The sequence below is a fragment of the Cupriavidus sp. 01T418 genome (assembly GCF_056398885.1).
The window spans coordinates 1-56,363 of sequence record NZ_JBFTQG010000038.1; the positions used below are offsets into that span (position 1 = coordinate 1).

Annotated in this window: 53 protein-coding genes and 4 pseudogenes (1 of these 57 running past the window's edge); 16 read left to right on the forward strand and 41 right to left on the reverse strand. The window is 64.7% G+C overall.

Annotated features, from left to right (window positions below):
- The 4 genes from AC1DQ3_RS27205 to AC1DQ3_RS27220 form a co-directional block, all read left to right on the forward strand.
- A partial coding sequence (locus tag AC1DQ3_RS27205; protein WP_477123261.1) for a citrate/2-methylcitrate synthase occupies positions 1-357 on the forward strand: 357 nt, incomplete at its 5' end.
- Positions 358-466: 109 nt separating this feature from the next.
- Positions 467-3,064 (forward strand): Fe/S-dependent 2-methylisocitrate dehydratase AcnD, encoded by a 2,598-nt coding sequence (acnD, locus tag AC1DQ3_RS27210; RefSeq protein WP_477123262.1) that lies wholly within the window; start codon positions 467-469, stop codon positions 3,062-3,064.
- A gap of 78 nt (positions 3,065-3,142) precedes the next feature.
- A complete protein-coding gene (prpF, locus tag AC1DQ3_RS27215; protein ID WP_477123263.1) occupies positions 3,143-4,333 on the forward strand; it encodes a 2-methylaconitate cis-trans isomerase PrpF in 1,191 nt (396 codons plus the stop codon).
- 228 nt (positions 4,334-4,561) lie between these two features.
- Positions 4,562-5,683, forward strand: a complete 1,122-nt coding sequence (locus tag AC1DQ3_RS27220; RefSeq protein ID WP_477123264.1) for an asparaginase — start codon at positions 4,562-4,564, stop codon at positions 5,681-5,683.
- 344 nt (positions 5,684-6,027) lie between these two features.
- On the opposite strand, the gene AC1DQ3_RS27225 is transcribed toward AC1DQ3_RS27220, so the two are convergent.
- Entirely contained in the window at positions 6,028-6,504 is a 477-nt protein-coding gene (locus AC1DQ3_RS27225; protein WP_477123312.1) for a PaaI family thioesterase, read from the reverse strand.
- 269 nt (positions 6,505-6,773) lie between these two features.
- Between AC1DQ3_RS27225 and AC1DQ3_RS27230 the strand changes: the two genes are divergently transcribed.
- Positions 6,774-6,932, forward strand: a complete 159-nt coding sequence (locus tag AC1DQ3_RS27230; protein ID WP_477123313.1) for a DUF1289 domain-containing protein — start codon at positions 6,774-6,776, stop codon at positions 6,930-6,932.
- Positions 6,933-7,032: 100 nt separating this feature from the next.
- On the opposite strand, the gene AC1DQ3_RS27235 is transcribed toward AC1DQ3_RS27230, so the two are convergent.
- The 3 genes from AC1DQ3_RS27235 to AC1DQ3_RS27245 form a co-directional block, all read right to left on the reverse strand.
- On the reverse strand, positions 7,033-7,752 hold the full coding sequence (locus AC1DQ3_RS27235) for a glutamine amidotransferase (RefSeq protein ID WP_477123265.1): 720 nt from the start codon (positions 7,750-7,752) through the stop codon (positions 7,033-7,035).
- Positions 7,753-7,875: 123 nt separating this feature from the next.
- The gene (locus AC1DQ3_RS27240; RefSeq protein WP_477123266.1) at positions 7,876-10,341 is read right to left on the reverse strand and encodes a penicillin acylase family protein; all 2,466 of its coding nucleotides are present in this window, start codon (positions 10,339-10,341) and stop codon (positions 7,876-7,878) included.
- A gap of 257 nt (positions 10,342-10,598) precedes the next feature.
- Positions 10,599-12,032: an aldehyde dehydrogenase family protein gene (locus AC1DQ3_RS27245; protein WP_477123267.1), complete on the reverse strand. Its 1,434-nt coding sequence runs from the start codon at positions 12,030-12,032 to the stop codon at positions 10,599-10,601.
- A 204-nt stretch (positions 12,033-12,236) separates the two neighbouring features.
- Between AC1DQ3_RS27245 and AC1DQ3_RS27250 the strand changes: the two are divergent.
- Positions 12,237-12,701: pseudogene (locus AC1DQ3_RS27250) on the forward strand (hypothetical protein); the annotation flags it as partial.
- A gap of 152 nt (positions 12,702-12,853) precedes the next feature.
- Entirely contained in the window at positions 12,854-13,969 is a 1,116-nt protein-coding gene (locus AC1DQ3_RS27255) for an acyltransferase family protein (RefSeq protein ID WP_477123268.1), read from the forward strand.
- 273 nt (positions 13,970-14,242) lie between these two features.
- On the opposite strand, the gene AC1DQ3_RS27260 is transcribed toward AC1DQ3_RS27255, so the two are convergent.
- The 6 genes from AC1DQ3_RS27260 to AC1DQ3_RS27285 all read right to left on the reverse strand — a co-directional run bounded on the left by AC1DQ3_RS27260 (position 14,243) and on the right by AC1DQ3_RS27285 (position 20,146).
- A complete protein-coding gene (locus tag AC1DQ3_RS27260) occupies positions 14,243-15,853 on the reverse strand; it encodes an ABC-F family ATPase (RefSeq protein WP_477123269.1) in 1,611 nt (536 codons plus the stop codon).
- A 219-nt stretch (positions 15,854-16,072) separates the two neighbouring features.
- Positions 16,073-17,053 (reverse strand): muramoyltetrapeptide carboxypeptidase, encoded by a 981-nt coding sequence (gene ldcA / locus AC1DQ3_RS27265; protein ID WP_477123270.1) that lies wholly within the window; start codon positions 17,051-17,053, stop codon positions 16,073-16,075.
- Positions 17,050-17,733 carry a tRNA adenosine(34) deaminase TadA gene (gene tadA / locus AC1DQ3_RS27270; RefSeq protein ID WP_477123314.1) on the reverse strand — a complete coding sequence of 228 codons (684 nt, stop codon included), beginning with the start codon at positions 17,731-17,733 and terminating at the stop codon, positions 17,050-17,052. Before tadA ends, ldcA begins: the two co-directional genes overlap by 4 nt.
- A gap of 30 nt (positions 17,734-17,763) precedes the next feature.
- Positions 17,764-18,240: a 6-carboxytetrahydropterin synthase QueD gene (queD, locus tag AC1DQ3_RS27275; protein WP_477123271.1), complete on the reverse strand. Its 477-nt coding sequence runs from the start codon at positions 18,238-18,240 to the stop codon at positions 17,764-17,766.
- 45 nt (positions 18,241-18,285) lie between these two features.
- Positions 18,286-18,933 (reverse strand): 7-carboxy-7-deazaguanine synthase, encoded by a 648-nt coding sequence (queE, locus tag AC1DQ3_RS27280; protein ID WP_477123272.1) that lies wholly within the window; start codon positions 18,931-18,933, stop codon positions 18,286-18,288.
- 307 nt (positions 18,934-19,240) lie between these two features.
- Positions 19,241-20,146, reverse strand: coding sequence for a LysR substrate-binding domain-containing protein (locus AC1DQ3_RS27285; RefSeq protein ID WP_477123273.1), 906 nt, complete (start codon positions 20,144-20,146; stop codon positions 19,241-19,243).
- A 105-nt stretch (positions 20,147-20,251) separates the two neighbouring features.
- Here AC1DQ3_RS27285 and AC1DQ3_RS27290 point away from each other — a divergent pair, with 105 nt between their 5' ends.
- Positions 20,252-21,463, forward strand: a complete 1,212-nt coding sequence (locus tag AC1DQ3_RS27290) for an MFS transporter (protein ID WP_477123274.1) — start codon at positions 20,252-20,254, stop codon at positions 21,461-21,463.
- 99 nt (positions 21,464-21,562) lie between these two features.
- On the opposite strand, the gene AC1DQ3_RS27295 is transcribed toward AC1DQ3_RS27290, so the two are convergent.
- Positions 21,563-22,069 (reverse strand): DUF1993 domain-containing protein, encoded by a 507-nt coding sequence (locus tag AC1DQ3_RS27295; protein ID WP_477123275.1) that lies wholly within the window; start codon positions 22,067-22,069, stop codon positions 21,563-21,565.
- A gap of 316 nt (positions 22,070-22,385) precedes the next feature.
- On the opposite strand from AC1DQ3_RS27295, the gene AC1DQ3_RS27300 reads away from it, so the two are divergent.
- Together AC1DQ3_RS27300 and AC1DQ3_RS27305 are read left to right on the forward strand one after the other, a co-directional pair.
- Entirely contained in the window at positions 22,386-22,847 is a 462-nt protein-coding gene (locus tag AC1DQ3_RS27300; protein WP_477123315.1) for a lecithin retinol acyltransferase family protein, read from the forward strand.
- 77 nt (positions 22,848-22,924) lie between these two features.
- On the forward strand, positions 22,925-23,773 hold the full coding sequence (locus AC1DQ3_RS27305) for a class II glutamine amidotransferase (protein WP_477123276.1): 849 nt from the start codon (positions 22,925-22,927) through the stop codon (positions 23,771-23,773).
- 18 nt (positions 23,774-23,791) lie between these two features.
- Here AC1DQ3_RS27305 and AC1DQ3_RS27310 read toward each other — a convergent pair whose 3' ends face one another.
- Together AC1DQ3_RS27310 and AC1DQ3_RS27315 are read right to left on the reverse strand one after the other, a co-directional pair.
- A complete protein-coding gene (locus AC1DQ3_RS27310) occupies positions 23,792-24,445 on the reverse strand; it encodes a LuxR C-terminal-related transcriptional regulator (protein ID WP_477123277.1) in 654 nt (217 codons plus the stop codon).
- A gap of 34 nt (positions 24,446-24,479) precedes the next feature.
- On the reverse strand, positions 24,480-25,418 hold the full coding sequence (locus AC1DQ3_RS27315; protein ID WP_477123278.1) for a S1C family serine protease: 939 nt from the start codon (positions 25,416-25,418) through the stop codon (positions 24,480-24,482).
- Positions 25,419-25,891: 473 nt separating this feature from the next.
- Between AC1DQ3_RS27315 and AC1DQ3_RS27320 the strand changes: the two genes are divergently transcribed.
- Complete coding sequence (locus AC1DQ3_RS27320) at positions 25,892-26,293, forward strand: hypothetical protein (RefSeq protein WP_477123279.1); 402 nt, start codon at positions 25,892-25,894, stop codon at positions 26,291-26,293.
- A gap of 270 nt (positions 26,294-26,563) precedes the next feature.
- Here the strand turns inward: AC1DQ3_RS27320 and AC1DQ3_RS27325 are convergent.
- A pseudogene (locus tag AC1DQ3_RS27325) lies at positions 26,564-26,710 on the reverse strand (cupin domain-containing protein); the annotation flags it as partial.
- Between the two features lie 510 nt (positions 26,711-27,220).
- On the opposite strand from AC1DQ3_RS27325, the gene AC1DQ3_RS27330 reads away from it, so the two are divergent.
- Positions 27,221-27,523, forward strand: coding sequence for a hypothetical protein (locus tag AC1DQ3_RS27330; RefSeq protein ID WP_477123280.1), 303 nt, complete (start codon positions 27,221-27,223; stop codon positions 27,521-27,523).
- A 328-nt stretch (positions 27,524-27,851) separates the two neighbouring features.
- Here the strand turns inward: AC1DQ3_RS27330 and AC1DQ3_RS27335 are convergent.
- The 8 genes and pseudogenes from AC1DQ3_RS27335 to guaB all read right to left on the reverse strand — a co-directional run.
- A pseudogene (locus AC1DQ3_RS27335) lies at positions 27,852-28,295 on the reverse strand (nucleotidyl transferase AbiEii/AbiGii toxin family protein); the annotation flags it as partial.
- Positions 28,279-29,100, reverse strand: a complete 822-nt coding sequence (locus tag AC1DQ3_RS27340; protein ID WP_477123316.1) for a type IV toxin-antitoxin system AbiEi family antitoxin domain-containing protein — start codon at positions 29,098-29,100, stop codon at positions 28,279-28,281. The pseudogene AC1DQ3_RS27335 and the gene AC1DQ3_RS27340, both read right to left, overlap by 17 nt.
- Before the next feature lie 283 nt (positions 29,101-29,383).
- Positions 29,384-29,908, reverse strand: a complete 525-nt coding sequence (locus AC1DQ3_RS27345; RefSeq protein WP_477123281.1) for a helix-turn-helix transcriptional regulator — start codon at positions 29,906-29,908, stop codon at positions 29,384-29,386.
- Between the two features lie 4 nt (positions 29,909-29,912).
- Positions 29,913-30,188, reverse strand: coding sequence for a hypothetical protein (locus tag AC1DQ3_RS27350; RefSeq protein ID WP_477123282.1), 276 nt, complete (start codon positions 30,186-30,188; stop codon positions 29,913-29,915).
- 60 nt (positions 30,189-30,248) lie between these two features.
- Positions 30,249-30,705: pseudogene (locus AC1DQ3_RS27355) on the reverse strand (tyrosine-type recombinase/integrase); the annotation flags it as partial.
- 323 nt (positions 30,706-31,028) lie between these two features.
- Complete coding sequence (gene guaA / locus AC1DQ3_RS27360) at positions 31,029-32,648, reverse strand: glutamine-hydrolyzing GMP synthase (protein WP_477123283.1); 1,620 nt, start codon at positions 32,646-32,648, stop codon at positions 31,029-31,031.
- The gene (locus AC1DQ3_RS27365; protein WP_477123284.1) at positions 32,623-33,225 is read right to left on the reverse strand and encodes a hypothetical protein; all 603 of its coding nucleotides are present in this window, start codon (positions 33,223-33,225) and stop codon (positions 32,623-32,625) included. The genes guaA and AC1DQ3_RS27365 overlap by 26 nt, the downstream gene beginning before the upstream one ends.
- Positions 33,226-33,351: 126 nt before the next feature.
- On the reverse strand, positions 33,352-34,815 hold the full coding sequence (gene guaB, locus AC1DQ3_RS27370; protein WP_477123285.1) for an IMP dehydrogenase: 1,464 nt from the start codon (positions 34,813-34,815) through the stop codon (positions 33,352-33,354).
- A gap of 122 nt (positions 34,816-34,937) precedes the next feature.
- Between guaB and AC1DQ3_RS27375 the strand changes: the two genes are divergently transcribed.
- Positions 34,938-35,897 (forward strand): DMT family transporter, encoded by a 960-nt coding sequence (locus AC1DQ3_RS27375; RefSeq protein WP_477123286.1) that lies wholly within the window; start codon positions 34,938-34,940, stop codon positions 35,895-35,897.
- Between the two features lie 129 nt (positions 35,898-36,026).
- Positions 36,027-36,587, forward strand: coding sequence for a DUF4124 domain-containing protein (locus tag AC1DQ3_RS27380; RefSeq protein WP_477123287.1), 561 nt, complete (start codon positions 36,027-36,029; stop codon positions 36,585-36,587).
- A gap of 34 nt (positions 36,588-36,621) precedes the next feature.
- Here AC1DQ3_RS27380 and AC1DQ3_RS27385 read toward each other — a convergent pair whose 3' ends face one another.
- Together AC1DQ3_RS27385 and AC1DQ3_RS27390 are read right to left on the reverse strand one after the other, a co-directional pair.
- Positions 36,622-36,966 (reverse strand): RnfH family protein, encoded by a 345-nt coding sequence (locus tag AC1DQ3_RS27385; protein ID WP_477123288.1) that lies wholly within the window; start codon positions 36,964-36,966, stop codon positions 36,622-36,624.
- On the reverse strand, positions 36,959-37,396 hold the full coding sequence (locus AC1DQ3_RS27390) for a type II toxin-antitoxin system RatA family toxin (RefSeq protein ID WP_477123289.1): 438 nt from the start codon (positions 37,394-37,396) through the stop codon (positions 36,959-36,961). Before AC1DQ3_RS27390 ends, AC1DQ3_RS27385 begins: the two co-directional genes overlap by 8 nt.
- A gap of 211 nt (positions 37,397-37,607) precedes the next feature.
- On the opposite strand from AC1DQ3_RS27390, the gene smpB reads away from it, so the two are divergent.
- The gene (smpB, locus tag AC1DQ3_RS27395) at positions 37,608-38,060 is read left to right on the forward strand and encodes an SsrA-binding protein SmpB (RefSeq protein ID WP_477123290.1); all 453 of its coding nucleotides are present in this window, start codon (positions 37,608-37,610) and stop codon (positions 38,058-38,060) included.
- A gap of 141 nt (positions 38,061-38,201) precedes the next feature.
- On the opposite strand, the gene AC1DQ3_RS27400 is transcribed toward smpB, so the two are convergent.
- The 4 genes from AC1DQ3_RS27400 to AC1DQ3_RS27415 form a co-directional block, all read right to left on the reverse strand.
- Complete coding sequence (locus tag AC1DQ3_RS27400) at positions 38,202-39,134, reverse strand: SPFH domain-containing protein (protein WP_477123291.1); 933 nt, start codon at positions 39,132-39,134, stop codon at positions 38,202-38,204.
- Positions 39,135-39,238: 104 nt separating this feature from the next.
- Positions 39,239-39,664, reverse strand: a complete 426-nt coding sequence (locus AC1DQ3_RS27405; protein ID WP_477123292.1) for an NfeD family protein — start codon at positions 39,662-39,664, stop codon at positions 39,239-39,241.
- A gap of 178 nt (positions 39,665-39,842) precedes the next feature.
- On the reverse strand, positions 39,843-42,227 hold the full coding sequence (ppsA, locus tag AC1DQ3_RS27410) for a phosphoenolpyruvate synthase (protein WP_477123293.1): 2,385 nt from the start codon (positions 42,225-42,227) through the stop codon (positions 39,843-39,845).
- Positions 42,224-42,499 carry a hypothetical protein gene (locus AC1DQ3_RS27415; RefSeq protein ID WP_477123294.1) on the reverse strand — a complete coding sequence of 92 codons (276 nt, stop codon included), beginning with the start codon at positions 42,497-42,499 and terminating at the stop codon, positions 42,224-42,226. The genes ppsA and AC1DQ3_RS27415 overlap by 4 nt, the downstream gene beginning before the upstream one ends.
- 76 nt (positions 42,500-42,575) lie before the next feature.
- Between AC1DQ3_RS27415 and ppsR the strand changes: the two genes are divergently transcribed.
- Positions 42,576-43,382 carry a posphoenolpyruvate synthetase regulatory kinase/phosphorylase PpsR gene (ppsR, locus tag AC1DQ3_RS27420; RefSeq protein WP_477123317.1) on the forward strand — a complete coding sequence of 269 codons (807 nt, stop codon included), beginning with the start codon at positions 42,576-42,578 and terminating at the stop codon, positions 43,380-43,382.
- A gap of 120 nt (positions 43,383-43,502) precedes the next feature.
- Here the strand turns inward: ppsR and AC1DQ3_RS27425 are convergent, their stop codons facing one another.
- The 13 genes from AC1DQ3_RS27425 to frr form a co-directional block, all read right to left on the reverse strand.
- Positions 43,503-44,288, reverse strand: a complete 786-nt coding sequence (locus tag AC1DQ3_RS27425) for a TrmH family RNA methyltransferase (protein ID WP_477123295.1) — start codon at positions 44,286-44,288, stop codon at positions 43,503-43,505.
- On the reverse strand, positions 44,285-44,989 hold the full coding sequence (gene rnhB / locus AC1DQ3_RS27430; RefSeq protein WP_477123296.1) for a ribonuclease HII: 705 nt from the start codon (positions 44,987-44,989) through the stop codon (positions 44,285-44,287). The genes AC1DQ3_RS27425 and rnhB overlap by 4 nt, the downstream gene beginning before the upstream one ends.
- Positions 44,989-46,191 (reverse strand): lipid-A-disaccharide synthase, encoded by a 1,203-nt coding sequence (gene lpxB / locus AC1DQ3_RS27435; protein WP_477123297.1) that lies wholly within the window; start codon positions 46,189-46,191, stop codon positions 44,989-44,991. The genes rnhB and lpxB overlap by 1 nt, the downstream gene beginning before the upstream one ends.
- 14 nt (positions 46,192-46,205) lie before the next feature.
- Positions 46,206-47,009, reverse strand: a complete 804-nt coding sequence (gene lpxA / locus AC1DQ3_RS27440; RefSeq protein ID WP_477123298.1) for an acyl-ACP--UDP-N-acetylglucosamine O-acyltransferase — start codon at positions 47,007-47,009, stop codon at positions 46,206-46,208.
- A 118-nt stretch (positions 47,010-47,127) separates the two neighbouring features.
- Complete coding sequence (gene fabZ, locus AC1DQ3_RS27445) at positions 47,128-47,580, reverse strand: 3-hydroxyacyl-ACP dehydratase FabZ (protein WP_477123299.1); 453 nt, start codon at positions 47,578-47,580, stop codon at positions 47,128-47,130.
- Positions 47,577-48,683 carry a UDP-3-O-(3-hydroxymyristoyl)glucosamine N-acyltransferase gene (gene lpxD / locus AC1DQ3_RS27450; protein WP_477123300.1) on the reverse strand — a complete coding sequence of 369 codons (1,107 nt, stop codon included), beginning with the start codon at positions 48,681-48,683 and terminating at the stop codon, positions 47,577-47,579. Before lpxD ends, fabZ begins: the two co-directional genes overlap by 4 nt.
- Before the next feature lie 34 nt (positions 48,684-48,717).
- Complete coding sequence (locus tag AC1DQ3_RS27455) at positions 48,718-49,245, reverse strand: OmpH/Skp family outer membrane protein (protein WP_477123301.1); 528 nt, start codon at positions 49,243-49,245, stop codon at positions 48,718-48,720.
- A gap of 36 nt (positions 49,246-49,281) precedes the next feature.
- Positions 49,282-51,591: an outer membrane protein assembly factor BamA gene (bamA, locus tag AC1DQ3_RS27460; RefSeq protein WP_477123302.1), complete on the reverse strand. Its 2,310-nt coding sequence runs from the start codon at positions 51,589-51,591 to the stop codon at positions 49,282-49,284.
- A gap of 123 nt (positions 51,592-51,714) precedes the next feature.
- The gene (rseP, locus tag AC1DQ3_RS27465) at positions 51,715-53,106 is read right to left on the reverse strand and encodes an RIP metalloprotease RseP (RefSeq protein WP_477123303.1); all 1,392 of its coding nucleotides are present in this window, start codon (positions 53,104-53,106) and stop codon (positions 51,715-51,717) included.
- 137 nt (positions 53,107-53,243) lie between these two features.
- On the reverse strand, positions 53,244-54,422 hold the full coding sequence (ispC, locus tag AC1DQ3_RS27470) for a 1-deoxy-D-xylulose-5-phosphate reductoisomerase (RefSeq protein WP_477123304.1): 1,179 nt from the start codon (positions 54,420-54,422) through the stop codon (positions 53,244-53,246).
- Positions 54,423-54,433: 11 nt separating this feature from the next.
- The gene (locus AC1DQ3_RS27475; protein ID WP_477123305.1) at positions 54,434-55,255 is read right to left on the reverse strand and encodes a phosphatidate cytidylyltransferase; all 822 of its coding nucleotides are present in this window, start codon (positions 55,253-55,255) and stop codon (positions 54,434-54,436) included.
- Positions 55,256-55,290: 35 nt separating this feature from the next.
- The gene (locus AC1DQ3_RS27480) at positions 55,291-56,064 is read right to left on the reverse strand and encodes an isoprenyl transferase (RefSeq protein ID WP_477123306.1); all 774 of its coding nucleotides are present in this window, start codon (positions 56,062-56,064) and stop codon (positions 55,291-55,293) included.
- Positions 56,065-56,117: 53 nt separating this feature from the next.
- Positions 56,118-56,363 carry the 3' end of a ribosome recycling factor gene (gene frr / locus AC1DQ3_RS27485; RefSeq protein ID WP_477123307.1) on the reverse strand. It continues 315 nt past the right edge of the window, so only the last 246 of its 561 coding nucleotides appear in the window; its start codon lies off the right edge, out of view — the gene reads right to left on this strand; the stop codon is at positions 56,118-56,120.

Consider the following 56,363-nt stretch of genomic DNA (forward strand, 5'->3'; position numbering starts at 1 on the left):
TTCGGCCACCCGGTGTACACGGTTTCCGACCCGCGCAACCAGGTGATCAAGGAAGTGGCGCGCAAGCTGTCCAGCGACGCCGGCTCGATGAAGATGTTCGACATTGCCGATCGCATTGAAGCCACCATGCAGGAAGGCAAGAAGATGTTCGCCAATCTCGACTGGTTCAGCGCGGTGAGCTATCACGTGATGGGCGTGCCGACCGCGATGTTCACGCCGCTGTTCGTGATCTCGCGCACCTCGGGCTGGGCTGCCCACATCATCGAGCAGCGCATCGACAACAAGATCATCCGACCCAGCGCCAACTACACGGGTCCGGAGAACCTGAAGTTCGTGCCGATCAAGGATCGCAAGTAATCTGGCCGGCTGCCGGTTTGCTCCCCTGCACCGCCCGTGGGAGAGGGGGTAGTTGGTCGCGAAAGCCCGCCACTACCCCCTGATCATTACTCTCTTTATTCCCTACAAAATGAACACTGCAAACCGCAAACCGCTGCCCGGCACCCAACTGGATTACTTCGACACGCGCGCCGCGGTCGAGGCGATCCAGCCGGGCGCCTATGACAAGCTGCCGTACACGTCGCGCGTGCTGGCCGAAAACCTCGTGCGCCGCTGCGACCCCGCCACGCTCACCGATTCCCTCAAGCAGCTCATCGAACGCAAGCAGGAGCTGGATTTCCCCTGGTTCCCGGCGCGCGTGGTCTGCCATGACATCCTTGGCCAGACCGCACTGGTCGACCTCGCCGGCCTGCGCGATGCGATCGCGGCCCAGGGCGGCGATCCGGTCATGGTCAACCCGGTCGTGCCGACGCAGCTGGTGGTGGACCACTCGCTGGCCGTCGAGTGCGGCGGTTTCGATCCCGACGCGTTCGAGAAGAACCGCGCCATCGAAGACCGCCGTAACGAAGACCGCTTCGATTTCATCAACTGGACCAAGAAGGCGTTCAAGAACGTCGACGTGATTCCGCCGGGTAACGGCATCCTGCACCAGATCAACCTCGAGCGCATGAGCCCGGTGGTGCAGGTCAAAGACGGCGTGGCCTTCCCCGACACGCTGGTCGGCACCGATTCCCACACCCCGATGGTGGACGCCCTGGGCGTGATCGCCATCGGCGTGGGCGGCCTGGAAGCCGAAAGCGTGATGCTGGGCCGCGCCTCCTGGATGCGCCTGCCCGACATCATCGGCGTGGAGCTGAGCGGCAAGCCGCAACCGGGCATCACGGCGACGGATACCGTGCTGGCCCTGACCGAATTCCTGCGCAAGGAAAAGGTCGTGTCGTCCTACCTCGAATTCTTCGGCGAAGGCACCACCCACCTGACGCTGGGTGACCGCGCGACCATTTCCAACATGGCACCGGAGTTCGGCTCCACCGCCGCGATGTTCTACATCGACGAGCAGACCATCAAGTACCTCAAGCTCACCGGCCGCGACGATGCACTGGTCAAGCTGGTGGAAACCTACGCCAAGGAAACCGGCCTCTGGGCGGACAGCCTGAAGCACGCCGAGTACCCGCGCGTGCTGAAGTTCGACCTGTCCACCGTGGTGCGCAACATCGCCGGCCCGTCCAACCCGCACAAGCGCGTGCCGACGTCCGAACTGGCCGCGCGCGGCATCAGCGGCAAGGTCGAGAACGAGCCTGGCCTGATGCCGGACGGCGCGGTGATCATCGCCGCCATCACCAGTTGCACCAACACCAACAACCCGCGCAATATGGTGGCAGCCGGCCTGCTGGCGCGCAACGCCAACAAGCTTGGCCTGACCCGCAAGCCGTGGGTGAAAAGCTCGCTGGCGCCCGGCTCCAAGGCAGTCACGCTGTACCTGGAAGAAGCCAGCCTGTTGCCGGAACTGGAGCAACTGGGCTTCGGCGTGGTGGCCTATGCCTGCACGTCCTGCAACGGCATGTCCGGCGCACTGGACCCGGTGATCCAGAAGGAAGTCGTGGACCGCGACCTGTACGCCACCGCCGTGCTTTCCGGCAACCGCAACTTCGACGGCCGCATCCACCCGTATGCCAAGCAGGCCTTCCTGGCCTCGCCGCCGCTGGTGGTGGCCTACGCCATTGCCGGCACCATCCGTTTCGATATCGAGAAGGACGTGCTGGGCACGGATGCCAATGGCAAGCCGGTGACCCTGAAGGACATCTGGCCGACCGATGCGGAAATCGACGCCGTGGTTGCCTCCAGCGTGAAGCCGGAGCAATTCCGCAAGGTGTACGAGCCGATGTTCGCCGTCACCGCCGACACCGGCGAAAAAGCCAGCCCGCTGTACGACTGGCGCGAGATGAGCACCTACATCCGCCGCCCGCCCTATTGGGAAGGCGCGCTGGCCGGCGAACGCGCGCTGACGGGCATGCGTGCCCTGGCCGTGCTGGGCGACAACATCACCACCGACCATCTGTCGCCCTCCAATGCCATCATGCTCGATAGCGCCGCCGGCGAATACCTGGCGAAGATGGGCTTGCCCGAGGAAGACTTCAACTCCTACGCGACCCACCGCGGCGATCACCTGACCGCGCAGCGCGCCACCTTTGCCAACCCCACGCTGAAGAACGAAATGGTGGTGGTGGACGGCAAGATCAAGGCGGGCTCGCTCACCCGCATCGAGCCGGAAGGCAAGGTAACCCGCATGTGGGAGGCCATCGAGACCTATATGGCCCGCAAGCAGCCGCTGATCGTGATCGCCGGCGCCGACTATGGCCAGGGCTCCTCGCGCGACTGGGCCGCCAAGGGCGTACGCCTGGCCGGCGTGGAAGCCATTGCCGCCGAAGGCTTCGAGCGCATCCACCGCACCAATCTGGTCGGCATGGGCGTGCTGCCGCTGGAGTTCAAGCCGGGCGTGAACCGCAATACGCTGGGCATCGACGGCACCGAGACCTACGACGTGATCGGCGAGCGCAAGCCCCGCACCGACCTCACCCTGGTGATCCAGCGCAAGAACGGCGAGCGCGTCGAAGTACCGGTGACCTGCCGTCTGGACACCGCGGAAGAAGTGTCGATCTATGAAGCCGGCGGCGTGCTGCAGCGTTTCGCGCAGGACTTCCTCGAATCGTCGAAGGCAGCTGCGTAAGCACCGACCGAACGCTTCGTGCATCGTGTTCGGGCGGTACGGCAACGTACCGCCCGTTTTCACCAGGACAATATTTCCATGGCCCACGTACCCCAGATCAAGATTCCCGCCACCTACATCCGTGGTGGGACCAGCAAAGGCGTGTTTTTCCGCCTGCAGGATTTGCCCGAAGCCGCGCAGGTAGCCGGCGCAGCCCGCGATGCGCTGCTGATGCGCGTCATCGGCAGCCCGGACCCCTACGGCAAGCAGATCGACGGCATGGGCGCCGCGACGTCGAGCACCAGCAAGACGGTCATCCTGTCCAGGAGCAGCAAGCCCGGCCACGACGTCGACTACCTGTTCGGCCAGGTCTCCATCGACCAGCCGTTTGTCGACTGGAGCGGCAACTGCGGCAATCTCTCCGCCGCCGTCGGGCCCTTCGCCATCAGTGCCGGGCTGGTCGATCCCAGCCGTATCCCGCAGAACGGCGTGGCCACCGTGCGCATCTGGCAGGCGAATATCGGCAAGACCATCATCGGCCATGTGCCCATCACCAATGGCGCCGTACAGGAAACCGGCGACTTCGAACTGGATGGCGTGACCTTCCCCGCCGCGGAAGTCCAGCTTGAATTCCTGGATCCGGCCGCCGAGGAAGACGGTGCCGGCGGCGCCATGTTCCCCACCGGCAACCTGGTCGACGACCTGGAGGTGCCGGGTGTCGGCACGCTGAAGGCCACCATGATCAACGCCGGCATCCCGACCATCTTCGTGGACGCGGAATCCATCGGCTACAAGGGCACCGAACTGCAGGACGCCATCAACGGCGATGCCAAGGCCCTGGCCATGTTCGAGACCATTCGCGCCTACGGGGCGGTGCGCATGGGGCTGATCAAGCAGATCGATGAAGCGGCTACCCGGCAGCACACGCCGAAGGTCGCCTTCGTCGCCAAGCCGGCGGACTACGTGGCTTCCAGCGGCAAGAAGGTTGCCGCCGGCGATGTCGACCTGCTCGTGCGCGCCCTTTCCATGGGCAAGCTGCATCATGCCATGATGGGCACGGCCGCCGTGGCCATCGGCACCGCCGCGGCGATCCCGGGCACGCTGGTGAATCTCGCCGCTGGCGGCGGCGCGCGCAGTGCGGTGCGCTTCGGCCACCCCTCCGGCACCCTGCGGGTCGGCGCGGAAGCCAGCCAGGTCAACGGCGACTGGACCGTGACCAAGGCCATCATGAGCCGCAGCGCGCGTGTGCTGATGGAAGGCTGGGTGCGGGTGCCCGGCGACGCCTTCTGAGCGGCTGTTTCGCTGAACAGGGCCCGGCTTCTGCCGGGCTTTTTTACGTCTGCCGTACGCCTGCGCCTCGGGAAAACCCCGAAGTCGCCGATATCGACACATTTGGCAGCACTATCCTATAGTTCAGCCTCCGCTGGCCGCGCCCCTGCAAGACAGGCTCGGCCAGCCGGATTAGACGATGCAGCCACCCAAAAGGCGCTGCCCAGTCATATCTATATGAGGAGAACTATGAAGCGCTTTGCCCGCCCCACCACAATCGGCGCCCTGCTGCTCGCCGCCAGCCTGTCCACTGGCGCCGCCCATGCCCAGCTTGCCCCGTCTGCCGCTGCGCCGACGCAGGCCAGCGCCCCCAGCGAAGCCCGCAAGGCCAATATCGTCATCCTTGGCACCGGCGGCACCATAGCCGGCGCCGGCGCTGCCGCCACCAATACAGCGGCCTACCAGTCGGCGGTGGTGCCGGTGGACAAGATCATCGCGTCCGTACCGGAGATTTCCAAGATAGCCAACGTCAAGGGCGAGCAGATCTTCCAGATCGGTTCGGAGAGCTTCAACAACGAACGCCTGCTCAAGCTCGGCAAGCGCGTTTCCGAACTGCTCAAGCAGCCTGACGTGGACGGCATCGTGATCACCCACGGCACCGATACCATCGAGGAAACCGCCTACTTCCTCAACCTGACGCTGAAGAGCGACAAGCCCGTGGTGGTGGTGGGATCGATGCGCCCGGGCACCGCGCTGGGCGCCGACGGCTCGCTCAACCTGTACGACGCCGTGCTCGTGGCCTCCAGCCCCGAATCCAAGGGCAAGGGCACGCTGGTGGTGTTGAACGACGAGATCCAGACCGGGCGCGACGTCACCAAGAGCAATACCTTCAAGGTCGAGACCTTCCGCTCGCCCTTTGGTCCGCTGGGCTATGTGGTGGAAGGCCGCACGCTCTATTTCCGTCTGCCGGCCCGCCCGCACACCATGCAGACCGAGTGGGACATCGACAAGATCGACAAGCTGCCTGAAGTCGCCGTGGTGTACGCCTACGGCAACGTCAACCCGGCCAGCGTGGAGGCGGCCGTGAAGAACGGCGCCAAGGCCATCGTCTACGCCGCCACCGGCAACGGCAGCGTGGGCGACTACATGGTCGAGCCGCTCAAGGCCGCACGCGCCAAGGGCGTCTTGATCGTGCGCGCCTCGCGCACCGGCAGCGGCGTGGTGATCCGCAATGCCGAGCAGCCGGACGACAAGTACGACTGGGTGGTGACCGACGACCAACTGCCGCAGAAGGCGCGCATCCTGGTGGCGCTGGCGCTGACCAAGACCAATGACACCAAGGAACTGCAGAAGATTCTGTGGAAATACTGATCCCGCTTTCATGATTGGCTGAGAAGGCCCGGCGTGCCATGGCCGCGCCTGCTGAATGGCAGTCCGGCCGCACAGCGGTCGGGCTGCCATTTCTCCAGTCAGGCCTGTCCCCTGCCTTGCAGGCTAAATGGCCCCGCCGGAGTGATCCTGGCTTGAATTGCCACTAGATAAAGAGGGGGCGACGTTTTTTTGTAGGGCAGAAAATCTTGGCCGTTAATTGCGTTGTGGCACGACTTGGTACGACTCACTCACATGGGTAACACTTGAGTTCAAGCAGATAGGCAACCGTTTTCGACCCTGCATGAGCGACCCCGGACGGAGACGCCCATGCCCTGCGCGCCCGCTCAGAACACCGCGCTACTCATCAAGGCCTTGGCGACCAGTCCGGCCTGACCGGCCCCTTCCGCGTAGACCGAGACTTCGGTCACCACCTGGCGGCGCCCTCGCCGCATCACCGTTGCGACGGCGCGCAGGCTCGCCGCGCGGGCCGCTTCAAGGTACTGGATATTGAGCGAACTGGTAGCGCCGCCGCGCAGGTTGTCGGCATCGGCGCCGGAGGCTGCCGCGGCAGCGCCCGCCACGTCGATCAAGGTCGCGATGACGCCGCCATGCACGATCTCCCCCACCGTCACGTTGGCGGCACTGAAAGGCAACACCAGCTCAACGTGGTCGACCGCCAGGACGTCCAGGCCAATGCCAAGCGCACGCGCCACCGGCGAGCCCATCAACACATGCTCGACAGTCTGGCGGATGCGCGGGTCGACGAGCGGTGCCGCGGCGGCGCCGGCGGCACTGGACAAGGCGGGAATCAGGGACAGCATCATGGGCTCCTGCTGGGGCTGGTCGGCATGGATAAAGCCTAAGCGCGCCCGTGGCTACATTCAATTACGTCGCGGGTAATCGGCAGGTAGCCAGTGGCCGAGCGGCCGGCCGTTTATAATGTGCGCCCGTCCGCCCGCCCCTGAGCCGCATGCCGTCAAACCCGCCAGACTCCAGCCAGCTACCCTCCCAATCCAATGGGCAGCCGGGGTCACAGTCCGGTTCGCCGCGCGGCGACCAGGGCCTCTTCGACCGGCCGGACAGCCCTTGCATCGGCATCTGCTCGACCTTGTTCGACGAAATCTGCCAGGGCTGTGGCCGCACAGCGACGGAGGTCAGCAACTGGGTCTCCATGGCCGACGCGGAAAAACAGGCGGTTTGGGAACGCATCACGCGCGAGGCCACGGCAAGACGCTTCCGCCAGGGCTGATCTCCCCTGCCCTGGCTGGCGCGCCTTCAGCCGCCCGCCACCGCAGGCGTGACGGCAGGCAGTTGCGGGTCTCGCCCTTGTCGGCCTGCAGCCGTCTCCATCACAGCCCTGCCTCATCCAGCCACCGGTCAAACATGCGCCGGCCCGCGGCAGCCACCCGGTCGCCGATCTCTGCCGTGCGCGCCCGGATCGCGCGCGGATCGATGCCGGCCTTGCCGAGTTCCACGGTGTGGCCAACCAGCCAGCCTTCCAGTTCCCCTGGCCGCACTTCGGGATGGAATTGCAGGGCCAGCACATGGTGGCCGATGGCGTAGGCCTGGTGCGCAACCGCGTCGGTGGAGGCCAGCAACTGGGCGCCCGCGGGCAGGTCGAAGGTATCGCCATGCCAGTGCAGCACATGCCAGTCGGCGGCTTCCAACTCGGCCAGCGGCGAATCCCTGCCCGCCGGCGTCGGCTGGACCGGTGCCCAGCCGATCTCGCGCGTACCCGGATAAACACGCGCACCGGCCGCGCGCGCAATCAGCTGCGCGCCCAGGCAGACGCCGATCATCGGCGCGCCGGCATCCAGGCGTGCGCGGATGATGTCGATCTGCCCGTCCAGCCAGGGATAGACCTCGTTCTCATACACGCCGATGGGGCCGCCCAGCACCACCAGCAGGTCAGCAGGTTGCGCCCTGATCACGTCCAGGTCGTCGATACCCGCGCGCAGCACGCGCAGGGTGTGCCCACGATCGCGCAAGGCGTCGCCCAGCACGCCGGCGTCTTCGAACGCAATGTGCTGGATCACATGGGTGGTGAGGGCTGAGGAGGAGGTGGGCATGGCGGCAGGTATCCCGGCGGATCGACGCAAAGCACCGATATTAGCGGTATATGGCCCAGGTTGCATTGGCATGCATGGCAATCCCCGTCTTCGTCAATGCATCACGCCGCGATACATCGGCAATCAGCGCGCCGCGTCGGCAGGCTGCAGCACCAAGGTATCGAAGGCTTCATTGCCAGGCGCGCGGTGGCCGGGCGCCATGGTGATGTATTGCACGGCAGCCCACTTGCCGGTCAAGTCGCGGTAATGGGTGGACATCACGTTGCCCGACTGCCCGGTCGAATCCATGAAGCGGGATTCGGCCAGGTCGGACAGGTCGTAGATGGCGCGCAGGCTTGCCGCGTGCACGCTTTCGAACGGCGCTGCCTCGTCCCGCAGGTTGTGGCGCCCCACATTGACAGTGTAGGTATCGCCGCCGGTGGGCACCTTGACGTTGAACAAATCCGCCAGGTAAGGCTGCTTGCCAAAGGGCTTGTGCTCCGAGCGGGCCGCGTGGGCCTTGCCCCAGCGCCAGCGCCCCGGGTTGTCGCCGTAGCGCCGGTCCAGGTCGGCGATGGCATGGTGCCAGGCGGTGGCAATGGCATCGTCGCAGTCCTCCTGCTCCGGTGTCTTGCTGTCGTCGCACCAGAACGCACCCAGCCCGCCGGGATTGCGCAGCACGTTGAGCATGGGCTGCTGCACGTTGCGTTGCTCCCATAGCCGGTTGAACAGCGCATCGCCCACCTTGTCCTCGAACAGCAAGCGCGACAGTTCGCGCAGCCAGGCCGTTGCCACCAGCGGCTCGGCCAGCCCTTCCTGCATGTCGCCGTCCCATTTGCGCAGCGACTCGATCAGCGCCCGCTCACGCGGCGCCAGCGCCGGACCGCTGGCGAACCGGGCCGATAGCAGCAGCGGCAAGGCATCGCGCACGGCCAGCGAGAGCGTGTCCTTCTGGATCTCGCCGAAGCTGTCCATGGTGTGCCGCGGCGTGGCGTCGATCAGCGTGCGGATGCGCTGGTAGCGATACGGCACKGTCCATTCGCTGGTCAGGAAATACGGATAGTCGTCCTCGACGATCTTCTGGTTGGCGGTGGCGATCACGCCTTCGGGCGGATTGAAGCTACGCGGCAACTGGTCGAAGGGAATAAAACCGTTCCAGTCGTAGCGGGCATCCCAGCCGGGTGCCGGCGCCAGGCCCTTGAGGTCGTTGTCGGCGCGGCGCAGCGGCACGCGCCCGGGCGCGATAAAGCCGATATTGCCGTCCACGTCGGCGTAGACGATATTCTGCTGGGGCGAATGGAAATCGCGCAGCGCCGCCAGGAAGCTGATCCAGTCGGTAGCGCGGTTCATTGCCAGCCCAGCCTGCAGCGTGCGGTCGTCGGCGCGCAGCGCGGTCCATTGGAAGGCCACCATGAACTGCGCGCCGAGCGGCGCCGCGGCGGTCGCCACGGGCTCGGCCACATCGGAAATCACCGGTCCGTGGCGCGTCTCGCGCACGTTCAGCGTCACGTCGGGCGCGCCCTTGACGCGGATGGTCTCGGTGCGCGTGGTGAGCTCGGCCCAGCCGGCCGGAGTCTGGTAGCGCTGGCTGCTGCCGGGCTGCAGGCGCTCGATAAAGAGATCCTGCACATCGGGGCCGGTATTGGTGAAGCCCCAGGCGATGCGCTGGTTATGCCCGAGCACCACCACCGGCGTGCCGGGCAGCGTGGCGCCCGCGACGTCCAGCCCGGGCGCCTGCAATTGCGCGAAATACCACAGCGCGGGCGCCTGCAGCCCCAGGTGCGGATCGTTGGCCAGCAGCGGTTTGCCCGAGCGCGTATGGGCGCCCGACACCACCCAGCTATTCGAACCCATGCCCTCCACATAGCCGCGCGGCGCCTGCTGCTCGACGCGCGCCATGGCGGTGGCCAGCGGCGCCAGGTGTCGGTAGAGATTGCCGTAGTCCATGGTGCGAAGCGGCCGCTCGCCCGGATAAGGCGCCAGCAGTTCGTTGATGCGCGAGACCGGCAGCACCTGCGCCAGCCGCATGCGCAGCGTCTCCTGGGTCCAGTTGCCGCCCAGGTCCCACGCCATCATGGTCTGCCAGGCCAGCGTATCGGCCGGCTCCCAGTGCTCGGGCTGCGTGCGCAGGATCAGGAATTCCGGTGGCAATGGCCCCTTGCGGCTATCGATATAGGCATTCACGCCATCGGCATAGGCCTGCAGCGCAGCACGGGTCTCGGGGGAGGATTGCGCGAGGATGGCTTCGGCGTTGCGCCGCACGCCCAGGGTACGCAGGAAGCGGTCGGTATCGAGCGCGGACACCCCCAGGATCTCGGCCAGCCGGCCGGCCACGATGCGCTTGCTCATCTGCAACTGCCACAAGCGGTCCTGTGCATGGACGAAGCCGAGCGCAAAGTAGGCATCCTGCGCATTGGCCGCCTTGATGTGCGGCACGGCGTGGCGGTCCCTGATGATCGATACGCTCTCGCGCAGGCCGGGCAGCTTCAGCGTGCCGGCGGTCAGGGGCTGCGAAGCCTGCCGGTACCAGACATAGGTGCCGAGCGTGCCCGCCACTACCAGCACCGCCAGCATCAATACCAGCCAGGCCAGCCGTTTCAACCAACGCATCGATCCCTCTCCCCGCGTGGCGCGCCGCACCCGCGTCTTTAGTTATGTTCTTGCCCCGTGTCTCTTGCCCCGCCCGCCGGCCCAAACCGGCCCAATCGCAGGTGCATGGCAAATACCTGCGGCGGGCGGGCCGAACTCCGGCATTATCGCCGAAGCCGCCCCGCCCATGAAAAATGCCCGGACCAGCCGGGCATCGTTCCTGCTGCGGGAGCGAGTGCGCAGGGATCAGCGCGCCCGCCCCCCACCAGTTGCCGGTCTCAGGCGGCCGGCTTCTTCAGTTGCAGCGACTTGTACTCGAGGAATTCCTCCAGGCCATACTTGCCTGCCTCGCGCCCGTTGCCGGACTGCTTGTAGCCGCCGAACGGCGCCTGCATATTGAACGGACCGCCATTGATATCGACCTGGCCGGTACGGATGCGGCGCGCCACGCGGATGGCGCGCGCCTCGTCGCCCGACCACACGCCGCCGCCGAGCCCGTAGATACTGTCGTTGGCGATGCGCACGGCATCTTCCTCGGTGTCGTAGCAGATGATCGACAGCACCGGGCCGAAGATCTCCTCCTGCGCCACCGTGGCCTTCGGATCGACGTCGCCCAGCACCGTCGGCTTGACGAAGAAGCCCTTGTCCAGCCCTTCGGGCGCCTCGGGGCCGCCGGCCACCAGTTCGGCGCCTTCATTGATGCCGCGCTGGATATAGCCCGTCACGCGGTCCTTCTGCGCGGCGGAGATCAGCGGGCCGAGGCGGCTGGTTTCCTGCAGCGGATCGCCCACGGTATAGCCCTCGACCACCTTCTTCGCGATGGCCTTGACCTCGTCGTAACGGGCGCGCGGCACCAGCATGCGGGTGTGTGCCGAGCAGGTCTGGCCGGAATTCAGGAAACAGGCGCCGATGGTGCCCTTGACCGCGGCCGGCAGGTCCGCGTCATCCAGGATCACCGAGGCGGATTTGCCGCCCAGCTCCAGCGCCACGCGCTTGACGCTCTGCGCGCCCAGCTCCGACACGCGCTTGCCCGCCCGCGTGGAACCCGTGAACGACACCATATCGACTTCCGGGTGGCTGGCCAGGACCTCGCCCACCACCGGGCCGTAGCCGGTGACCAGGTTGAACACGCCTGCCGGCAGTCCGGCGGCCTCGATCACCTCGGCCAGCACGAAGGCATTGAGTGGCGCCACTTCGGACGGCTTGAGCACCACGGTGCAGCCCGCGGCCAGCGCCGGCGCCACCTTCAGCGTAATCTGGTTGAGCGGGTAGTTCCACGGCGTGATCGCCGCCACCACGCCCACCGGCTCGCGCACCACCAGGGAATTGCCGACCTCTTCCTCGAAGGCGTAGGTATCGAGCAGCTTGGCCGCCTGCGCCCAGTTATAGACCGGGCCGCCCACCTGGATGGCGCGCGCCAGCTTGATCGGCATGCCGACTTCGCCCGCGATCAGTTGCGCCAGCTCCTCGCTGCGTTCCTTGAGACCCTCCGCGATCTTGCGGATATAGCCGGCGCGCACGCTGGGCGGCGTGGCCGACCAGCCGTCGAAGGCTGCCCGGGCCGCCTGGATGGCATCCTCGGCGTCGCGCGCGTGGCCTTCGGGGATGGAGCCCATGACCGCTTCGGTCGTGGAATGGATGACGTCGATCAGGCCGGTACCGTGGGGGGCTACCCACATACCATTGATAAAGAGTTTGTCTCGTTGTTGCATGGCCACAGTTTTCAGTTGGGTGAATAGGCGGGTGCAAATTTTGTTACTTTTTATGGTGCCCACATTGTAGTGCGCTTTAGCGGCTCTTTTTTTTGCAGCGCGCCAGCGCCCCCAACAACGTGGCGATAATCGACCGGCGAGCCGCCTGGTGTCCAGTGCAGCACATTGCACGGCTCTGCCCTGCCGATAACAAGGGAGCGAGACATGACTGACCCGGTTTTTCACAAGACGGAGCAAGGCCAGGACGAAATCCGCACCCGCGCRTACAAGCTGCGCGCCCTGCAGTTGATCGTCAATGGCGAGCGCCGGCGCAGCGCGCTGCTGGCCCAGACTGCCGGCATGGGCGTGGGACCGGAGGGCATCGAAGCGCTGCTCGATGCCGGCCTGATACGCACGGAGCCCGACCCGGAGCTTGCCGTGCCCGGCGCTCTCCCGGCAAACCCGCTCCCGGCTGCCGCCGGCGGCACTTACCGGCAACTCTATCACTTCTATACGGACGTCATTGGCCAGCATCTGGGCCTGCGCGGCTACCTGCTGCAGGTGAAGGTGGAAAAAGCCGGCAACTCGGCCGAGCTGGCGGCGTTGCGCGATCCGCTTTACACGGCCTTGCACAAGGCCAAAGGCGAGATTACGGCCGGTGCCATCATCGACCAGCTCGACAGGATGGTGCGAATGGGCGATACCCTGCCCGCTGAAGCTGAGGCAAACTACTACCGGCAACTCAGCAATACCGCGCCTCACCGGTCAGGTCTGGGGAGGATGTACCGGACTTTTCGCAAGCCTATTTCGAAAAACGACCGTGTCGGCAAATGGGACAAGAAATGAAAAATCGCGTACTAGAGCTGACAGGATTGCGTTGCATTGCTGTGACAATGGTCGTGCTTGGCCACGCTGAACGCACGCTGCGCGACGGATACGCGGGGTGGCTATCTCCATTGAAGTTATTTGCCAACGGAGCTCAAGGCGTTCTGATTTTCTTTGTTCTCAGCGGATTTCTGATTACAGGCCTTCTACAGAAGGAGCACCACGCTACCGGGCGAATCAGCCTGGCCCAGTTCTACATGAGACGGGTTCTGAGGATATGGCCGGCGTGCTATGTGTTCGTCTTCACAATCGCCCTCCTGGCGCATTTCGGGATGCTGGATATTAACTGGCGCCAGATTGCCTTCGCGGCGCTGCATGTGTGGAATTATTCCGAATTGCTCGGCCTCGGCCCAACGAATACCCTCCATCTGGACGGAAGCTGGTATTTAGGGCACTTCTGGAGCCTCGCGCTCGAGGAGCAGTTCTATTGGTTCTGGCCGCCATTGCTGATTTTCGTGCTGCGCCGAAAAAGTGATCGGCTCCTTCTCGCCATCATTTTGATCATCCCTTTGATCCGGATCGCCTCTTACGTGGCCGCGCCTGGGCTGCGCGGCCAACTCGGCATGATGCTTCACACAGGAGTCGATCCGATCCTGATTGGATGCTATGCGGCACTGAATCGGGAGAAGATAAGCAGCATCCTGAATGCATGGCGATACAGCACACTTGCCGTCACGCTTGCCACCCTCTTTCTGTTTTTCATCGTCCCGATCATTGCATCCAAGGTTGGAGGCTACTGGTCAGCAACCTACGGCGCGACAATCGAGGCGATCATTGTCGCGATCCTCATCATTACTATTTGTGACAGCAAGGATTTTTGGCTGTCACGGATTCTAAGAACCAAGCCGTTCGTGTTCATTGGTACGATTTCCTTCAGCCTCTACTTGTGGCAGCAGCTCTTCAATCACATTGGAGCACCGGGGACGCTCGCCTTCCCCTTTAACATCCTGCAGGCGCTCGCCGTCGCAACTTTGAGCTACTGGATCGTCGAGACGCCGTTCTTGAGACTCAAGGACAGGCAGAAAGCGCGGGAGTCGCAAAGTGCAAACGGCAATCGGATATATCCGGGTTAGCACCCAAGGCCAATCCAAGGCCGAAGGCAAGACATTGAGCAGACCGTCCGCACTGGCCGATGAGCAGCAGGCGATGAACACGCAGGCTTGCTCAAGGCGAGGCAGTAGCAGCCCTTGCACGAGAGTTCGATACCACGCGACAGGCCATCATGCGGATTGGGAGACCTCTCGTTCACCTTAAGGTATCGCCCCGGCAAAGCAAAAGGGCCGCACATGGCGGCCCTTCTCGTCCCCTGCGGGGCGGGCCGGTTGCCCGGCGCCCTTCCGGCTGGCTCAGCCGTCGATACCCTGCGACTCCAGGTACTCGTCATACGTACCCAGGTAGTCGGTCAGCGTGCCGTCGTTGCGCACCTCGATCACGCGCGTGGCCAGGCCGCTGACGAACACGCGGTCGTGCGAGACGAAGATCAGCGTGCCGGTGAACTTGTCCAGCGCGATCTGCAGCGACTCGATCGACTCCATGTCCATGTGGTTGGTCGGCTCGTCGAGCGCCAGCACATTGTGCCGGCCCAGCATCAGCTTGCCCCAGATCATGCGGCCCTTCTCGCCGCCGGAGAGCACCTTGACAGACTTCTTGATGTCGTCGGCGGAGAACAGCAGGCGGCCCATGGTGCCGCGCAGCGACTGGTCGTCGTCGCCGGCCTGGGTCCACTGGCTCATCCAGTCGATCAGGTCGCGGTCCACCGGGAATTCTTCGAACGTATCCTGCGGCATATAGCCGACATTGGCGTTCTCGGCCCACTTGACGGCGCCGCGATCGACTTCCACGCCACCCTTGATGGCGCTGCCCAGCAGGCTGCGCAGCAAGGTGGTCTTGCCGGCGCCGTTCTCGCCGATGATGGCCACGCGCTCGCCGGCCTGGATCGCCATCGACAGGTTGTTGATGACCTTGCGGTCGTAGGTCTTGGTGATGCCTTCCGCTTCGACCGCCAGGTTGTGCAGCTTCTTGTCGAACTCGAAGCGGATGAACGGGTTCTGGCGCGACGACGGCTTGATGTCCTCGACCTTGATCTTGTCGATCTGCTTCAGGCGCGAGGTGGCCTGGCGTGCCTTGGACTTGTTGGCCGAGAAGCGGCGCACGAAATCCTGCAGCTCGCCGATCCGCTCCTTGGCGCGGGTATTGGCCGCCAGCTGGCGCTCGCGCGCCTGCATGGACGCTTCCATGTAGTCGTCGTAGTTGCCCGGATAGACCTTCAGCGTGCCGTAGTCCATGTCGGCCATGTGCGTGCACACGGAGTTCAGGAAGTGGCGATCGTGGGAGATGATGATCATGGTGGAATTGCGCTCGTTGAGCACTTGTTCCAGCCAGCGGATCGTATTGATGTCGAGGTTGTTGGTCGGTTCGTCGAGCAGCAGCACGTCCGGGTTCGAGAACAGCGCCTGCGCCAGCAGCACGCGCAGCTTCCAGCCCGGCGCCACATTGCTCATGGTGCCCTGGTGCTGGTCAGTGGGAATGCCCACGCCCAGCAGCAGCTCGCCGGCACGCGCCTCGGCCGTGTAACCGTCGTACTCGGCGTACTTGGCCTCCAGCTCGGCGGCCTTCATGTAGTCTTCGTCGGTGGCGTCCGGGTTGGCGTAGATGGCGTCGCGCTCGGCGGCGGCGGCCCACATCTCGCTGTGCCCCATCATGACCACGTCCAGCACGCGCATGTCTTCATAGGCGAACTGGTCCTGGCGCAGCTTGCCCAGGCGCACGCCGGGCTCCAGCATGACGTTGCCGGCGGACTGCTCGAGATCCCCGCCGAGGATCTTCATGAAGGTGGACTTGCCGCAGCCGTTCGCGCCGATCAAGCCGTAGCGGTTGCCCTCGCCGAACTTGACCGAGATATTCTCGAACAACGGCTTGGGGCCGAACTGCATGGTGATGTTTGCGGTAGAAAGCACGTCTGGAACCTTGTATGGATGATGAGGCGCGGGACTCGCGCTTGCCTCGGGCTGCCGCCTGCTAATGGCCGGGCAAAATGCCAATCGCTCAGCAGCGTGGGCGGCTAAGGCCCGGCACGGCGCGACCTGGCGGTGCGTTGGCGCGGGGGCCCTGGCAGGGAAATCGGGAAACAACCGGCGATTTTACCACTCGCGGGCGAAGGAACGAAGCGATAAGCGTCAGATGTGGGCGGATGCCGCCGCATTCAACACCGGATACCCCGACAGTGCCAGCGAAAAACCGTCCGCGCGTGCGCTCAACTGCGCCTGCCCGCCAACCGGCAGGGTCAGCTTGCGCGGGCAGTGGCCAAACGGCAGGCCGGTAAGCACCGGCACGTCCAGGCGCTCCTGCAGGTAGGCCACCACCGCGGGCAGGTCATAGCCATTGTCGTAATCGGTCACGTGGTAATTGGAGAAGTCGCCCAGCACGATGGCGCGCTGCGCGCCAAGCACGCCGGCCTGGTCCAGTTGCAGCAGCATGCGCTCGACCCGGTACGGCGGCTCGTTGACGTCCTCGAGGAACAGGATGCCGCCCTCCACGGCCGGCATGAACGGCGTGCCAAGCAGGCTGCACAGCATCGCCATGTTGCCGCCCCACAGCGTGCCCGACAGGGTGCCGCTGAAGGGCTGGCCGCCGGCCTGCGGCGCGGCCAGGTCGATGGCATAGGCCGGATCGCGCAGCACGCCGGTGAAATGCTCCCACATGAACGGATCGACCGCATCCGCGCCGAAATCGGCCAAGAGCATCGGTCCGGCGAAAGTGACCCCGCCGGTAGCGGCCAGGTAAGCCAGCTGGAATGCCGTGAAATCGCTGTGGCCGACGATCGGCGTCTGGCTGGCGCGTGCCTGCTCGGCAATGCGGGCAAAGTCCACCCGCTCCAGCAAGCGCGCAATGCCGTAGCCGCCGCGCACCGCCAGCGTCAGCTCGTGCGCCGCGCCGGTGCCGATGGCATGCAGGTCCGCCAGGCGCTCGGCATCGCTGCCGCCAAAGCGCAGGTAGCGGCGCGCCAGTACATCCGGGTTGCCGACATGGAAGCCCTGCCCCTTGAGCCAGGCACAGCCGCGCGCGGCAATGGCGACGTCATGCGGATAACCGGACGAAGCGATCAGTCGGACTTCCGTGGCTGGCAAGGGCGCGGGCGTGGTCGTGGGCAGGCTCATGCGGCGGGGCTTTGGCTTGGGTCGGGGTCGGTGGGGCTACGGGTTACGGCCGGGCTGCAGTGCGCGCAACCCGGCGTGGCAGGTCCAGTGGCGGCTTCGGCGCCTTCGACGGCTTCAGCGGCTTTCCGGGCCGCTGCCTGCGCCGCCTTCTGGGCAGCCTTCTGCGCGCGACGCCTGCCGCCAAAGAAATCCTTCAGCATGCGCGAGCAGTCCTCGGCAAGCACGCCGCCAGTGATGGTGGTCTGGTGATTGAGCTGGGCCTGCTCGAACAGGTTGAGCACGCTTCCCGCGGCGCCGGTCTTGGGATCCGTGGCGCCGAACACCACGTGGCGAATGCGCGCATGCAGGATGGCGCCGCTGCACATCACGCAGGGTTCCAGCGTCACGTACAACTCGCATTCCGGCATGCGGTAGTTGCCGATCACCTGGGCGGCGGCGCGCAGCGCCTGCATCTCCGCGTGGGCCGAGGGATCGACCGAGCGGATCGGCAGGTTATGTCCGCGCGCGATGATGGCATCGTTCCACACCACGACCGCGCCCACCGGCACCTCGCCGGCGGCTTGCGCCAGGCGCGCTTCATCGAGCGCCGCCTGCATGTAGCGGCGGTCACGCTCCAGCGCGGCCAGGGCGCGATCAGGAGCCGGGTCGGCCGGCTGGGGCGGAAGAATCGGCGCGTTCATCTCGGCTGGCATGCGCTGGGTCCGGCCGCGTCAGTCCTGCGCGGGCAGGGTGAAGGCGGCGCTGACCTCGGCCCAGCAGTTCGGGGTCTCGAACAGCACCAGGCGCGTGAGCTGCAACTGGTGGCCGAAGCAATCCTTGAACACCGGGGCGAGCACGTCGAAGGCGATCTGCGCCAGGTTCTCCACGGTGGGAATGGCATCCAGCACGACGGTCTTGTGCCCGTCCATGGTCTGCAGGAAATTGAGCAGCACGGTATCGCCGCGATGGATCAGGAAGGCGTGGTCCCACTTGGAGACCAGGTGCTCCGTCGCGAGCGCCTTGACATCGCCGAAGTCCAGGATCATGCCCTCGTCCGAGGCTCCGGCGCGATGCAGCACTTCGCCCGAGAGCGTCAGGTCCAGGCGATAGCGATGGCCATGGATGTTGCGGCACTGGCCGCCATGGTTGGGAATACGGTGGCCGGCGTCGAACTCCAGCCGGCGGGTAATGGAAACTTGCTTGTTCATGGGGACCAATGGGTGCCGAGGTGTGCCGGTGCGTACCGGCGCGATTTACCGGATGCCGAGCAACTTGTGGGTCTGGAGCGAGAGGCGCCAGAGCGGGCGGCGCTGGCAGAATTCCACCGCAAGTGCGGTATTTTGCCGTGCCAGCGGGCCATCCATGGCCTGCACCAGGAAGTAGCGGAAGTCAAGGCGCTCGTATGCGGCGAAATCCTGGCCAGCCTGCGGGATCACCACCTTGAGTTCGTCGCCGCGCGTGACCACCAGCTCGGCGCCCATCTTGGGGCTGACGCAAACCCAGTCGATGCCCTCCGGCACCGGCAGCGTACCATTGGTTTCGATGGCGATCTCGAAGCCGCGCGCATGCAGCGCGGCGATCAGGGGCGCGTCGAGCTGCAGCAGCGGTTCGCCGCCGGTGCAAACCACCAGCGGCCGTCCGGCGGCGCTGCTCTCCACGGCTTGCGGCCACTGGGCCGCCACCATGTCGGCCAGCGCATCGGCAGTGCGGTATTTACCGCCCTCGGTACCGTCGGTGCCGACGAAGTCGGTATCGCAGAACTGGCAGACCGCGCTGGCACGGTCTTCCTCGCGGCCGCTCCAGAGATTGCATCCGGAGAAGCGGCAGAACACTGCGGCACGGCCCGCGTTGGCGCCCTCGCCCTGCAGTGTGTAGAAGATTTCCTTGACGGCGTAAGTCATGCTGGCTGGTAAAGCTGTAGTCGCTTTGTATGTAATGCTGTGGGTGGTGCAGTAATAGTGGAGGCGCGGCATGCCAGACTGACCGCCGACTGACCACCATTACGGTCGGTGCAGGGCTAACGGCGAATGCCGAAACGGCGGATCCCGAGCGGGCAACTGAAGAGTGGCGACTAGTGTCCCAGGACAATGACCAAAAACTGCGGCTAACTCGATATTCTCGCACAGGAGCGCAATCCGCTCCAGCCGCCTCCTTGATTTCCCCTATTGCCAAGCCCCGGACCAGCCGCTTTCGCCGGCAGGATTCCGCCTAGGCCTTCGCCCAGGCCGCCTCGCCCAGCCGCTGGCCGACGAAGTCCAGGAAACTGGCGATGCGCGCCGAAAGCTGCGTATTGAGGTAGTAGACCGCGTTGATCGACTGCCGCTCGTCGGCGGTATGGCGCATCAGCACCTGGACCAGGTCGCCCCGGCGCCGATCCGCATCGGTCATGAAATCGGACAGACAAACCAGCCCCTCGCCGGCCAGCGCCAGCTGGCGCAGGGTTTCGCCGCTGGACGCCGCCAGATGCGGCGCGATCTGCACCTCCTCGCCCATGACACCGCGCAGGGGCCAGCGATTGAGCGAGTCCGGCTGATTGAATCCCAACAGGCTGTGCCCGGCCAGGTCCGCCACCGTTTCCGGGCGGCCCCTTGCCTTCAGGTAGGCCGGACTGGCCAGCACCCGCACCCGGCTGCTGGCCAGGGGCCTGGCATGCAAGGTGGAGTCCCGCAGCGGACCGATGCGGATTGCCACGTCGGTGCGATGCTCCAGCAGGTCGATGATCTGGTCGTTGGTATTGAGCTCCAGCTCGATCTCGGGATACGCGCGGCGGAATTCCCCGACCAGCGGCACGATCACATGCAGCATGAAAGGTGATGCCGCATTCACCCGCAGCCGCCCCGCCGGCCGCTGGCGGCGCACGGCCATCTGCTCCTCCGCCAGTTCGACCGAGCCCAGGATGGCGCGGGCATGTGCCAGCAGGGCCTCGCCTTCCTCGCTCAACGCCAGCCGCCGGGTGGTCCGGTGCAGCAAGGTCGTATCCACCTTGTCCTCCAGGCGGCTCAACGCGCGGCTGATCCCGGACACGGTCTGCCCCAGTTGCTCGGCCGCGGCCGTGATGGAGCCGCTATCCACCACGCTGGCAAAAGCCTGCAGTTCTTCGAGAGTGATCTTCATTATTGAATATTAATCAAATATCTTATCCAAATCACCCTCTTATTCGGCAACAAAGACAGCGGCAAACTGCGCCCATCCCAATTCCGGACGCTGCTGGAGCTGACCATGCCCATTGCCCTGTTCGCGCTGACCATCAGCGCATTTGCCATCGGTACCACCGAATTCGTCATCGTCGGCCTGATCCCCACCATCGCCGCCGACCTCAATATCACCCTGCCCTCGGCCGGCCTGCTGGTCAGCCTCTATGCACTCGGCGTGGCCATCGGCGCCCCGGTGCTGACCGCCCTCACCGGCCGCCTGCCGCGCAAGGCGCTGCTGCTGTCGCTGATGGCGCTGTTCACGCTCGGCAACCTGCTGGCCTGGAAGGCACCGGGCTACGAATCGCTGATCCTGGCGCGGGTACTGACCGGCCTGGCGCACGGCGTCTTCTTCTCGATCGGCTCCACCATCGCTACCAGCCTGGTACCCAGGGAAAAGGCCGCGAGCGCGATCGCCATCATGTTCACCGGGCTGACCGTCGCCCTGGTCACCGGCGTGCCGCTGGGCACTTTTATCGGCCAGCACCTCGGCTGGCGCGAGACGTTCCTGGCGGTGTCGGCGCTCGGGCTGGTGGCCTTTGCCGGCAGCCTGATGTACGTCCCGGCCAATATCCGGCACAGCGCCCCGGCCTCGCTGCTGCAACAGGCCAAGGTGCTGGGCGAGCCGCGCCTGCTGCTGGTCTATGCCAAGACGGCGATCGGCTACGGCGGCTCGTTCATCCCCTTCACCTTCCTCGCCCCCATCCTGCAGGACGTATCGGGCTTCAGCGCCGGCGCGGTCGGGCTGGTCATGCTGGTGTACGGTGTGTCGGTCGCCGCCGGCAACATCTGGGGCGGTCGCCTGGCAGACCGCCACGGCCCCATCCCCGCGCTCAAGATTGTGTTCCTGCTGCTGGCGATCGTATTGTTCGCGCTGACCTTCACGGCGCCGCACCGCTGGCTGGTGGTGGCCACCGTGCTGGCCTGGGGCGCGGTTGCCTTTGGCAATGTGCCGGCCCTGCAGGTCTATGTGGTCAAGCAGGCGGAGCGCTATGCGCCGGGCGCCGTTGATGTGGCATCGGGCTTGAATATCGCTGCGTTCAACCTCGGCATCGCCGGCGCGGCCTGGGCCGGCGGACTGATCGTGACCCACATGGGCCTGATGCATACGCCGTGGATTGGTGCGCTGGTGGTGCTGGTGGCGCTGGGCCTGACCGCCTTGAGCGGCCGCCTGGACCGGCTTGACCGGCAGCCGGCCACCATGAACGCCGAAGTCGTCAGCGCAAAGATGGTTTCCTGAAATGGTTGCGTCAAGTCTACGAATAGACGAATCGATTCCCCCGCGCCGCGAACGTCTTATGACCAGGACGGGCGGCCGCCGGGAACGGCCGCCCTTCGATCAGGACAGGCCGAGATAGTCGCGCTTGCCGATGGGCACGCCCTTGTGGCGCAGGATGTCGTAGGCGGTGGTCACGTGGAAATAGAAGTTCGGCAGCGCAAACCCCAGCAGATAGGACTTGCCGTCGAACGTCACCGGATTCGGCCGAAACTTGATCTCGATGGTGCGCGTCTCGCTGCCGTCGAGCTGGGCAGGCTGAATGGTCTTCAGGAACGCCACCGTCCTGGCGATGCGCTCCTGCAGTTCCGGGAAGGTCGTCTCCGTGTCGGCGAAGGACGGCATCTCGATACCCGCCAGCCGCGCCGCGCAGCTCTTTGCGGCATCGCTGGCGCGTTGCACCTGTGCCGACAGCGGATCCATATCCCCCACCAGCCGGGTCTGGATCAGGTCGGCCGGATCCATGCCTTGCGCCTGCGCAAAGGCGGCTCCCTTGTCCAGGATGGCCGACAGGTTGCCAAAAGCCCGGATAAAGGCCGGGATCGATACTTCATACATCGAAAGTGACATGGGGGTGTCCTTGGGTGGGATTGCCGAACACGCCATCCAGCCGGTTCGCAAAATGCGCCTCGGCCTGGGTGTGCGCCACGGCGAGGATAAACCCTCCGGGAGTTTCTCGCCGGCCGGCCGCTGGCGGCAGGACGGATCCGTGCCGGTCTATGAGCAAACGGCATAGCATAAGGATAAGGTTATCGTTATTAGAAAAACGTTTAATTATCATTAATGTATTGCGCTGACTACCCTTTGATCAAAGTCACTTGTTCCTGGGGCATTCGTCATGGGCCAGCCTATTACCCATCAAGTCCGCACCGCGGAGGCGGTGTCGATGCAATGGCATTCCGGTGCTGGCACCGAACCGCCACCCGGCGCTCATCTCGTCACCCCGCGGCACGGCTACTGCCACCACGGCATTTACGTGGGCGACGGCAAGGTAGTGCATTACGCCGGACTTGCCGGGTCATTGCGTCGCGGCCCTGTCGAGGAAGTCAGCATTGCGCGTTTCGCCGCCGGGTACAAAGTCTCGATCGAGCCGAGTCCTGATCCGGTTTACGGTGAAAGCGAAGCCGTGCAGCGCGCACGCTCACGGCTTGGCGAGAATCGCTACAGGCTGCTGACCAACAACTGCGAGCACTTCTGCGCGTGGTGCCTGTATGGTGAAAGCCGTAGCGAACAGGTGCGCACGTGCTTCATCGACCCGCGTGCGGCCCTGCGGACCGCGCTGTGCCTGCTCACGGCGTTCCTTGCGGCGGCACCCGGGATACGACCCAACGGACCCTCGGTGGCCTGAGCCTCACCGGGCCGGGATCGAAAAGCGCTATGCTGCCAGTCGATCGCTCTCGCGAACCATGTTGAGGAGAACAGACCATGTGTCGATGGCTTGCTTACTCGGGAAATCCCATTCACCTCGAGACGGTCCTGTTCCGGGCGCAACATTCCTTGATCGATCAGAGCCTGCACTCACGCCTGGGGCAGACGACGACCAATGGTGATGGATTCGGGATCGGGTGGTATGGGCACCCCGCGGCGCCCCCATTCCGGTATCGCGGCGTCCATCCCGCTTGGAGCGACAGAAACCTGCGAGAGGCGGCCCGCGCAATCAGGTCACCGCTGTTCGTCGCGCATATACGCGCAGCGACGGATACGCCAGCCCAAGAGACCAACTGCCATCCTTTTCGCCATGGACGGTGGTTGTTCGCCCACAATGGCTTGATACGGAACTATCCCGCCGTCAGGCGGGAGCTGACGCTGGCCGTCGACCCCGATCTTTTTCCGTCGATCGAGGGCTCAACCGACTCGGAACTCATGTTCTTGCTTGCGCTGACGTTCGGACTCGAACGCGAACCGCTCGCTGCGCTTGAGCGGATGGTGGGCCTGGTCGAAGCGGTTGGCCGCGGCAAAGGTGCCGAGGAACCAGTCAACATGACCGTGTGCGCGACCGACGGAGAACAGATCGTGGCTGTGCGTTATTCCAGTGAGGGCCAGTCTCGCTCCCTGTTCCACAGCACCTCGTTTCGTCATCTGCACGAGCTATATCCAGAAGACCCGCGCATCACCGGCGCTGGCGACGATGCGTTCCTGGTCTTGTCGGAGCCGCTGCTGGACCTGCCTGGCGCATGGGAAGAGATTCCGGAAGCAACCGCAATCGTTGCCAGGGGCGGCGTGATCGAGCAGCAGGCATTCAGGCCGCATTTGCCTGCTTTGCCCGCACGCTGAGCGCCGAGCGTTGCCGCACTACACCATGATGAAGCCGTGCCGCATACCCAGCATCACCGCTTCGGTGCGGCTTGTTGCGCCAAGCTTGCCGAAAATGGAGGACAGGTGGAATTTCACCGTGTTTTCCGAAATGTCGAGTTGGCGCGCGATCGCCTTGTTGCCAAGCCCTTCCGCGAGCATTGTCAGCACGTCTATCTCGCGCGGAGTCAAGGCCTCGATGTGCACTGCAGACCCCAACTGGCGATGGGGCTTCCGCCCGGCCAGCAAGCTCGCGAGGGTCTCGGGCAGCAGCACGCAAAGGCCCGCGGCCGCGGCTTCAATCGCGGCGACGATTTCGTCCGGCGTCGCGTCTCGCGGCAAGATCGCCGTGGCGATCGCTGGCAACGGCTCATGGATCTGGTCGCCGTCCGTCTCGTCGGATAACAGGACGAGCGCGGCCGGCACGTGAGCCGCGTCGCGCCCGGACCTCAGCGTGTCGCTCGCCGCCCGCTCCAGGTCGATGATGATCACATCCGGCAACGAACCGGCAAGGCAGCCGGCGAGCGTTTCAGCGTCGGCTGCGCTGCCGACGAACGCGAATGTGGGCGTTGCCTCCACAAGCGCTTGCAGGCTTGCGCGCACCTGCGGCGAACCGGCGATAACAGCTACCTGGACCGGACTCATCTGTGCCATCTGTCCACCCGACGTTCGGCCGCTTGCCTGAACCTCACCGGCACGCATTCCGTTGCGGGCGTTCGCCCACGACGATTGAACATGTCTCGCGCTTCCCGCCCCGAATCAGCCCGACTTTCAACGGCTGCCCGATGCGGTCGAAGCCAAGCGCGGCGTGCAGGTCATCCATGTCGCAACACGGCGCGCCCTCCAGCTCGATCAGCACATCACCGATGAGCACGCCTGCCTGCTCCGCGGGACCGCCCGCCGCGAGCGAGACGACCAGCAATCCGCGATTGGACGACAGGCTCATTTCCTTCATCCAGGCATCCGGCAGGTTGACCGGCTGCGTGCCCACGCCGAGGTAGCCGCGTGAAATGCGGCCTTTGGCCAGCAGTTCGTCGGCGACGCGCGCCACGGTCATCGCGGGAATCAGCATGCCGGCACCACGTGTGAGCGCCGACGTGCAGATACCCATGACTTGCCCGCGCATATCCGCGAGCGCCGCGCCGGAGAAACCCGGGCGCAAGCCACCGTCCAGCCGCACGAACGCCTCGAACTGCCCGCCCCGCCACGTGCGCCAGGGACCGCCGACGGCACCTGCCACGCCGAAATCCGCACTGGCGCCAAGCCCGTCCGCCCGCGCCACCGCGAGCACCAGATGCCCTGCCTTGAGGGAGCGGGCATCTCCGGACTCGACCGGGTCGAGGTCCGCGACATCCAGTTTAAGCACGGCGAGGTCGGTGCCTGCATCCCGCCCAGCGAGCACCGCGGCCATGGTGCGGCCATCGGCCAGCGTGATGCCGATCCCGTCTTCGCGCCTGAGCGTGTGCGCGGCCGTGACGACGACCCCATGCCGCCAGATTACGCCACTTGAAGGAATGCGATGCCGGCCGTGCACGGCGACGACGCTCTGCCCGACGCGCGCGACGATGGCCGCCAGGCTGTCGGAAAGATCCTGCAGCGGATTTGCGCTGGAAGTTGCGGTTTCCATGTGATGTCTCCTGCCATGTCGAATGCCGCCCGCCACCCTTTGCGCATGAAACCTTCGCCTGTCAGGTGGTGACGAGCGGATTCAGAATGACACGCCGACAACGGGTGCGCACCATCCAAATGGGTAGGTGGCTGGACGCAGCGCGCACAGCCGCGAAACGCTATCGGACAGCCATTGCATTGGTCGGGGGACAGGTGGTGAGGTTCGTCGAAATCAGTTCTGCGCGACCGGAAGAGATGAGCTTGGAATCTTGTGCGTCGAACATCGGCCTTTATCACCAGGAGAGCAAGATTCCACTGCCCAATACAGGAGCGCATCTGATTCCCATGCTCCAGCACCGGCTCCAGCAGAGGCATATCCCTTCGGTTGGCATGCCTCAGCGCCCGGCTGACCGGCGAGAGGACCCGGCGGGCCTCATGATTTAGAATATCCCCTACCCCTCCGGATGAGGCGCACATCGCCTCGACGACGACATGAACATCCCCTTTCCGATTCGCAAGGAGTGTCCGCCAGGCGCCTGCACATGCGGTCGCGAAGCGCTGCTGGACGAACCGCAATCCGACATGCGGATCCTGAGGCTGACCCGGGAAGAGGAAAAGCGCTTGATCGACCGCCTGGAAAGCCTGTCGAGCCTTGCCGAACTGAAGGCCATGGAAGAGCGCATGCATGCGCAACTGGGCATCGTGCTGACGATCACGCCCAGCATTCATGAAGTGCGCACCGTGCGCGGCATCAGCATCCAGTTGGAGGAGCAGCCGGGGTTGTGCCGCAAAACCAGGCAGGCCATTCCCGCAGCCATACGCCRTTGCCTGGAGGCAAACCCGGATATCGCGTACGCGATCCTGAACGCGCACGATTTGTTGGGCGGCAGCTGAGGCCTGGCCGGCAAGCCTGTGACAAGCGCAGGCGAGGAGGCCCACCGCCAGGCAACGCCAACAACGCCCGCTCCGGCGCGGCAACCTGCGGCGCCTCGCGGCGCTTCTCGATCCAGTCATGAAAAACGCCCGCAAAATCGCGGGCTTGGTTCCGTTACTGCCTGTACCTGCCAGATGGCGCTCTGCTTCCTTCCGGTCTTTTGCTATCCACTTTCCTACCCCGCTTCTCGCTGTCCAGCACCGGCATAGCCGGTGCAGGATGGACGGTGACTACTTCACCGGCGTCAGGATCGGCGCGCCCTTGTTCTTGATCAGGAACACAACGAACTTGGCCGGCCGCGTATTACTGGCATTGCGTCCGACGGTGTGGATATCGTTGGGACCTTCGTGGAAGGTATCGCCCGCTTTGAGCGTTACGCAATGGATGCGACCGTCTTCATGGCATCACTCCAGATTGGCCTTGCCGTTGGCTCGGGAACATCGCACTTCTCGCCAAGCATGTCCATGAGTTCGCTTTCAATCTTCCGGCAGATCTGTGCCATGGGCCAGCGAGATGATCAAGCAGATCGGAATGCGGGTAGGACAGGGACGCCACCCGTAGCACACCAAATGCTGTTCCACTTCAAGGACGTGTTCTTGCTTCCGCGCTCCTCGTCATACGTCCAGAGGTGAAGCCTCCGTCTTCGGGCAACTCCGATTCTTGCGATGAAGAAGTGTGTTTTCGCGGCACACGCCGCGCAATGGCACGCCATCCCGCACACCTTCGCGGGGYGGACGAGGCCCATGAGAGCTGAATATTTCGGGCGCAAGAAACAGAGAGCGCTATCGGAATCGGGGCGCTACTCTTCACGCCAAGCGAGACATTGGACGTCTCACTTCCATGAGTCCGGCACTTCGCCGACCTTGGCCTCACGCAAGGAGTCTGTCATGTCTGTTCGTTTGACCCAGCCCAGCGCCTACGCAGACCTCGGCGACGCTTGGCTTCGTGACCAGTCCGCCCGCCTCACGCAGAAGTACCTGCAGTTCGGCGGGCACTATCGGATCGATGCCGATGCACTGCTGGCTCGATTGGCCCGTACTGCCAGAGCAGACAAGGTGGCCGTGGCACCTGCTGCCCAGAAGATCTCGACCGAGGACCGCATTCGGCGGGCGACGATCGAAGCCATCGAGCATTGCTTGCGTCTGGAAGATCGTTTCACCCATGCCGCCGCAGTTGCTGTCGCGCACTGAGCGCCGCACGAGATCCATGTTGGCCTCGAGCCTGCACGATGTGGCAGTGCTCGCCATCCCTGGCGAGTTTCTACCCATCAATCGGCTCGGTACGCCTGCGCATGATGAGTGGATGGCGGTGCTCCCCGACAGCACTGAAATCGTCGTCGCCGATATGGAGGGAAGGCCCAGTTCAATCGGGATCGAAAAAGCCATATCGATCGTGCAGAGCCGCGCTCATCTTGAGGCGCGAGTGCGCCAGATCCTCTCGCCGATCGTCAACGACGATGGCGAGTGGCGACGAGATGGAGCAGCGCGGCGAATTCCCCAAACGCTGGCTCAGGGCATGCTGCGTCGTCTGGAAACCGAAAGCCTCCTCCACCCTCGGCCGCACGACCATGCTGCGCACCGGATGCACCGTGCCGCGCATGACCGGCGTCGTCTCGATCTGCACGCGCGATCGGCCACGGCTGGCCACCAGGCGTGTCACCGCCGCCGTGCCCTCGCCCGCCGAAGTCTGCACCTGCAGTTGCAACGGGCGGGCACGCAGCACATCGGCCAGCCGCATCAGCGCTTCCGCGATGAGCTTCGCATCCTCGGCATAGCCATGCACCGGCAACCAGGCCAGATCAATGTCCACCGACAGCCGCGGCAGGTCGTGCTCGAACAGGTTGATGGCCGTACCGCCCTTGAGCGCAAAGCGGGGCTCCTGCGCCAGCACCGGCAGGATATCGACCAGCAGCCGCACCCGGTCGGTGTAGCGCCCATCCCATGACTCAAGCAAGGTGTTCATTGAGGTCTCGCGGCAAGGTGATCTGGTAGGTCGGGTGCAGGCGTCCTCCTGGCACCAGCGCACGCTTGCCCCGGCCCAGATCGACACCATCCAGGGGCACACGCGGCAGCCACGCATGCCGATGGCGCTCGGCCAGGGCCAGGAACAGCCGCTTCGCCTTGATGCTGCGGCAGTGGCGCAGCATCAGGCTGACCCGCTGCGGCCTCAACGTGGTCATGGCCTGCATCAGCGCGTCGGCCTCGTAGACCAGCGCCGCATCCGATACGCCATCGCAAAGCTCCAGCATGGCCCGCTCGGGCGTGGAGCACACCAGCGCATCGGCACCCGAACCGATCCGATGCCAAGTCAATCCCTGGCCGGCCAGCACGGACTCAGTCACCTCGGCCGTGAACGGCACGACAGGCAGGTCGAACGGCCCTTTGCCCAGAAACGTGAAGCGCTCTGTCAACGGCAGCTTGCCCACCCAGCCCGGCGGCCGCTCCGGCCCATAAAGGGTGATCGTCCCGGCATCGCCCAGACGCAGGTAGTGCTCGTGCCCCTGCAGAGTCAGTGCGAAGCGCCCCCCGACGTGCAGCGGCACCCCTTCCCCGGCTTGCAGGCTGCGCATCACCCCATCCCACTGCAGCCGCCCTCCTTGGCGCATGTACACGCCACGGGCCGGCGACACCAGCCAGCCGCTGCTCACATAGCGCGCGACCAAGCTGTTGGAATAGTCGTGCGCCCGCAGCCAGCGGCTGGACACCAGTTGCGTGTCGCTCAACTCAGCCAGCAGGCGGTTCAGTTTTCCTTCATTTTGATCACCCATGATGCTCAAAATACAGGTTTTATAAACTTCTGGCAAGTTGCGGCGGTTTGAAAAAGATGTAAAACAATCACCGAGGGTGATCTTTTTACGATAAAGATAAACCGCCAGTTGCCCACCACCAGCCTGTCCAAAGAACACTACCGTGTCGCCCTCTGAAGGGGGAAACCTGGATCGAGGAGCGCAAGCAAGCACCCCGCGCGGATGCTTCCAAGCCAGATGTCCACTTATGAAAAACCCGCCCTGTCCGGGCGGGTTTGAGACAGGAATAAAGGCAGCGACGGCACTACCCCACCAGGGCTTCCAACTCCCTGGAAGCCGAGCGCGATAGCCGTCGTCCTTCCTTGGCTACATTGACCTGCAAAGCCACACGCGCCACCTCCAGAACATCCCTGGCCAGCGAATAGCTGCCCTTGGCCTGCAGCCAGGCCAGCACGTCCGCCAAGTGCCAGATCGACGCACTCCCCTCATGAACCGGCGCAGGGAAGCTACCCGGATGGGCCAGCATCAGCTTGCGCATGTTCTGCCGCGACACGCCGACCATCTCGGCCACTTCGGTCAGGCCAACGAGATCCGGGGCCATCTCGATCAGCCTGGCCGACGGTACAGCACCCCTTACGTCGGCCAACGCGCTGCGCACGGCCGCATCCGCGCTGCCCGCCTCACGCGTGAACTCCAGTGCCAGCCGCCCTGGCTGGCCGGTGCCGACCAGGGCATCGTCGCAGCCGGCCTCGCCCAGGCGCTCGACCAGTGCATCCGGGTCGCGGTCATCATCGGCAAGTTGATATTTGAGGGTGAAGGTGTATTCCATTAAGTTACTCCTCTGCGCCGTTGTCGGCCTCGTGCTGCTGGCGGTGCGTGGTGCAGTTGTCTACCACGCGCCGCAAGGCACGCGCATGGTTGCCAGAGTTCTTCGGTGTGCTCCATACGCTGGCAATGCAGAACTCGCCGCAGCGGCACTCCTCGTCGTTGTATGGGCAGTAAATCCGCCCCCAGGCGTGGCTGCCCCCGACTTCAACGCGCCAGCCTTGCCCTTCGGCATGCCTGAGAGCTTCCTCGATCTCTTTCTTGGGATGAGAAGGACGGGCCATCAGTGATCTCCAGCATGGGGATGATTTGATTGGTTGTCAAGTGACAACCAATCATCCGTGTCAGGCCGTCGCGCTCAACACCAGCACGGCCACGTTGTCCGGCATCAGCTTCGGCACGTAGGTCTGTCCGTCGATCCAGGCATTGACCATGTTGGCCCACTCCTGCAGTGTGGCGCCGCTGCTCGGCGTACTCGGCCTTGTTGTAGACCGAACGCGAAGAACGCCCCTCCTCGTGCGCCAGACACTTCTCGATCCAGTCGCGATTGAATCCCACCTCGTTCAGCAGCGTGGCGCCGGCCCGGCGCAGGTCGTGGACGGTGAACGGCTCCAGCGGCAAACCAGCGGTCTTGGCCCGTTCGGCGACGAACTGCGTCACGCGATTCAAGGTCGCCTTGGACATGCAACGGTCGGCGTCGTAGTGCGAGGGCAGGACAAATTTGGAGCCTGCCGCACAGGTATGCAGAGCCACGAAGATGTCGAGCACCTGCCGAGACAGGTAGATCAAATGCGGGTTACGCAGTGCGGTGTCAGTAAGCATCGAGGTTTTCCTCCTGTTGGATGACGGCTCTTTTACCGTCAAGGGTCAGGGGACCTGCTGATGCCCGGAAAGCCGCATGAAATAAGCTTTCCAGAGGAGTCTTTTACCGTCAAAGACCGATTAGGTCTTGATAGTCAACGGGAGAGTCTTGATCCGACCTCCCGCTCCTACCGTCACTTCTACCGCCAACCTATTCTGCTGGCCAGCGATAGCCACCGATAACTGACGTGACGTATTTTTTATAAATCAATACGTTACGCCAGCTTTTCGATAAGTGGCGATAGTCCCCGAAGAACCCGATTTCACTCCCACTCAATCGTAGCCGGCGGCTTGCCCGAAACGTCATACACCACGCGGTTCAATCCCCGAACCTCATTGATGATGCGATTCGAACAACGACCCAGCAGCGCATACGGCAGATGCGCCCAATGCGCCGTCATGAAGTCCGTGGTCTGCACGGCGCGCAGCGCCACCACGTAGTCATAGGTGCGCCCGTCGCCCATCACGCCGACCGACTTGACCGGCAGGAACACCGCAAATGCCTGGCTGGTCAGGTCGTACCAGCTCTTGCCTACTTGCGCAGGCTCGCACATGCCGGCAGCGGCGTCCTGTTCGGTGGCAATCGTGGCGCGCAGTTCTTCGATGAAGATCGCATCCGCGCGGCGCAGCAACTCGGCGTAGTCGCGCTTGACCTCGCCCAGGATGCGCACGCCCAGGCCCGGGCCCGGGAACGGATGGCGGTAGACCATTTCCGGCGGCAGGCCCAGCGCCACGCCGAGTTCGCGGACTTCGTCCTTGAACAGGTCGCGCAGCGGCTCGAGGAGCTTGAGGCCCAGCGTTTCCGGCAGGCCGCCCACGTTGTGGTGGCTCTTGATGGTGGTGGCCTTCTTGGTCTTGGTGCCGCCGGACTCGACCACGTCGGGGTAGATCGTGCCTTGGGCCAGCCACTTCGCATTGGTCAGCTTTTTGGCTTCGGCCTGGAACACTTCGACGAACTCGCGGCCGATGATCTTGCGCTTTTGCTCGGGATCGGTCACGCCGGCCAGGTGGCCGAGGAATTGCCCGGAAGCATCGATGGCGATGACCTTGGCATGCAGGCGGCCGGCGAACATGTCCATCACCATCTTGCCTTCGTTCAGGCGCAGCAGGCCATGGTCGACGAATACGCAGGTGAGCTGGTCGCCGATGGCGCGATGGATCAGGGCCGCGGCTACCGAGGAATCGACGCCGCCGGACAGGCCGAGAATCACTTCTTCGTTGCCGACCTGCTCGCGGATCCTGGCGACGGCTTCGGCAATATGGTCGTGCATGACCCAGTCAGGCTTGGCACCGGCGATCTTCAGCACGAAGCGATCCAGAATGTCCCGACCCTTGACGGTATGCGTGACTTCCGGATGGAACTGCACGGCGTAGTAGCCGCGCGCTTCGTCGGCCATGCCGGCAATCGGGCAGCTCGGCGTGGACGCCATCAGCTTGAAGCCGGGCGGCAGCTCGGCAACCTTGTCGCCGTGGCTCATCCAGACCTTGAGCATGCCGTGGCCTTCGGGCGTGGAGAAGTCCTCCAGGTCCTTCAGCAGCGCGGTGTGGCCATGCGCGCGCATCTCGGCGTAGCCGAACTCGCGATGGTCGCTCCACTCCACCTTGCCGCCCAGTTGCACGGCCATGGTCTGCATGCCGTAGCAGATGCCCAGCACCGGCACGCCGAGGTCCCACACCGCCTGCGGCGCGCGCAACTGGTGGTCTTCGTAGGTGCTGGCGTGGCTGCCGGACAGGATGATGCCCGTGGGCGCGAACTCGCGCACGAATTCGTCCGTGACGTCGTTCGGGTGGATCTCGCAGTAGACGTGCGCTTCGCGCACGCGGCGGGCGATCAGCTGCGTAACCTGCGAGCCGAAATCAAGGATTAGGATTTTGTCGTGCATGATGAGCGGATGGCGTTTCGTCCGGTGCGGGCTCGGTCTTCACTTCGGTGTCCGGACCATAGCCGGGCGGAGGCGTGACACCGGGCTCGCGCCGGTATTCAGGTGATTGCGGCCGGCGTGCCACGGGGGCGGCACCGGCATCCTTGTTTTGCTTGTCTTTTTGCTGCTCGCGCAGCTCACGTTCGCGCACGTGTACGCGCTTGGCGGCCGGGATCTGCACCGCCGCGAAGAAAGCCAGCATCGCGGCCAGGACCGGCAGCCAGATCTTGCCCGCGCCCTGCACCGGCAGGTCGAACATGAGCATCCAGGCGACGATCAGCACCGCGCTGGCCAGGTTGACCTGGCCAACCGTACGCGCTACCGCCACCGTGAGTTGACCGTTGACGGTCGCCTGCCACAACAGCAGGGCCAGGCCGACCAGCGCCACGCCGAGCAGCTGCCCGTACATGGCAGGCTGCGGTTGCGGAAATTGCAGCGCGCTGTAGAACGTCGTGAAAGGCGACAGCAGCAGAACCACGCCAAGCAGCAGATTCAGCAAGGCGTCGAAGAACAGCACGGCACGCAGCAATACTTTCATAAGAACACCTCCGGCCAGGCATGGGGCCTGGCTTGGGGGCGGCGCCGGGCGGCGCAGCCGGCGCGCGGCTGGCAGGACGGTCGGGTCCGGCACAGCCGCGAGTTCATATCGATCTGCCTGGTCGGCTTAGTCGATGTAGTAGTTCGGCGCTTCCTTGGTGATCTGCACGTCGTGCACATGCGATTCGCGCATGCCGGCGGCGGTGATCTGCACGAACTCGGCGGTCTCGTGCCAGCTTTCGATGGAGCTGCTGCCGCAGTAACCCATGGAGGCACGTACGCCGCCGCACATCTGGTGGATGATGGCCGTGACCGAACCCTTGTACGCCACGCGGCCTTCAATCCCTTCGGGAACCAGCTTGTCGACGTTGGCGGTGTTGTCTTCCTGGAAGTAGCGATCGGCCGCGCCGTCCTTCATCGCGCCTACCGAACCCATGCCGCGGTAGCTCTTGAAGGAGCGGCCCTGGTACAGGAACACTTCACCCGGTGCCTCTTCGGTACCGGAGAACATGCCACCCATCATGACCACATGCGCGCCGGCTGCCAGTGCCTTGGCGATGTCGCCCGAGTAGCGGACGCCGCCATCGGCAACCAGCGGCACACCGGTACCCTTGAGGGCTTCAGCCACATTGGAGACCGCGGTGATCTGCGGCACGCCGACGCCAGCGACGATACGGGTGGTGCAGATCGAGCCCGGGCCGATGCCGACCTTGACGCCATCGGCGCCGTGATCGACCAGCGCGCGCGCGGCGGCGCCGGTGGCGATATTGCCGCCGATCACCTGCACTTGCGGATAGTTCTGCTTGACCCAGCGTACGCGGTCCAGGACGCCCTGGCTGTGGCCATGGGCAGTATCGACCACGATCACGTCGACGCCGGCCTTGACCAGCAGGTCGACGCGCTCGTCGTTGTCGGGACCCACGCCGACCGCGGCGCCTACGCGCAGCTGGCCGCGGTCATCCTTGCTGGCCAGCGGATGTTCCACTGCCTTCTGGATGTCCTTGACGGTGATCAGGCCGCGCAGCTCGAAATCCTTGTTGACCACCAGCACGCGCTCGAGGCGGTGGCGGTTCATCAGGCGCTTGGCGTCTTCCAGCGATGCGTCGTCGCCGACCGTGACCAGCTTCTCGCGCGGGGTCATCTTGGCGCGCGCGGGCGCGTCCAGCTCTTCCTCGAAACGCAGGTCGCGGTTGGTGATGATGCCAACCACCGTCTTGCCTTCCAGCACCGGGAAGCCCGAGATGCCGTATTGATGTGATAGTGCAATCACATCGCGGATCTTCATGTCGGGGGGAATGGTGATCGGATCACGCAGCACGCCGGACTCGTAGCGCTTCACGCGCGCCACTTCCCGGGCCTGGTCGGCCGGCTTCAGGTTCTTGTGGACGATACCGATGCCGCCGGCCTGCGCCATGGCTATCGCCAGGCGGGATTCCGTCACGGTATCCATGGCGGCGGATACCAGCGGAACGTTCAGTTCGATCGAACGGGTCAGGCGGGTACGGAGCGAAACATCCCGGGGCAGTACCGACGAATAGGCCGGCACGAGGAGCACGTCATCGAATGTGAGTGCTTTCTGGACAAGACGCATAGCAATTCCTCTAGGCGCAAAACCGAATTATACAGGAATGGCACGTTTCTTGACGCGCCTGAGGGTGCCCTTGTTCAAGTCTGCTATGCTCTTCGTCTTTTTTCCGGCAGGGGCAAGTCAAGATGGGGATTGGCGTACTGTGCGGCCTGCTGGCCGGCGCCTTCTGGGGCATGGTGTTCATCGCCCCCAAGCTGCTGCCCGTCTTCTCGCCGTGGGAACTGGCGATCGGCCGCTACCTCGCTTACGGGCTGGTGGCCATTATCGCCGCGCTGCCGCTGATGGGGCGCATTGCGCGCAAGCTCACGCGCACCGATTGCGTCGCCCTGCTCCGGCAGGCCTTCACCGGCAACCTGCTGTACTACGTGCTGCTGGCCTTTGGCGTGCAGCTTGCAGGGGTGGGCCCGACCTCGCTGATCATCGGCATCCTGCCGATCTCGGTCACCATCATGGGCCGGCGCGACCACGGCGCGGTGCCGCTGTCACGCCTGATCTGGCCGTTGCTGGTGGTGACCGCGGGCATCGCCTGCATCAATATCGACCTGTTCGCCGGCGGCGGCGCGCATGGCGCCAGCGCGGGCGGCGAGGCGCTGCGCACCGTCTGGCAGCGCCTCGCCGGCGTGCTGTGCGCGGCAGGCGCCCTGGTGTGCTGGACGCTCTATGCGGTGGACAATGCGCGCCACCTGCAGCGCAACCCGCAATACAGCGGCAATGAATGGTCTGCCCTCTATGGCATTGCCACCGGTGTGGTATCGGTCGTGCTGGCGCTCATCGGGTGGTGGCTGGCCGGGAACAGCCTGGGCGCCGCCGGCAGCGGACGCGACTGGCAATGGTTCTGGATGGTCAATGCCGCGGTGGCGCTCGGTGCGTCGCTGATTGGCAACAACCTGTGGAACATCTCCAGCCGCCGCCTGCCGCTCACGCTGTCGGGCCAGATGATCGTATTCGAGACGCTGTTCGCGCTGGCGTATGGCTTTGTCTTCGATCATCGCCTGCCGCGCCCTTTGGAGATCGCGGCCATCGTGTTGCTGATGATCGGCGTTGCCTGGTCGGTGCGCTTGCACGCCACCGACAAGTCTGCCTAAACTAGCGCCAACCCCGGCAGCCAAGGGCGCGTGCATCACACCTGGAACGGGGTTCGGCGGCGAGCTTCCCGGCTGCCGCACAGTCATCCCAGTCATCCCAGTCATCGCAGAGCCACTAAAACCAAAGCCATGAAACGATCGACCGCGCTGTCCAGGCTCGCCACGCTCGCCGCCCTCGCCTGCCTCTGCCAGGCAGCCGTCGCCCAGTCGCAATGGCAGTGGCGCGATGGCAACGGCCGCATGGTTTATAGCGACGTGCCGCCGCCGCCCTCGGTACAGGTCGGCAGCATCATCAAGGCACCGGGACGCTTCGCCAGCACCCTGCGTCCGGTCGAGGCAGCGGCACCGGCAGCCGCGGCGGCCATTGCCGGGGGCATCCAGCCCGCGCCCAAGGGCAATGGCAATGGCAATGGCAGTGGCAAGGCGGAGCCCACGGCAAGCGCGGAGGAAGCCTTCGAGAAGCGCCGCACGGCCAGACTGAAAGCGGAGGCCGACCAGGCCCTCAAGGACCAGGCTGCGCAACAGCGGCAGGCGGGTTGCGTGCGGATGCGCAATTACGCCGCCGCGCTACAGCAGAACCGGCGCATTGCCGTATCGGCAGCGGACGGCTCCGCGCAGCACCTGGACGACACCCAGCGCCAGGAGGAATTGCAGCGCACCGCCGCCAGCCTCGAACAGGACTGCGCCTGAGCGCCCGGACGGGCCTTGATTGCCCGGGCCCCGGTCAGCTGCCGCCGCGCAGCCACTTCAGCCCTTCGCGCGTGCCGCCCTGGCGGGTCTTCTGCACGCGCTTCCTGCGCGCCGACTTGGGATCGGCCACCAGCGGGCGATAGACTTCGATGCGATCGCCATCCCGCACCAGGGTATCCGGCGTCTTGAGCTTGCCGAAGATGCCCACCCGCATGGTGGCCGGATCCACCTCCGGACAGGCCTGCAGCAGGCCCGAAGCGGCAATCGCGGCAACCATGGTCGAGCCCGGCGCCACCTCCAGCTCTTTCAGGAAGGCGCCGTCCGGCTGGGCGTAGCACACGGAGATGCGTACCGGACGGGCTCCAGCCGCTTCAGCCATTGCCGTAGACCGTTTCGGCACGCTTGACGAAGGCATCGACAAATGTATTGGCGATCACATTGAACACCGGCCCGATGATCTTCTCCAGCAGGAAGCTGGAGAACTCGTAGTGCAGGTGGAATTCGATCTTGCAAGCATCCTCGCGCAGCGGCGTGAAGCGCCAGGAGCCATTGAAGGCCTTGAAGGGGCCGTCTTCGAACACCATATCGATGCGGGTGGGCGGCTCTTGCGTATTGCGGGTGTGGAAGTACTGCTTGATGCCTTTGAAGTGGATGTGGATCTTGGCGTCGAGCAGTGTTTCGGTCTGCTCGAACACCTCCACGCCACCGCACCAGGGGAGGAACTTGGGATAGTCCTCGACGCRCGTGACCAGGTTGTACATCTGCTCGGCGGAGTGGCCGACCAGCACGGATTTTTGGACGTCTGCCATGTATTGGAAGTCATGGCCCGCGCAGACTCCGCCTGCGGCATGATGCAGTGCGGAATCCACCGGGGCGGGCCGGTTTGCTAGAATCGCGATTTTAGCCCACACGCGCGCCGGCGGCATACCGGAAGTGCATGCACCGGCTTCCCTCCGCCCTGGCTGCCTGTTTTTTTGCTCTTTTAGTTTTACCTATCTCCATTTCCTCTATCCGGACCGCATGACCATCGCAGAAAACAAGAAAGCCTTTTTCGACTACTTCATCGAAGAGCGATATGAGGCGGGGATCGTGCTCGAGGGCTGGGAAGTCAAGGCGATCCGCGCGGGACGCGTGCAGATCAAGGAAGGCTACGTAGTCATTCGCGACGCCGAGCTGTTCCTGATCGGCGCGCACATCAGCGCGCTCAACAGCGCCTCGACCCATGTCTCGCCCGATGCGGTGCGTACCCGCAAGCTCCTGCTCAAGGCAGAAGAGATCAAGCGGCTGATCGGCAAGGTGGAGCAGCGCGGCTTCACGATCGTGCCGCTCAACCTGCATTACACGCGCGGACGCGTCAAATGCGAGATTGGCCTGGCCAAGGGCAAGAAGATGTTCGACAAGCGCGAGACCGAGAAGGACCGCGACTGGCAACGCGAGAAGGCGCGCATCATGAAGGGCGCCGGGAAGGAGTAAGCAGCAGCAGTTTGCCTTGCTCACACAAATCCGTGCCGACGGTTTGCTCCCCTCTCCCGCCTGCGGAAGAGCAATCGGGGGCGACGGCGGACCCCTGCAATAGCGAGGCGCCTCACTCCGGCGCTCTGCCTCACCCCAGGCTCAAATCCCCTTCTGCTGTCCTTTGACGATCTGCAGCGCGGAAGCGATCATGCTGCTCATCTCGCCGAGGTTGCCGGGCACGATCAGCGTGTTGCCCTGCTTGGCAAGATTGCCGAAGGCGCTCACGTATTCCTCCGCGACCTTCAGGTTCACCGCCTCCATGCCGCCCTCGGTGCGGATCGCGCGCCCGATCTTCTCGATGGCCTGCGCATTGGCTTCCGCCACCGCCAGGATCGCCGAGGCCTCGCCCTGCGCCCGGTTGATGGCCGCCTGCCGCTCGCCCTCGGACTTCTGGATGGCGGCCTCCCGTGCACCGGTGGCCAGGTTGATCTGTTCCTGCCGTTTCCCCTCGGAGGCTGCGATCAGCGCGCGCTTCTCCCGCTCGGCAGTGATCTGTGCCTGCATCGCGTGCAGGATCTCCTTGGGCGGCGTGAGATCCTTGATCTCGTAGCGCAACACCTTCACGCCCCAGCTGGCCGCCGCCTCGTCCAGCGAATTGACCACGCTGTGGTTGATGTATTCGCGCTCCTCGAAGGTCTTGTCCAGTTCCAGCTTGCCGATCACCGAGCGCAGCGTGGTCTGCGACAACTGCGTGATCGCCACCACGAAGTTGCTCGAGCCGTAGGACGCCTTCATCGGGTCGGTGACCTGGTAGTACAGCACGCCGTCCACCTGCAGCTGCGTATTGTCCCTGGTGATGCAGATCTGGCTGGGCACGTCGAGCGGGATCTCCTTCAGGACGTGCTTGTAGGCAACCCGATCGACAAAGGGCAGCACCACGGTCAGCCCCGGCGACAGCGTGTCGCGGTACTTGCCCAGGCGCTCCAGCACCCAGGCATGTTGCTGCGGCACGATCTTGAAGCTCTTCGCCACCAGGACGATGACGGCAACAAGGATCAGCAGGGGCAGCACGCTGCCAAAGAATTCGAACATGGGACCTCCGTGACGGGGTTTGGGAAAGGCAAGAAAGCTGGAAAGCAAACTGCAAAAGCCTGGAAAGCCGGTGTAGCCAAAGCCGGGCCAGCAGACCCGCCCGGTTATCTCGGGCTGACGAACAGCGTGTTGCCGCGCACCTCGACAATGCGAAAGCGGCCCGGAACCGCCGGCCCCCGGGCCTGGAACTCGACGTCCCATTCCGCGCCACGATAGCGCACGCGCGCGCGCCCGTCCGCGCCCCAGGCCGGCACTTCGAGCTCCTGCCCGATGTCCGGATTGACGCTGGGATCGCGCTCGGCGATATCGGGCCGGTTGCGGCCATAGCGGGAGCGCCGCAGCAGCATGAAACCGGCCAACGCCACCAGCGCGGCCAGTATGGTCTGGCTGGCCGCGCCCAGCCCCGCCAGCGCGCCTAGCCCGCCGACCACCGCGCCCAGCGCCACCATCAGCAAATACAAGGTGCCGAAACCCAGTTCCACGATCACCAGCACCGCTGCCAATGCAAACCAGATGTAATACGGCGCCATAGCCTCCCCTTCGCTTTTCCTGCGCGCTTGGCCTTGTCCAGCCCGGTCCAGCCTTGTCCAGGCTTGTCCGCGCCAAGGACGCGGCCCAAACAAAAAACCCCCGCGGCGCCAGAGCGCCTGCGGGGGTCCGGAACACCTGACGCAGGGCCGGTGTTCCGCTATTGTGACGTCAAATGCCTCAGGAAGCCAGTTGCTTCCAGGTATCGATCACCGAATCGGGATTCAGCGAGATCGACTTGATGCCTTCCTTGGCCAGCCACAGCGCAAAGTCCGGGTGATCCGAGGGGCCCTGGCCGCAGATGCCGACGTATTTGTCCAGGCGCAGCGCGGTGGAAATGGCGCGCGACAGCATGAACTTGACCGCCGGATCGCGCTCGTCGAAGTCCCTGGCCAGCAACTCCATGCCGGAGTCGCGGTCCAGGCCCAGCGTGAGCTGCGTCAGGTCGTTCGAGCCGATCGAGAAGCCGTCGAAGTACTGCAGGAACTCCTCGGCCAGGATGGCGTTGGACGGCACTTCGCACATCATGATGATACGCAGGCCGTTCTCGCCGCGCTTCAGGCCGTGCCTGGCCAGCAGTTCGATGACCTTCGCGGCCTGGCCGAGCGTGCGCACGAACGGCACCATGATCTCGACATTGGTCAGGCCCATGTCGTCGCGCACGCGCTTCATGGCCTTGCATTCCATCTCGAAGGCCTCGGCGAAGTCTTCGGAGATGTAGCGCGAGGCGCCTCGGAAGCCCAGCATCGGGTTTTCTTCATCCGGCTCGTAGCGCGAGCCGCCGATCAGCTTCTTGTACTCGTTGGACTTGAAGTCCGACAGGCGCACGATGACGGGCTTCGGATAGAAGGCCGCGCCGATGGTGGCGATGCCTTCGGCCAGCTTGTCCACGTAGAACGCGCGCGGGCTGGCATGGCCGCGGGCCACGCTTTCCACGGCCTTCTTCAGGTCGGCATCGACTTGCGGGTAGTCGAGGATGGCCTTCGGGTGGACGCCGATGTTGTTGTTGATGATGAACTCGAGGCGAGCCAGGCCAACGCCCTGGTTCGGGATCTGGCAGAAGTCGAAGGCCAGTTGCGGGTTGCCGACGTTCATCATGATCTTGACGTCGATCTCCGGCATTTCGCCACGCTGCACTTCGGTGACCTCGGTCTCGAGCAGGCCGTCGTAGACGCGTCCTTCATCGCCCTCGGCGCACGACACCGTCACCAGCGTGCCGTCCTTCAGCAGGTCGGTGGCATCGCCGCAGCCGACCACGGCGGGCACGCCCAGCTCACGCGCGATGATGGCCGCGTGGCAGGTACGGCCGCCGCGGTTGGTCACGATGGCGGCGGCACGTTTCATCACCGGCTCCCAGTTGGGATCGGTCATGTCGGCGACCAGCACGTCGCCCGGCTGCACGCGTTCCATCTCGGACGGGTCGTTGATCACGCGCACGCGGCCGGTGCCGATCTTCTGGCCAATGGCGCGGCCGCTGGTCAGCACGGGGGCCGTGCCCTTGAGCCTGAAGCGTTGCTCGGCCTTGCCGGCGGACTGGCTCTTCACCGTTTCCGGACGGGCCTGCAGGATGTAGATCTTGCCGTCGCGGCCATCCTTGCCCCACTCGATGTCCATCGGGCGGCCGTAGTGCTTCTCGATGATCATCGCGTACTTGGCCAGCTCCGACACATCGGCGTCGGTGATGGAGTAGCGGTTGCGCAACTCGATGGGTACGTCGACGGTCTTGACGCGGCCGGCTTCGCCCGGCGCGGTGAACTCCATCTTGATCAGCTTGGAGCCGATCGAGCGGCGGATGATGGGCTGCTTGCCCGCTTGCAGCGTGGGCTTGAAGACATAGAACTCGTCCGGATTGACCGCGCCCTGCACCACCGTCTCGCCCAGGCCGTAGCTGGAGGTGATGAAGACCACTTCCTGGAAGCCGGACTCGGTGTCGATGGTGAACATGACGCCCGCGGCGCCCACGTCCGAGCGCACCATGCGCTGCACGCCAGCCGACAGCGCGACGATGTCGTGCGCGAAGCCCTTGTGCACACGGTAGGAAATGGCGCGGTCGTTATACAGCGAGGCGAACACGTGGCGGATCTTGTCCAGCACGTCGTCGATGCCGCTGACGTTGAGGTAGGACTCCTGCTGGCCGGCGAACGATGCGTCGGGCAGGTCTTCGGCGGTGGCCGACGAGCGCACGGCGAACGAAGCCTCGGCGCCCTCGCGTTCTTCGGCACGCGCGTAGAACTCGCGGATTTCCTTTTCCAGGCGCGGCTGGAACGGCGCTTCGACGACCCAGTTGCGGATCTCGGCGCCGGCTTCGGCCAGGGCCTTGACGTCGTCGACGTTGAGGGCCTTGAGGCGATCGGAAATGCGCTGGGTCAGGTTGCTGTGGGCGAGAAAGTCGCGGAAAGCCAGCGAGGTGGTGGCAAAGCCACCGGGAACCCGCACGCCAGCCTCGGCCAGTTGCGAGATCATCTCGCCGAGCGACGAATTCTTGCCGCCCACGGTTTCCACATCTTCCTTGCGCAACTGCTCGAACGGCAGCACGTAGGCGCCGTCAATTGCCGGGTTGTTCATAAAAGCCTCAAAACAAAGTAAGAAACCTGTTGCTGACGCCCGGCATATTGTTGGAGTTCTGCCACCGGACGGATCGCTTGGCTAAACAGCCCCGGCGTTGTCAGGATCGGTGTGCGATCGTGATTGCTGCAGCGCACATTGTTGATAATTCGTGGCCGAATCGTTGTGACAACAGCGCTTGCGGAATTGCTTAGCGAAAAGATCGCCGCTATTCTACCGTGCCGCACCGCACTTTCGCGGCGCGCAGATTCAAAAAATAATTGCCCTGACATGTCCCAGCCCGACGCTCCCGTTGCACCGCAAGATCCCCACGCACCGCGTACGGAGGAGCGCCCCGCCATCCGCACGGTGTTTATCGTCTCCGATGGCACCGGCATCACTGCCGAGACCTTCAGCCACTCGATCCTGGCCCAGTTCGAGATGCGTTTCCGCAAGGTACGCATGCCGTTTGTCGATACCCCCGAGAAGGCGCATATCGCGGTCGCCAAGATCAACGAAGCCTTCTACGCGGAAGGCGTGCAGCCCATTGTCTTCACCACCCTGGTGAACCAGGAGTCGAACAAGACGATCCGGCGCGCCAAGGCCATGATCCTGGACATGTTCCAGACCTTCATCGAACCGCTGGAGAAGGAACTCGGCCTCAAGTCCACCCATGCAATCGGCCGCTTCCATCAGAACGCGGACACCGAGGCCTACCAGAACCGCATCGAAGCGATCAACTTCTCGCTCGCGCATGACGACGGCCAGTCGCACAAGAACCTGGCCGAGGCCGACATCATCCTGGTAGGGGTTTCGCGCAGCGGCAAGACGCCGACCAGCCTTTACCTGGCCATGCAGTACGGGCTGAAGGCGGCCAACTACCCGCTGATTCCGGACGATTTCGAACGCGGGAAGCTGCCCAGCGCCCTCTATGCGTTCAAGAGCAAGATCTTCGGCTTGTCGATCAATCCGCAGCGCCTGGCCGAGATTCGCAACGAGCGGCGCCCGGGCAGCAAGTATGCGGCACCAGAGAACTGCCGGTACGAGGTCAATGAAGCCGAGGCGATGATGCGGCGGGAGGGGATCAAGTGGCTATCGTCGACGCACAAGTCGATTGAGGAAATCGCCACGACGATCCTGCAGGAGATCAAGGTGGATCGGGACAGCAATTATTGAAAGCGCCCGAGGCACCGAACGAAGCCAAACGGTGCGCCAAAGGCGTTTGACACGCCCATCGGTGTTTACGGCCTCTCCCGCTGGAGGAAAAGGGGGAAAACCAGGCGCCTGCGCCTGGCTTCAGCCGCCCGACCGCCGCTGCCGCACCGCCTCGAACAGGCAGATCGCCGTCGCAGCCGCCACATTCAGCGACTCCAGCCCGCCCGGCTGGGGAATCCCCACCGTGCGGCTCACCCTGGCCATCCACTCCGGGCTCACACCCGCGCCTTCATTGCCTACCACCCAACCCACCGGCGCGCGCAGGTCGGTGTCGAACACGGCCGCCTGCGCGTGCGAGGATGTGGCCAGCAGCGGCACCGCCAGGCGTGGCGCCAGCATGTCCAGCGTGCAATGCTCGACGATATTCAGGTGAAAATTGGCGCCCATGGCGGCGCGCAGGGTCTTGGTGGACCAGGCGAAGGCGCTGCCCGTGACAAGGAAGGCATGGCCGATGCCCGCCGCGGCGGCGCTGCGCAGGATCGAGCCTACATTGCCGGCATCCTGCACGCAGTCCAGGATGACGCAATCAGTATCGATATGCGCAGGCAGGTGCCCGGCGGGCGTATCGATCACCAGCATCAGGTCGATGCCGTTGACCACGCCGGCGATCAGGTCGAACAAGGCGTCAGCCAGCAGCACCACGCGCTCGGGGGCGATCTGGCTGAGCAGCGGCGCCACCTCGGCATGGTCGTAATGCCGCTCCGACACCACGCACTGCACGGGCTGGCCCAGCGCATCCAGGTAGGCCTGCGCGAGGTGCACGCCATCCAGTACCGACTGCCCGGCCTTGCGGCGCGCATGCGTGGAACCGGTCAGCGCCTTGAGGTGCTTGAACAGCGCGTTGTCGCGCGAAGTGACGTGCTTCACGATACCTGCTCCGGGAATGGCGGCGGCGACGTGCCGGCGGCAGGCGCGATGCGTCCCAGCGCGATGGCCTCGCGCACCGGCGCGAACGAGCGCCGATGGTGCGGCGTGGCGCCGAACTGCGTGAGCGCTGCCAGGTGCTGCGGCGTACCGTAGCCAGAGTGAGCGTCGAAGCCGTACTGCGGGTACGAGGCGTGCAGCGTCAGCAGTTCGCGATCGCGCGCCACCTTGGCCAGGATCGACGCCGCCGAAATCGCCTGCACCTTGGCATCGCCCTTGACGATGGCCTCGACCGCGAAGCGCACCTGCGGGCAGCGGTTGCCGTCTACCTGCACCAGGTCCGGCTCCAGGCCGGAATCGGCCAGGCCATGCACCGCGCGCTGCATGGCCAGCATGGTCGCGTGCAGGATGTTGATCGTGTCGATCTCTTCCACCGTGGCGAAGGCGATATGCCAGCCCAGCGCGCGTTCGCGGATCTCCTCGAACAGCGCCTCCCTGCGCAGGGCAGTCAGCACCTTCGAATCGGCCAGGCCCTTGATGGGCCGGGCCGGATCGAGCACCACGGCGGCGGCATAGACGGGGCCGGCCAGCGGGCCTCTGCCCGCCTCGTCCACGCCACAGAGGTGGCGGACCTGCGCGGTGTGATCGGTGAGGCCGAAACCGAGTTGGGCCGAATCGGCCTTGGCAATGGGACGGCGCGCCATTACACCCCCCTGCGCTGCCGGATCAGGCCGGCGACCACATCCGAGGCGATCTCGGCGGTATTGCGTTTGAGCGTCTGGTGCATCTGGGTGAAATGTTCGCGCAGGAACGCGGTATTGCCTTCGTCGTTCAGCTGCAGCAGCGTCTCGCGCGCCAGCGCCTCCGGCGTGGCGTCGTCCTGCAACAGTTCGGGCACGACAAAGCGCCCCGACAAGATATTGGGCAAGCCCACATAGGGCAGGTACCCCTGCCGCTTCATGATCTGCGCGGTCAGCCAGGGCACCTTGTACGAGATCACCATCGGCTTCTTGTACAGCGCCGCCTCCAGCGTGGCGGTGCCGCTGGCCAGCAGGATCACGTCGGCGGCTTCCATGGCAAGGTGCGACTGCCCGTCGATGACGGTCAGCGGAATCTGGGGATACTGCTGGTGCAGGCTCTGGACGATCTCGCGCAGCGGCGCGCTGGCAACCGGCAGCACGAAGGCGAGATTGCCGTCCATGCTGTGCATGCGCGCCATGGCGGCGAAGAACGTCGCGCCCAGGTTGCGCACCTCGGATTGCCGGCTGCCAGGCAGCACGGCCACCACGCGCGGCCCGGCCGGCAGTCCCAGCCGCGCGCGCGCGCCCTGCGTGTCCGGCACCATCGGGATCACGTCGGCCAGCGGATGGCCCACATAGGTGGCGGGAATGCCGGCGCTGGCGTAGATCTTCGGCTCGAACGGAAACAGGCACAGGATGTGATCGACCGCGCGCGCGATGGTGCGGATGCGTCCGCCCCGCCATGCCCAGATCGAAGGACTGACAAAATGCACCACGGGAATGCCCGCGCGGCGCAGCGCCACTTCCAGACCGAAATTGAAATCCGGCGCATCCACTCCGATAAAGCACAGCGGCGGCTGCGCGATCAGCCGCTCCCTGATGGCGCGGCGCGTGGCCAGGATCTCGCGCAGCGAGCCCAGCACCTCCACGTAGCCATTGACCGAGAGCGTGTCCATCGGCCATTGCGAGTCGAACCCCTGCGCCATCATGCGCGGACCGCCAATGCCGGCGTAGCGCATGGTCCCGCCGAGCCGGGCCTTGAGCCCGCCCATCAGCAGGGAAGCCAGCAAATCACCCGAGTTCTCGCCGGCCACCATGGCAATGGTGCCGCGCGTACCCGCTACGTCCGGCGTAGCATCCGTGGCCGGTAGGACACCCTCGACCATGGCGTCGGCCGGCTTCAGCGCACAATGCCGCGCTGCGTGGCGGCAATGAAGTCGAGGAAGCGCTGCAGCGGTGCCGTGGCGGTGCCTTCGACCTGCGCGATCAGTTGCGCGATCTCGATGCGGGCGGCTTCGAAGCTCAGGTCGGACTTGTACAGTACCTTGTAGGCCTGGCGCAGGGCCGCGATCTGTGCGGCGTCGAATCCGCGGCGGCGCATGCCTTCCACGTTGACGCCGTGCGGCGTGGCCTTGTTGCCGCCCTTGTCGCCGGCGGCGATCACGAACGGCGGCACATCCTGCACCAGCGCCGAAGCGCCGCCCAGCATGGCATGTTCGCCGATGCGCACGAACTGGTGCACCCCGCTCATGCCGCCGAGAATGGCCCAGTCGCCCACCTGCACGTGGCCGGCGATCTGCGCGTTGCTCGAGAACACCGTGTGGTTGCCCACGCGGCAATCGTGCGCGATGTGCACGTAGGCCATGATCCAGTTGTCGTCGCCGATGCTGGTCACGCCCTGGTCCTGCACCGTGCCGGTGTGGATGGTGGTGAACTCGCGAATCGTATTGCGATCGCCAATCACAAGCCGCGTCGGCTCGTTGCGGTACTTCATGTCCTGCGGCATGCCACCCACCGAAGCGTAGGGCCCGATGCGGTTATCCGCGCCGACAGTGGTATGCCCCTCGACGGTCGTGTGTGCGCCCACCTGGGTGCCGCTGCCAAGCCGCACGTTGGGACCCACGATGGAAAACGGCCCGACGGTCACGTCGGAAGCCAGCTCGGCCTTCGGGTCGACCAGTGCGCTGGGATGGATTTGCGTCATGCGTCCTGTCCTATGGTCTGAGATTGGAAAAATGAACGGTCAACACAATGAACCAATACGTCCGAATCCGCATTCAGGGCGTGGCGATCGATCGCGCAGTAGCCCTGAATGCGCATGTTCAGGCGTCGGCCTGTTTGACGGTGCACATCAACTCAGCTTCACAAGCCACCTTGCCTTCCACCGTGGCAAATGCCTTGAACTTCCAGATACCGCGAATGTAGCGTTCGACCGAGACGTTCATATGCAACTGGTCGCCCGGAGTCACAACCTGCTTGAAGCGGGCCCCGTCGATGCCGACGAAGTAATACAGCGAGTCCTCCTTGCGCTCCATGTCGGCGCCGAAGGTCAGCAGGCCGGCCGACTGCGCCAGCGCTTCGAGGATCATCACGCCCGGCATCACGGGGTGACCCGGGAAATGGCCCTGGAAGTACGGCTCGTTCATGGTGACGTTCTTCAGCGTTTTGATGCGCTTTTGCGGCTCCAGTTCAAGCACGCGGTCCACCATCAGGAACGGGTAACGATGCGGCAGCAGCTTGAGGATCTTGCGGACGTCGATATCGGCTGCGGTCATGATTTTTTCTCTTCGGTATGCGGGATAGAATTGCCGGCGTCCTGGCTTTGCAAGCGTTTTTCGAGCTGGATCACGCGCTCGCGCAATTTGCTCAGCCCGCGCAAGGTGGCGGCGTTGCGTTCCCAGTCGCCGTGAGACTGGAACGGGAACACGCTGGTGAAATGACCGCCGGGCTTGGTTATGGATTTAGTGATCGACGTGCCACCGGAAACCGTGGTGCGCTCGGCGATGTTCAGGTGTCCGGCAAAGTTGGCCGAACCTCCGATGACGCAGTAGCGGCCGACCTTCGTACTGCCGGCTATCGCCGCGCAACCTGCGATCACAGTATGCGCGCCCACGCGCACGTTATGCGCGATCTGCACCTGGTTGTCGAGCTTGCAGCCATCCTCGATGACCGTGTCGGCCATGGCACCGCGGTCGATCGCGGTATTGGCCCCGACTTCGACGTCGTTGCCCAGAATCGCGCGGCCGGTCTGCGGAATCTTGACATACGCCACGCCGGCCGGGCCGATATCCGGGGCAAAGCCAAAGCCGTCCGCGCCCAGCACGGAGCCGCTGTGCAGTATGCATCTCATACCCACCACGCATTGGTGATAGATCGAGACATTGGCATGGATCAGCGTGTCGTCGCCGATCTGAGCGCCAGCGCCAACAAAGCTGTTGGCCAGGATGCGCACCCGCTCGCCGAGCCGGGCACCGCTCTCGACCACCACGTTCGGGCCGATAAAGCAGGAGGCGGGCACCACGGCATCGGGCGCCACGCTGGCGCGCGGGTCGATGCCGGTACGGTGATCGGTATTGGCGCGCCGCTCGAACTCCTGCGCGATACGTGCAAAGCACACGTAGGGATTGCGCGCGACCAGCCAGTTGCGCCCGTCGGCCTGCCCTTCGGCGCGGATGCGCTCCAGGTCGGCCGCCGACACGATCACGGCGCCGGCACCGGACGCCAGCGCCTGTGGCAGATACAGGGGGTTCGAGAGGAACGAGAGCTGGTCGGGACCGGCCTGGTCGAGCGGCGCGAGGCCGCGTACGGCGAGGTCGGGATCACCCACAACCTGCGCGCCGGTATCGGTGGCGAGCTGAACCAGTGTGGGCGTTTGCATAGCAGTACTTCCTTGAACAGCGAAAACCGACAGCTTACTTGCTACCGGCGTTCAACGCTTTCATCACATCGTCGGTGATGTCGATGCGAGGATTGACGTAGACGGCTTCCTGCACGATCAGGTCGTACTTGCGCTGCTCGGCCAGCTGGCGGATCACGCGGTTGGCGCGCTCGAGCACCTGGGCCAGTTCCTCGTTGCGGCGCTGGTTCAGGTCCTCGCGGAATTCGCGCTGCTTGCGCTGGAATTCGCGATCGAGATCGGCTACTTCGCGCTGGCGGCGCTGACGGTCGGCGTCGGCCAGCACGGCGGTGTCCTTGTCGAGCTTGTCAGCCATGCCCTTGATCTTCTGGGCCATGTCCTGGAGTTCGCGGTCGCGCTTGGAGAATTCCTGCTCCAGCTTGACCTGGGCCTGCTTGGCAGGCACCGAATCACGCAGGATGCGCTCGGAATTCACCGCGGCGATACGCGCTTCCTGGGCCATGGCGGGCGCGGCGGCCAGCAGCGCTGCGCCCATCAGCGCGGCGGCCGTCAGGCTCTTGATCAGTGGGAATGCAGTTTTCATGAGTCCGTTCCTCAATCTTTTATTCTCTAGTCTCGCTCAGAACGCAGTACCAATCTGGAACTGGAAGCGCTGTACCTTGTCGGTCTCGTCCTTCTTCAGCGGGTAGCCCACGCTGATCTTGAGCGGGCCGATCGGTGACAGCCAGGACATGCCCACACCCGTCGAATACTTCAGCTGGCTCAACAACAGCGGCGTACCTTCCTGGTACACATTACCAAAGTCGAAGAAGGTAAACAGGCGCACTGTCCGGTCCACCCCCGAACCCGGCAGCGGGAAGATGAATTCGATGTTGCCGATCATCTTGGAGGCACCACCGGTCGGGTTGCCGTTCTGGTCCTTCGGGCCCAGCGTGCTGGTCTGGTAGCCGCGAACCGAGCCGATACCACCGGCGTAGAAGTTCTTGAACACCGGGAACGGCGTGTTGCCGTAGCCGTGGCCGTAAGCCACTTCACCATTGAAGGCCATCGTGAAGGACTTGGACAGCGGATAGAAATACTGTTGCTGGATGCTGGCGCGATAGTACTGCGTATCGCCGCCGGGCACGCCGACTTCAAGGTTGGCCTGCGTGTAGGGTCCCTTGGTCGGGACCAGCGCGCTGTCGCGGCGGTCGCGGGCCCAGCCGATCGTGAACGGGAAGTTGTTGATCGGGTCGCCGCTGTTCTTGCCGATCTTGGTCAGCCACTGGGTGTACTGGATCGGCGTGTTCACCGAGGTGTAGACCTGGCTGCGCTCGTAGCCGATACCGAAGAACACGGTATCCGTTTCCGTGAACGGCACGCCGAACTTGATGTTGCCGCCTTCCGAAACGATCTTGTAGTCCTGATCGCCGGTGTAGTAAAGCGGCCGCGCCGTACGATAGTAGATATCGGTCGAGCGGCTGATGCCGTCCACCGTGAAGTACGGATCGTACTGCGTCAGCGAGATGGTACGGAAGGACTTCGCGGTGTTGACGTCCAGGCCCAGGCTGGTACCCGAACCGAACACGTTGTCCTGGCGCAGGCCGGCCTGCAGCACCAGCTTGTCCGTGGAGGAGAAGCCCAGGCCCAGACTGATCTGCCCGGTCGGCTTTTCGGTCACGTTGACGTTCACATCTACCTGGTCGGGCGCGCCCGGCACGTCCTCGGTGGTGATGTTGGTGTCGGTGAAGTAGCCGGTACGGTTGATACGCGCCTGCGACTGGGTCAGCTTTTCGCTGTCGAACCACGAGCTTTCCATCTGGCGCATCTCGCGCCGCACCACTTCGTCGCGGGTCTTGCTGTTGCCCACCACGTTGACGCGGCGGACATAGACGCGACGGCCCGGATCGACCAGCAGGGTCAGCGCGACTTCACGCTTTTCCTTGTCGATCTGCGGCTGCGGGTTGATGGTGGTGAACGCGTAGCCGTAGGTGCCCAGCAGGTCGGTGATGGCCTTGGTGGTCTGGGTCAGCTTTTCGGACGAGAACACGTCGCCCTTCTGCAGCTTGAGCAGCTTTTCCATCTCGGCCTGCTTGCCGAGCAGTTCGCCCGCCAGGCGGATGTCCGACACCTTGTACTGGTCGCCTTCCTTGATGTTCAGCGTCAGAAAGATGTCCTTCTTGTCCGGCGTGATCGACACCTGGGTCGATTCGATGGCGAACTCGAGGTAACCGCGGTTCAGGTAGTACGAACGCAGGGATTCCAGGTCGGCGGTGAGCTTCTGCTTGGAATACAGGTCGTTCTTGGTGTACCAGGATAGCCAGTTCGGGGTCGACAGCTGCATTTCATCGCGCAGCGTGCTTTCCTTGAAAGCCTTGTTGCCGACGATATTGATCTGGCGGATCTTGGCCACCGGACCTTCGTCGACATTGAACACCACCGACACGCGATTGCGGTCGACCGGGGTGATCGTGGTCTGGACGTCGGCGGCATAGTAGCCTCGCGCCACATACTGGCGCTTGAGTTCCTGCTCCGCCTTGTCGATCAGGGCCTTGTCGTAATACCGGGCTTCGGCCACGCCCACCGCGCGCAACGAGCGGCGCAGGGTGTCCTTGTCGAATTCCTTGATGCCAACGAACTCGAGCTGGGAAATGGCCGGGCGCTCTTCCACCTGGACCACCAGCACGCCGTCCTCGGAACGGATCTGGACATCCTTGAAGAACCCGGTGTTATACAGGGCACGAATGGCGTCGGCGCCCTTGTCGTCGCTGAAGGTCTCGCCGACCTTGACCGGCAGGTAGCCGAACACCGTACCCGGTTCGACGCGCTGCAGGCCCTCGACACGAATGTCCTTGACGACGAATGGCTCCGCGGCCCAACTCACTGGGGTCCAGGCCGCGATAATGGCACTCGCCAGCACGCTCAGCGAGATGCGCTTATGTCTGATCAATCTTGATCCCCTCTTTGATTCCATGCAGGATTGAGCTCCGATGCTTCGCGGGGCTGCGCCTTGGCCCGGCATGCGGCGCCAGGTGCCAGTGACACCGGTACGCCGCTGCCGGCAAACCTACGCCTAGCCGTGCGCTAGAAACAGCCGGCTGACGTCGTTGAACAAGGCGAGCGAAGTCAGGAGCAAGACGCAGGCGATGCCGACCTTCTGCAGCACAGCCTGCCAATGGTCTGGTACGGGCCTGCCAGTCAAAAATTCAACGCAATAATACAGCAAATGCCCCCCATCCAATACCGGAATAGGTAACAAATTCAATACACCGAGACTGACACTGACCAACGCCAGGAAGCCGATAAAGGGCTGCCATCCGAGGTGGGCGGCACGCCCGGCGTAGTCCGCCACGGTCAGGGGCCCGCTCAGGTTCTGCAGCGACGCCTGCCCCACCAGCATCTTGCCAAGCAGTTTGAGCGACAGCGCGCTGGTGCTCCAGACCTGCCCGATAGAGCGCGTCAGCGCTTCGACCGGCTGGTAGCGCACGGTCTCCATCTCTACCGCCTGGCTCAGCGCCGCGCCCAGCTTGCCGGTGGCGGCCGCCGCTGCGCTGGCGCCTTGCGCGCCGGGCACGGTGTCCAGCTTCACCGGTACATCCAGGCGCCGGCCATCGCGCTCGATGCCGAGCGTCACCTCGGCACCCGGCTGCGCCCTGACTCCACGGATCAGCTCGCCGGCCTGCGTCAGCGGCCGCCCCTGCCAGGCCACCACGCGGTCACCCTGGCGCAGCCCGGCGCGTTGCGCGGCGGAATCCGGCAAGACTTCGGTAATGGTGACCGGGCCACCCTTGAGAGCCAGCCCCAGGATGGCAAGCGGGTCCTGTTCCGGGTTGCCGCCGGTATTCGGCAGCCGCGGCAGTTTCACCTCGCGCTCGGCGCCGTCGGCGGCGCGCACGCGCAGCACCGCGCTGGCGTCGCCGAAGCCCTGGGCGAATACGGCCATGCGCAGGTCATTCCAGGAACGCACTTGCTCGGTGTCGCCATTGGCTTCCAGCGCAAGGACGCGATCGCCCTCCCGCAAGCCCGCCGCTGCCGCCGGCGTGCCGGCAGGCGGCGCCGCGACGATGGGCGCGGCCTCCCGCATGCCACCGGCAAACAGCACGAAATACAGCACCACCGCCAGGGCAAAGTTGGCCAGCGGGCCAGCCGCGACAATCGCGAAACGCTTGCCCACCGGCTGCCGGTTGAAGGCACGCGGCAGATCCGCGGGATCGATGGCCACGTCATGCTCCGGATCGCGCTCGCGCTCGTCGAGCATCTTGACGTAACCCCCGAGCGGAATCGCGGCGATGGTCCATTCGGTCCGATCGCGCCCCCTGGACACCCAGCGCACCAGCGGCCGGCCGAAGCCGATCGAGAAACGCAGGACCTTGACCCCGCACAGGCGCGCGGCCAGGTAGTGACCCATCTCATGGAAATAGATCAGGATGCACAGGGCAGCGACGAAAGCGATTACGGTTTGCATGGCAGGCAGCTTGTCGTCAGGGGCTTATCGCCCCGATGGCACAAAGGACACACCGGCCATCAGGCCCGGCGACCGTCGGTCCGGCCTTTGCCGGAACACCGCCATTGTCGCCGATCCCGGCCGCCCCACCGCCGGAATCAGCACGAGCCCGCGGTATCCAGCAAGGCAACGGCGCGGCGGCGCGCGTCCTGGTCGGCGTCCAGCACGCCTTCCAGCGTCTCGGCGCTGCCTTGCAAGCCCTGCCCCAGCACGTCGGCCACAATGCGCGCGATGTCGGTGAAACGGACGCGGCCCTGCAGGAACGCCTCGACCGCGACCTCGTTGGCGGCGTTCAGGGCCACCGGGGCCACCCCGCCGGCACGCAAGGCGTCGAACGCCAGGCCAAGGCAGGGAAAACGCACGAGATCCGGAGCTTCGAAGGTGAGCGCGCCGGCGCGGGTGAGGTCCAGCGGCGAAACGCCAGCGTGCATGCGCTCGGGATACGCCAGTCCATAAGCGATCGGCGTGCGCATATCGGGGTTGCCGAGCTGCGCCAGCACCGAGCCGTCGGCATAGGACACCATCGAGTGCACGATGCTCTGCGGGTGGATCAGCACCTCGATGCGATCGGCGGGCGCGGCGAACAGCCAGTGCGCCTCGATCACCTCCAGCCCCTTGTTCATCATGGTGGCGGAGTCCACCGAGATCTTCCGGCCCATCACCCAGTTGGGGTGGGCGCATGCCTCGTCCGGCGTGATATCGCGCAGGGAGGCCGGGTCGCGCGTCCTGAAGGGACCGCCGGATGCGGTCAGCAGGATCTTGGACACGCCCGCGCTCAGGCGCGGATCGTCCGCCGGCAGGCACTGGAAGATGGCGTTGTGCTCGCTGTCGATCGGCAGCAGCGTGGCGCCGTGCTCACGCACGGCATCCATGAAGAGCCGGCCCGACATCACCAGCGCTTCCTTGTTGGCCAGCAGCACGCGCTTGCCGGTCCGCGCCGCGGCGAGCGTGGAGCGCAGCCCCGCAGCCCCGACGATGGCGGCCATCACCGAATCCGCCGCCGGATCGGCGGCCACCGCTTCCAGCGCGGCCTCGCCGTAGCCGACTTCGGTCCGCACGCCGTCGGCCCGAAGCAGCGCCTCCAGTTCGCGCGCCGCCTCCGCAGTGCCAACCACGGCATGCGCGGGCCGGAACTCGCGGCACAGGACGGCCAGCTTGTCGACCTGGCGGTGCGCCGTCAGCGCATGCACGGCATAGCGCTCGGGATGGCGCTTGACCACATCAAGCGTGCTGTCCCCGATCGAGCCGGTGGCACCCAGTACGGTAATTCGACGCATATCAGATCAACTCAAAGATAGATGGCCAGCAAGGCGGCCAGCGGGAATACAGGCAGCAGCGCGTCGATGCGATCGAGCACGCCGCCGTGGCCAGGCAACAACCTGCTGCTGTCCTTCATGCCGACCTGGCGCTTGAGCAGCGACTCGAACAGGTCGCCGACCACGCTGGCGATCACCAGCAGGGTCGACAGCGCCACCACGATGGCCATGCCGTTATGGTCGGCCATGCGGGAGAACCAGGTCGGGGAGAAAGTCCGGGTAGCGGCCAGCGCAAGGGCGATCACCAGGACCAGCACCCAGCCGCCGATGGCGCCTTCCCAGGACTTTCCCGGGCTGATGGCGGGCGCCAGCTTACGCCGTCCGACGGCCTTGCCGACGAAGTAGGCGCCGATATCGGCCGCCCAGACCAGCACCGCCACCGACAGCAGCACCCCGATGCCCAGCTCGCGCAGGATCAGGGTGGCCTGGCCGAATGCCGGCAGCATGAACAAACCGAGCATGGCGCCCAGCAGCGCAAAGGCCGGGGTGGCGCGGCGCACGCCCCGTGCCAGCAACATCACCGCAACGCCCCAGCAAGCCACGCCGATCTGCAGCAGCAGCGTCAGCGCGTGGCGGCCGGGGGCGTCATGCCAGGCAATCAGCGCGACCAGGCAGGCCAGCGCGTAGACATACGGCCAGGGGCCGCGCAGCCCGATCAGCCGGCCGAATTCCCAGCCCGCCAGGGCGACGATCACCGCCACCAGGCCAGCCAGCGCCGACGGCGGCGCCAGGAACAGGATCGGCAGGATCAGCAGCAACAGGCATACGGCGGTGATGACACGGGTAAGGAGCATGCGCTGCGGGCTTCCGGTGAAAAAAGGGAAAACGATCAGGCGGTGCCGGAAAGGCCGGGCGGCGCCACCACTTGCGCGCTGGTACGGCCGAAACGGCGTTCGCGCTGCCGGTACGAGGCAAACGCCTTGTCAAGCTCGGCGGCGCCGAAATCAGGCCAGAACACGTCGGTGAAATAGAGTTCCGAATAGGCCAGCTGCCACAGCAGGAAATTGCTGATGCGCTGTTCGCCGCCGGTACGGATGAACAGGTCCGGCTCGGGCGCATAGGACATGGCCAGGTGCRGGGCGAGCACGGATTCGTCGACGGCGTCCGGATCCAGCATCGGCGAGCGCTTCAGCATCTTGCGCATCGCCTGCAACAGGTCCCAGCGCCCGCCATAGTTGGCGGCGATGGTCACCGTCAGGCCGGTATTGCCGGCCGTGCGGGCCTCGCCGTCGGCGATCAGTTGCTGGATGCGCGGGCTGAAGCGGCTCAGGTCGCCAACCACCCTCACCCGGATGTTGTTGGCGTGCATCTTGACCACTTCACGCCGCAGCGCGGTCATGAACAGCCGCATCAGGAACGAAACCTCGTCGGCCGGACGGCGCCAGTTCTCGGAGCTGAACGCAAACAGGGTCAGGTACTGCACGCCACGCGCGGCGCAAGCCTCCACCACCGCCCGGACGGCATCCAGGCCACGGCTGTGGCCGGCAACGCGCGGCAGATGCCGCTGGGTCGCCCAACGGCCGTTGCCATCCATGATGATGGCAACGTGGCGGGGCACATAGGTGGCTTCGGGGACGCTGAGCGTGGAACTAATGTGATGCATGATGGGAAACGGTATCGGACACAGCGGCGACTGGCAAGCCGCCGCACTTTGCGTCACACCGTCATGATCTCCTTGTCCTTCTCGGCGACCATCTTGTCGATTTCGGCAACGAACTTGTCAGTCAGCTTCTGGACATCGTCCTGGCCGCGGCGCTCGTCGTCCTCGGAAATGGACTTGTCCTTGATCAGCTTCTTGAACTGCTCGTTGGCATCGCGGCGCAGGTTGCGCACGGCGATCTTGGCGCCCTCGGCCTCACCCTTGACGACCTTGGCGAGTTCCTTGCGGCGCTCCTCGGTCAG

Coding starts and splice junctions, on each gene's coding strand:
- lpxA (WP_477123298.1), bottom strand. CDS start 47,009: ATGACGCAAATCCATCCCAGCGCACTGGTCGACCCGAAGGCCGAGCTG.
- ldcA (WP_477123270.1), bottom strand. CDS start 17,053: ATGAGCCTGCCCACGACCACGCCCGCGCCCTTGCCAGCCACGGAAGTC.
- acnD (WP_477123262.1), top strand. CDS start 467: ATGAACACTGCAAACCGCAAACCGCTGCCCGGCACCCAACTGGATTAC.
- fabZ (WP_477123299.1), bottom strand. CDS start 47,580: ATGACCGCAGCCGATATCGACGTCCGCAAGATCCTCAAGCTGCTGCCG.
- tadA (WP_477123314.1), bottom strand. CDS start 17,733: ATGAACGCGCCGATTCTTCCGCCCCAGCCGGCCGACCCGGCTCCTGAT.
- AC1DQ3_RS27345 (WP_477123281.1), bottom strand. CDS start 29,908: ATGGAATACACCTTCACCCTCAAATATCAACTTGCCGATGATGACCGC.
- lpxB (WP_477123297.1), bottom strand. CDS start 46,191: ATGGTCGAGGGTGTCCTACCGGCCACGGATGCTACGCCGGACGTAGCG.
- rnhB (WP_477123296.1), bottom strand. CDS start 44,989: ATGGCGCGCCGTCCCATTGCCAAGGCCGATTCGGCCCAACTCGGTTTC.
- prpF (WP_477123263.1), top strand. CDS start 3,143: ATGGCCCACGTACCCCAGATCAAGATTCCCGCCACCTACATCCGTGGT.
- AC1DQ3_RS27255 (WP_477123268.1), top strand. CDS start 12,854: ATGAAAAATCGCGTACTAGAGCTGACAGGATTGCGTTGCATTGCTGTG.
- guaB (WP_477123285.1), bottom strand. CDS start 34,815: ATGCGTCTTGTCCAGAAAGCACTCACATTCGATGACGTGCTCCTCGTG.
- AC1DQ3_RS27340 (WP_477123316.1), bottom strand. CDS start 29,100: ATGGGTGATCAAAATGAAGGAAAACTGAACCGCCTGCTGGCTGAGTTG.
- queD (WP_477123271.1), bottom strand. CDS start 18,240: ATGAACAAGCAAGTTTCCATTACCCGCCGGCTGGAGTTCGACGCCGGC.
- ispC (WP_477123304.1), bottom strand. CDS start 54,422: ATGCGTCGAATTACCGTACTGGGTGCCACCGGCTCGATCGGGGACAGC.
- queE (WP_477123272.1), bottom strand. CDS start 18,933: ATGACTTACGCCGTCAAGGAAATCTTCTACACACTGCAGGGCGAGGGC.
- AC1DQ3_RS27305 (WP_477123276.1), top strand. CDS start 22,925: ATGTGTCGATGGCTTGCTTACTCGGGAAATCCCATTCACCTCGAGACG.
- AC1DQ3_RS27385 (WP_477123288.1), bottom strand. CDS start 36,966: ATGGCTGAAGCGGCTGGAGCCCGTCCGGTACGCATCTCCGTGTGCTAC.
- AC1DQ3_RS27365 (WP_477123284.1), bottom strand. CDS start 33,225: ATGAAAGTATTGCTGCGTGCCGTGCTGTTCTTCGACGCCTTGCTGAAT.
- AC1DQ3_RS27415 (WP_477123294.1), bottom strand. CDS start 42,499: ATGTCAGGGCAATTATTTTTTGAATCTGCGCGCCGCGAAAGTGCGGTG.
- AC1DQ3_RS27295 (WP_477123275.1), bottom strand. CDS start 22,069: ATGTCACTTTCGATGTATGAAGTATCGATCCCGGCCTTTATCCGGGCT.
- smpB (WP_477123290.1), top strand. CDS start 37,608: ATGACCATCGCAGAAAACAAGAAAGCCTTTTTCGACTACTTCATCGAA.
- AC1DQ3_RS27375 (WP_477123286.1), top strand. CDS start 34,938: ATGGGGATTGGCGTACTGTGCGGCCTGCTGGCCGGCGCCTTCTGGGGC.
- guaA (WP_477123283.1), bottom strand. CDS start 32,648: ATGCACGACAAAATCCTAATCCTTGATTTCGGCTCGCAGGTTACGCAG.
- AC1DQ3_RS27350 (WP_477123282.1), bottom strand. CDS start 30,188: ATGGCCCGTCCTTCTCATCCCAAGAAAGAGATCGAGGAAGCTCTCAGG.
- lpxD (WP_477123300.1), bottom strand. CDS start 48,683: ATGCAAACGCCCACACTGGTTCAGCTCGCCACCGATACCGGCGCGCAG.
- ppsA (WP_477123293.1), bottom strand. CDS start 42,227: ATGAACAACCCGGCAATTGACGGCGCCTACGTGCTGCCGTTCGAGCAG.
- AC1DQ3_RS27455 (WP_477123301.1), bottom strand. CDS start 49,245: ATGAAAACTGCATTCCCACTGATCAAGAGCCTGACGGCCGCCGCGCTG.
- AC1DQ3_RS27400 (WP_477123291.1), bottom strand. CDS start 39,134: ATGTTCGAATTCTTTGGCAGCGTGCTGCCCCTGCTGATCCTTGTTGCC.
- AC1DQ3_RS27315 (WP_477123278.1), bottom strand. CDS start 25,418: ATGGAAACCGCAACTTCCAGCGCAAATCCGCTGCAGGATCTTTCCGAC.
- AC1DQ3_RS27330 (WP_477123280.1), top strand. CDS start 27,221: ATGTCTGTTCGTTTGACCCAGCCCAGCGCCTACGCAGACCTCGGCGAC.
- AC1DQ3_RS27245 (WP_477123267.1), bottom strand. CDS start 12,032: ATGCAACAACGAGACAAACTCTTTATCAATGGTATGTGGGTAGCCCCC.
- AC1DQ3_RS27380 (WP_477123287.1), top strand. CDS start 36,027: ATGAAACGATCGACCGCGCTGTCCAGGCTCGCCACGCTCGCCGCCCTC.
- AC1DQ3_RS27235 (WP_477123265.1), bottom strand. CDS start 7,752: ATGCCCACCTCCTCCTCAGCCCTCACCACCCATGTGATCCAGCACATT.
- AC1DQ3_RS27310 (WP_477123277.1), bottom strand. CDS start 24,445: ATGGCACAGATGAGTCCGGTCCAGGTAGCTGTTATCGCCGGTTCGCCG.
- AC1DQ3_RS27225 (WP_477123312.1), bottom strand. CDS start 6,504: ATGCTGTCCCTGATTCCCGCCTTGTCCAGTGCCGCCGGCGCCGCCGCG.
- AC1DQ3_RS27300 (WP_477123315.1), top strand. CDS start 22,386: ATGCAATGGCATTCCGGTGCTGGCACCGAACCGCCACCCGGCGCTCAT.
- AC1DQ3_RS27475 (WP_477123305.1), bottom strand. CDS start 55,255: ATGCTCCTTACCCGTGTCATCACCGCCGTATGCCTGTTGCTGCTGATC.
- AC1DQ3_RS27405 (WP_477123292.1), bottom strand. CDS start 39,664: ATGGCGCCGTATTACATCTGGTTTGCATTGGCAGCGGTGCTGGTGATC.
- AC1DQ3_RS27220 (WP_477123264.1), top strand. CDS start 4,562: ATGAAGCGCTTTGCCCGCCCCACCACAATCGGCGCCCTGCTGCTCGCC.
- AC1DQ3_RS27285 (WP_477123273.1), bottom strand. CDS start 20,146: ATGAAGATCACTCTCGAAGAACTGCAGGCTTTTGCCAGCGTGGTGGAT.
- AC1DQ3_RS27290 (WP_477123274.1), top strand. CDS start 20,252: ATGCCCATTGCCCTGTTCGCGCTGACCATCAGCGCATTTGCCATCGGT.
- rseP (WP_477123303.1), bottom strand. CDS start 53,106: ATGCAAACCGTAATCGCTTTCGTCGCTGCCCTGTGCATCCTGATCTAT.